Raw genomic sequence first — 55,631 nt, 5'->3', positions numbered from 1 at the left:
GCACAATATAAACTTGCGAATCTCTATCGTGATGGCGCAGGTATTTTTATTATTCCAGGCAGCAGACACAAAGCAGTCCTGCAACTACTGAAGTCTGCTGCGGAAAGTGGATATCCAAAAGCAATGATGTACTATTTTGGAGAGCTTCGAGGAAAAAACTCCCTCGTAGAAGCACGCCATTGGCTGGAAGTCGCGGCCGACACTGGATATGAGCCTGCGGTTTATAATTATGGATACTTCCTCGCCATTGATCCAGGCGCAATAGGTCTACGAGAAGATCTGATCAAAGGACATGCTCTAATATCCACACTCAAAATATTAGATGGCGGCGGAGACGTCCAGAACTATGTCAATGATGCTCTACCACAGATTGAAGCCAAAATGACAAAAGACCAGCTAGATCAGGCCTTAAAGTTTGCAGTGAAATGGAAATCGTCACATCCACCCCTTTCATTTCTCCCAGATAAAATTGGTGACTAAAAACTTAGTGATTGAGAATAATATTCTGCCTATGCACTCCAGCTCAGAGGCAAAGGCCCTTCGTTCTCTTTCTCCGACGGCCTCGCGATGTCTGGCAGCGTGGCACCTAGCATCGACTTGGCCCGCGGCGAGCTCAGTTGTTGAAAGTCGATCTGCCAGACCGTAACAAGGCCAAGGACGTAAGCATCACCTATTACGTGGGCGACGCACGTACGCCAAAAACCAAGAGTTTGGGCCGTTTCTCCATGCACTTTGGCGCACGCGCCTGGGCTACGCCGGCGCCTCGCTGAGGTTGGCGGGCAGCATCGGGATCCGCCGCGACAACGTCCAGTACGGGGGCCAACCTGTACCCGATCAAACCCGCGCAGCGCGAAGATGACGCCGCCAAGCAGGAGCGCAGCGCCTATGAGGCCGAGCTCCGTCGACGCGCTTAGTTTAGAGGGGTAAATGCAAAAATATCCTGCCAGATACAGCAAGCCCGTGAGGCAAGCACCTCACAGGGACGACAAACGTTATCTGTGAGGAGTCATACCCACTAGACCGGTGATCCCATCGCCTGCGCCACATCATCCATCAACGCCTTGGCCATCTCGTTCAGGTACAGAGCAGACAACGCCGCATGGCCTGTAGGGTCACCGAACGCCGGTTCAGTCATCAATTTGTTCGCGCAGTCTTGCAGGATGGAGGCGTGTTCGAGGGCATCGACGGCGGGGATATCGGGGTTGACGGCAAATAACGAGTGGCCGTCGAGGCTGCGGCCCCAGAGAGTGGTGCCAGCGGTGTTCAGATCGAAGTGAGTCATGAGGTAGGAATCCATACAGAAGTCAGGATCACCACCTTCCTGCCGCCAAGCAGAATGGGTGGCGAATTACGCAAGGTTGGCGGACCGGCACCTCACCCGGCACCTCCGAAGAGGTCCCTGCGCAATTCGCCATAGCACCGCATTGCAGGCGAAGAAATCCGCCTGCAATGCGGTGAAGAGCGCTATTGCGAGAAGTGCCAGGGCCGCCAAGCCCACGTCGCTGATATGCAGCGAGGGCGAGAGGTTAACGTGCCGACAGCTCGATCACAAGCAACGGAAACACTTCTCTGCATGGCGACGAGAAAGCCCAATACACCCGCTCATACATCGCCCCTGGGCACCGGACGCGGAACCGTTTCAGCGCGCCGAAGGTCAACCCTCCATACCCTGCATCACTGTGCCACTACCACGAGCGCAGTCTGCACTGTTGATCGATGACCCAAGGATTCCCCCATGACTTCAGCCTACTCCGACTCGGGCACCAGCCTCAAACCCCAGACGTACATGGCCATGGTCGCCACCGTCGCGGCCATCGCCGGCGGCCTGTACGGCTACGACACCGGCATCATTTCCGGTGCCTTGCCGCAGATTGCAAACGAGTTTCAGCTCGGCTATCGCGCTCAGGAACTGGTCACCGCCGCTATCCTGCTTGGCGCGGTAATCGGTGCTATCAGTGCCACGCGGCTGTCGGCCAGCCGCGGTCGACGTACCACCATCATGATCGTCGCCGCCATCTACTGCGTGGGCGTGGTGGCCGCGGCGCTGTCACCGAATGTCTGGTGTCTCGCCGTCGCGCGGCTGGTGCTGGGCTTCGCCGTCGGCGGCTCGACGCAGATCGTCCCGACCTATATCGCCGAACTGGCACCCGCCGACAAACGCGGGCGCCTGGTGACCTACTTCAACGTTTCGATCGGTGTGGGCATCCTGCTGGCGGCGATCGTCGGCGTGGCCGGGCAGAACCTGTTCGACTGGCGCTGGATGATCGGCGTCGCGCTGGTGCCTTCGCTGGTGCTGTTGCTGGGCATGAGCAAGCTGCCGGGCAGCCCGCGCTGGCTGGTCGAGAACGACCGCCCCAAGGACGCCGCCGAGGCACTGTCGCTGGTGCGCGAAACCCGCCGCGAAGTGAGAGAAGAGATCGCCGATATTCAGGAAGTGGTCGAGCAACGCGACCAACTGCCGAACGTGGGCTGGGCCGCGATGAAGGAGTCCTGGGTGCGCCCGGCACTGGTCGCCGGCCTCGGCATCGCCGCCTTCACCCAGTTGAGCGGCATCGAGATGATGATCTACTACACGCCCACCTTTCTGAAGAACGCCGGTTTCGGTGCCTCGGCGGCGCTGTGGTCGGCGCTGGGCGTGGCCATCACTTACCTGGTGATGACCTTCGTGGGCAAGATGATCGTCGATCGCACCGGCCGACGCACGCTGAGCCTGGCAATGATTCCCGGCGCTGTGGTGAGCCTGCTGGTGCTAGGTGCGGTGCTGCACTTCAACCTGGCCGGCGACAGTCAGGCGTGGTGGATCGTCGCCTGTTTGATCGTGTTCATGATCTTCAACTCCGGCGGCATCCAGATCATCGGCTGGCTGACCGGCGCGGAAATCTACCCGATCGCCATTCGCGACCAGGCCATCGGCTTGCACGCCGCCATGCTGTGGGGCTCCAACCTCCTGCTGACCGGCACGGCGCTGACCATGACCCACTGGCTGGGCGTGGGCGGTGCCATGTGGGTGTATGCCGGTTTGAACGCAGCCGCGTGGGTGTTCATTTATTTCCTCGTGCCGGAAACCGGCGGGCGCAGCCTGGAAGACATTGAGCGCAGTTTGCGCGAGGGTAGCTTTTTGCCGAAGTAACCAGGTGGCGCCGTTCAGGGCGCCATCAATTCCTGCACCTTGGCCGCCAGCGTGTCGATCGCGAAAGGCTTGGTCAGCACCTGCATCCCCGGCGCCAGGTGGCCATTGCCGATCACCGCATTTTCGGCATAGCCGGTGATGAACAGCGTCCTGAGCCCTGGCCGAACCTCACGCCCGGCATCGGCCATCTGCCGGCCGTTCATGCCGCCGGGCAGCCCGACGTCGGTGATCAGCAAATCGATATGCACATCGGACTGCAGTACCTTGAGCCCGGCCAGGCTGTCGGCCGCTTCAATCAGGGTGTAGCCCAGTTCGCCCAGCACCTCGGTCAGCAGCATGCGCACGGTTGGCTCGTCATCGACGATCAGGATGGTTTCGCCGGTCTGCACCACGGTCGCCGGCGTCGCCAGTGAATCGCTCTCGTCCAGGGGGGCGCTGCCGTAATAACGCGGCAGGTAAATGCGTACGGTGCTGCCCAGCCCCACCTCCGAATAAATCCGCACCTGTCCACCCGACTGCTTGGCGAACCCGTAGATCATCGACAGCCCGAGCCCGGTGCCCTCGCCGATCGGCTTGGTGGTGAAGAACGGGTCGAAGGCCTTGGCGATGACATCGGCAGGCATGCCCATGCCGGTATCGCTGACCGACAGCGACAGGTATTGGCCCTCGGGCAGCTCGTGGGCGCGGGCGGCTTCGCGATCCATCCAGCGGTTGGCCGTTTCGATGGTGATGCGACCGCCGTCGGGCATGGCATCGCGGGCATTGAGGCACAAATTGAGCAACGCGTTCTCGAGCTGACTGGGGTCGACCAGCGCCGCCCACAACCCGGTGGCACCCACCGTTTCGACCAGAATGCTGGGGCCTACGGTGCGCTGGATCAGTTCCCTCATGCCTTCCATGAGCGCGTTGACGTCGGTGGGGCGCGGATCGAGGGTCTGGCGTCGGGAGAACGCCAGCAGCCGATGGGTCAGTGCCGCGGCACGCTTGGCCGCGCCCTGAGCGGTGACGATGTACTTGTCGACGTCCTTCCAGCGGCCCTGCTCGATCCGCATGCCCATCAGCTCCAGGGCGCCGGAGATACCGGCCAGCAGGTTATTGAAGTCGTGCGCCAGGCCACCGGTCAACTGGCCGACGGCTTCCATCTTCTGCGACTGGCGCAGTTTTTCTTCGGCCTGCATCAGCTCGGCCGTGCGCGCGTTGACGCGTTGTTCGAGGGTGTCGTTCAAGGCCCGCAAGGCGGCGGTGGCGCGGTCGCGTTCGGCTTCGACGGAGCGGCGTTCTTCGACGTCGATGATCACTCCGGGGAAGCTCAGTGGCGTGCCGTCTTCGCCATGGTCGACGCGGCCATTCGCTTCAATCCAGTAGTAGTTGCCATCGGCACGACGAACTCGATATTGATGGGCATAGGCGCCGCCTTTGGCGATGGCGTGATTGATTGAAGCGGTCAGCGCCTCACGGTCCTCGGGGTGCACTGTGGCAGCCACTTGCTCCAGGCTGAGCCCTTGGTAGCCGAGCGCCGGATCAAGGCCGAAAGCGCGGGCGAAGGCTTCATCGACGGTGAAACGATCGGTCGGCAGATCCCAGTGCCAGGTGCCGATGATGGCGCCTGCGGCGAGAGCGAGTTGCACGCGCTCGACGTTTGCACGGGCAACGGCCTCGCTGACGAGCAAGCGTTCCTGAGCGTTTCGCCGTTCAGTGACATCGCTGAAGATAATCGCAATCTGGCGGTCGTCGCGATCGCCGACGCTCACCGCGCGCACGTCGAACCAACGCTTGAAGGCCTCGGCATAATTTTCGAAGGTGGCTGGCTCACCGGTCTTGGCGACGTGGCCGTAGGTATCGAACCAGAACTGCTCCAGATCCGGAGCGAATTCGGTGACCCACTTGCCGCGCAGATTGACCCCCGCCTGGCGCTCGAATGCCGGGTTGGCCTCGACGAAGCGATAGTCGATGGGGCGGTCGTCGGCATCGAACTTGACCTGGACGATGGCGAACGCCGACTCGATCGTCTCCAGAATCGTGCGAAAGCGCTCCTCGCTTTGGCGCAGGGCGGTTTCCGCCGTGCGCATGCGGGTCAGGTCGAGCATGGCGCCGATCATCCGTACCACCTGGCCCTGGTCATCGCGGATGACCTGGCCGCGGTCGAGCACCTCGGCGTAGCTGCCGTTGCGGCGTCGGAACCGATATTCACCGGTCCAGCCCTCTTCCTGGCCTTCGAGGACCGCGACAATCGATTCCTCGATGCGCGCCCGATCAGCGGGATGAATCTGCGCCATCCACCATTCGCTGGTGGTATCGACGCTTGCCAGCGGGTGGCCGTATGCCTGCTCCAGCGCTTCGTTCCACTGCACATGGTTGGCGTTGACGTCCCAGTCCCAAACGGCATCGTTGGTGGCCTTTACCGCCAGACGATAGCGCTCCTGGGTTTGCTTGAGGGCGAGGCCGGCGAGGTGTTCATCGGTACGGTCCCGCAGAATTTTGACGAAGCCGAGGTGGGCATCGCGGTCGTCATACAGCGGTATCATTTCGCCCGACGCCCAGAACAACTGGCCGTCCTGACGCAGGTGCCAGCGTTCGTCGGACGCCCGGCCGTCCTTTAGTGCGCGTTGCATCTCGTGCTCGACTCGGCCACTGGCACGATCCGGCGGCGTGAAGAACCGATTGGCGTGGTGGCCGCGCATGTCCTCGGCCGTCCAGCCCATGACGTTAGTGGCGCCACTGTTCCATTCGGTAATGATGCCGGCCGGGTCGAAGATGATCATGGCGAAATCGACCGCACTCTCGAAGATCGCCCGTTGGCGCGCTTCACTGGTCGCCAAGGCCGCCTGACTGGCCTGCAGTTGCGTATCGACTGCGGCATCCGCCAGCGCCTCGCGCAGTCGCGTGACCTCGGCGATCAGTTGCTCGCGGGTCAAGTCTTTCAGATCGCCTTCCACTCATGCACCACTGTTACGTAGGGACCGTTTTTTCGCCGCCATGCCCTGACTCGACGTTCAGTCGTGAGCAAACTGCGGGGGACTTTTGATACCGGAATCGAGGGTGAAGGTCTGCGGGTAGACGATCTGCACCTTAGGCAATGACCTCGGCGCTGCGTGCAAGTTTCACCCGGTGCCATCATGGCCAGCCAGTTCGATGGCGGCGCCCCTGAAACGGCCAGGCAGATGACCCATCAGGCCTATATCAGCGATCACAGTTTTGCGCGCAGCGGACCTACAACGCTGCGGCCTGGGGGCGATTTCGGGGGAGTTCAAACAGGGCATAGCGCTCTCAATGCCGCTACCAACGCCTCGATATCCGCCACGCGGGTATTCAACCCCGGCGTGACACGAATGCACGGCCCACACGCAGCCCCCTCACGGGCGACGGTGAAGATATTGAATTCGCTCAGTAGCCGTTGTGCCATTGCTTGTTGATCCTCGGCATCGCGAAAGCGGAACGAGGTGAGGCCGCAATACAAACGGGGATCGTCCGGCGTCAGTACTTCGATGCCGGCGAGTTTGCGCGCTTCGCTCACCCACAGGTCGCGCAGGTAACTCAGGCGCGCGCCCTTTACCGCCCAACCGCCGATCGCCTGGTGCTCGGCAAACACCGCGGGCAAGGCCATCAGCGCTGGCACGTTCGGCGTGCCGTAGGGGGACAGGCAACGGATGTCGTCAGCCGGGTAGCTGGGGTTGGCCATGTCCGGGTCGAAGTCCTTGAGACGGTCGCGGCGAACGTGGATCACCCCCAGGCTCAGGGGCGCGCCGATCCATTTCTGCAAGTTGAAGCCGGCGAGTTCAATGCCTAGATCCGTGAGGTCAACGTCCAGCTGGCCGAGGGAATGGGCGCCGTCGAGGATCACGTCGATGCCATGGGCCTTGGCCGCCTGAGCGATCGCCTTGACCGGCATCACCAGCCCGGTGCGGTGGGTGACATGGGTCAGGGCCATCAGCTTGAGCCGCGGGTGTGCCGCGAAAGCCTCGGTGTAGGTGCGCAGCAAGCCGTCATAGGTGGCGGGATGAACGTGCGTCAACTCGACGATTTCCACACCGCGCGCCTTGCACAGCCAGCGGAAGGCGCCCTGCACTGAGCCGTAATCCAGGTCGGTGATCAGCACCTGATCACCGGGTTGCAGGCGGTTGTAGTTGCGGATCAATGAATCGAGCGCTTCCGATGCACTGCGGGCGAAGGCCAGTTCTTCGGCCGGCAGGCCCATGAGGTTAGCCAGATGCTGGCGGATTTCCAGGCCTTGATGGCGATCGAATTGCTGACGCACATGCACTGCGTTGCTGCGGTTGATCAGGCGAATCGCTTGCTCGTAGGCATTGACCACGTCATGGCTCATTCGCCCGAAATAGCCGTTGTCGAGGTTGATCGGGCCGTCATCGCGTTCGTAGCGGGCAGCGATTTCGCTCCAGAAGGCTTCATCGCGGGCCAGTTCGAATGGGCTCGGTGGTACGGAAGGCATTGACGGCTCCTTGTCGGCGGGAAAGGCAGAGCATCGCTGTGGGGGTGGGTCCGGCGCAAGGGGTAAACGACGTCGTCGCTAACTTTTAGCGGCGGCCACAAAAAACCGCTCGATGATTAGCGTCACGGCCTCGGCGGTGGATATCAAGGCGGTGTCCAACGTAAATGGCGTGTCATCCCACGCTTCGTATTCATGGCTCGATACCGACTGCCAAGTGGGCGGTACAAGGCCATTGATATCGCTCACTCTGGTTTCTACCCGTCTGCGATGTTCGAGGATATCGGAGCAAATCACCTGGATATTGACGAGTTGCACATTGGCCCGCCTGGCGACATCGCTCCATGACTCGCGGCTTTCACCTACAGGATTGACGCAGTCGACGATGACCCGGTTGCCCACCTCAAGATTGCTCAGGGCCAGTTGATTGGCGAGCTGGTAACCCCTGCTGCCGATATCTTCCTCGAACGCCGCGCTGTTGCGTATCGCCTGCTCGATGGTATCGATACGTAGATAGACCGCTTGTGTTTGCGCAACGAGACCGCGTGCAAGGGTGGTCTTGCCGGTACCGGGAAGACCGCTGAAAACGATGAGCATGTCTGCGTCCTACGATGTGTGGGTGAAGAGCGTGCGGTGTCCAGCCCAGGTGCAAAGCTCATTTAAAAAAATGACTGGGCGTCTTGCCGAACTGTTTCTTGAACATCGTGGCGAACGCGCTGGGGCTGTCGTAGCCCAGCGCGCCGGCCACATCGATGATTTTCTCGCCGATGGCGATGCGTTCCAGCGCCAATAGCAGCCGCGATTGCTGGCGCCACTGGCCGAAGGTCATGCCGGTGTCTTTGTTGAACAGACGCTGGATGGTTTTCTCATCCAACGACAGCCGCTCACTCCACTGCGCCAGGGTCGAGCTGTCTGCCGGATCGTTTTGCAGCGCCGAGCAGATGGTCTTGAGTCGCGCGTCGCGAGGCTGTGGCAGGTGCAGCGGCAGGGTCGGCAAGAGCGCCAGCTCGTCGACGATCAGGCGCATCACCCTGCCCTCGCGTGAATCCGGCTCGCAGGGCGCGGGGATGCCGACAGACGTCTTGATCAACTCGCTCAACAGCGGCGAAATACTGACCGCGCGCGTTTGCGTCGGCAAGTCCGGCAGATGATCCGGGCGCACGAACACGCTGCGCATCTTCACCGCGCCGATGCAGCGCACGGCATGCACGTGACCGCAGGGCATCCAGATGCCGCGGCTGGGTGGCACAGTCCATTGACCCTGATCGGAGTGCACCACCATGACGCCTTCGATTGCATAGATCAGTTGATGCTTGGCGTGGCAATGGGGCTCGATGAACCAGTTGTCCGGGTAATCGGTGGCGCTGCTGGTCACGGTCGAGGCGAGCGTATTGATGTGCAGCAGAAACGCGTCCAGTGATCTGATCATGATGCCATTTTTACGATAGCTGGCGCCCGGATGACGTGAGACAGGCGATTTTTCGGTCTTTAGGATAGCGCCAAGCCCGAGGATCCGACAGGTGATCCTTGGCTTGGCACCCCTCTTCCACTGCCCGGATGATCTGCAATGTCCACCTCCACCGCCCCATCGGCCAGCGCCTCGGTCGCCAGCCAAGCCAGCCCTTTGGTCATGCGCGTGATCGGCGCCTGCGCGCTGGCGCACCTGATCAACGACCTGATCCAATCGGTGCTGCCCTCGATCTACCCCATGCTCAAGGCCAACTATGGCTTGAGCTTTACCCAGGTCGGCCTGATTACCCTGACCTTTCAGCTCACGGCTTCGCTGCTGCAGCCGTGGATCGGCTATCACACCGATCGCCACCCCAAGCCATGGCTGCTGCCCGCCGGTATGGTCTGCACCCTGATCGGTATCGTGATGCTGGCCTGCGTCGGCACCTTTGCGGCAATCCTGATCGCGTCGGCACTGGTAGGGGTCGGTTCTTCGACCTTTCACCCGGAGACTTCCCGCGTCGCGCGCCTGGCCTCGGGCGGGCGTTATGGCCTGGCGCAGTCGAGCTTTCAGGTCGGGGGTAACGCCGGCAGCGCCTTCGGTCCGCTGCTGGCAGCGGCCATCATCATTCCCTATGGCCAGGGCAATGTCGCCTGGTTCGGGCTGTTCGCCGTCTTCGCCATCGGTGTGCTTTACGGCCTGAGCCGCTGGTACCGCCAGCACCTGAACCTGTTCAAGCTCAAGCAAGGCGCCAAGGCCACCCACGGCCTGTCGAAAAACCGCGTGACCGCGACCCTGGTGGTGTTGGCGCTGCTGGTGTTTTCCAAGTACTTCTACATGGCCAGTTTTACTAGCTACTTCACCTTCTACCTGATCGAGAAGTTCGACCTGTCGGTGACAGGTTCGCAGTTGTATCTGTTCCTGTTCCTCGGCTCGGTGGCGCTGGGCACCTTCTTCGGCGGCCCGATCGGTGATCGTATCGGACGCAAGAAGGTGATCTGGTTTTCGATCCTCGGCGTGGCGCCGTTCACCCTGGCGTTGCCCTATGTCGACCTGTTCTGGACCGGCGTGTTGAGCATGGTGATCGGCTTTGTGCTGGCGTCGGCGTTCTCGGCCATCGTGGTCTTCGCCCAGGAACTGGTGCCTGGCAATATCGGCATGATTGCGGGGGTGTTCTTCGGGTTGATGTTCGGCTTCAGTGGCATCGGTGCTGCGCTGCTGGGCTATCTGGCGGACAGTCACGGCATCGAGTACGTGTACAGGCTGTGTTCTTATTTGCCCCTGCTGGGGGTGTTGACGGTGCTGTTGCCGTCGACCGACAAATAATCCCCCACGCTCACACCGGGTATTCGCTTGATTCAGACCGTGCGCTGGGTGCGCAACAGATAACGCCCACCATCGGCGATCAACACTGCCACCGCCGCCCAGATGGGCAAGTAGGTCAGCCACTGCGCCGGCTTGATCTGCTCGCCCAGCGCCACGGCCACACCCACCAGCAACACCGGCTCGACATAGCCCAGCAAGCCGAACAGGCTGAAGGGCAGCAGCCGCCCGGCGACGATATAAGACATGAACGCCGCCGCGCTGATAACCCCAAGCCCCAGCAGCAAGGCATACAGATGTGGCGCCTGACGGAACGGCTCAACGCCCTGCCCCATGGCAAACCAGACGGCGACCGGCAGGGTCAGCAAGGTATCGAACCACAGCCCGCCCAGATGCGCGGTCGCCAGCTTGCGCCGCAGAATGAAATACAGCGGCAGTCCGCCCGCGACCAGCAGCGTCGCCCAGGAAATCCGGCCCACCTGGTACAACTCGTTCGCCACCCCGACGGCAGCGCACAATGCCGCGATTTTTTTCAATGAAGTGAGGCGATCGCCATACAGCCACCGGCCCACCAGCAGCATGGTCAACGGCAGCAGAAAATACCCCAGCGACACATCCAGCCCGTGACCGTTGAGCGGCGCCCACATGAACAGCCATTGCTGAGCGCCGAGCAAAGCGCTGCTCAGGCACAGCAGGCCGAGCAGACGCGGTGTCTCGCGGATCCGCGCGCAAATGGCCAGGACCTGATGCCATTCACCGCACGCGAGCATGAACAGGGTCACCAACGGCAGCATCAGCACCATGCGCCAGCCGAAAATCGCATCGCCGCCCAATGGGCTGAGCAAGGTGGTGTAGAAGTACAACGAGGCAAACAGGCAGGACGAAGCAACCGATAAAACGACACCTTTGTACAAGAGGACTCCATTGGGCAGGGATTGAACGGCACCGGCCAGCCGAGTGCGACCTCTGAGGGTGCTTCAAGGCTGGAAGGTGTGGGGATTATCCTTGTTGCAAGAGGGGGCCGGAAGACAAATATCGATTCAAACCGGTGAATCGCACTGGAGCACTGGCACCGGTGAAACCGCACCTGGCGTTTGCCCCGGCCCTTTTTGGAAAGTTTCAATACCCCAGGTTGATAAAATAATCCGCCAGCCCCTCGATAATAATGGCCGCCGAACTGGGCGTCAGGGCTGCATCGTAAACACCGATCACTATTGCTTGCGTCGTCCTCACGACAACGCATCCGTTCTGATCATTGATGGCCTTGCCATAAAGACTTCTCTCACTGACATCGAATGCCTTGTAGCCGGCACCCGATATAAAGAAATCCTGATGGAGCAATGACGTAAAATCCACGTCAGGTGCCAGCACCGATTGCTCATTAGCGCCCAGGGAAAAATCCGGGGAAGCGGCCCATAGCGAACCATCAGCGCCCAAGATAGCGCCCGCCAAAAAGCCCTTTTCCATGATGGAACTGTCTACATATGCTTGCCATGTCATTTCGCCTGAACTCCTGTACTCATAGAGTCGAGGATTGTCTGCGTTGAGCGATGACCGGTAAAGACAGGACAGGCTTCCACCTCAAAACGGGGACAGGCATGTTCTTGAGATCGGAAGTGGCTAAATGACGATGTAATCATTGCCCTGCACCACGCCGTCATGGTCACCCTCTACCAGATGAATATAACGCCCGCTGACTTCATCGATCGGCAGGCAATCATCGACATCGAACAGCGCATCGGTGTGGGGCTGGCTCCAGTGGCGCGGCATCTGGCGCTTGCCTTTGGCTTTGGCTTCGGCCTTGTGGCGGGCCACCACCAGCAAGTAATGATGGGCTTCGCCAAAGGCGCGAGCTTCGTAGCCGCCCAGATTGATGAAATACAGCCGGGGTGAATCGGGCGATGGCGCGAGGGGGCTCAGTTCGACTTTCCAGTTCTCGACGCCATCGACTTTCATCCATGAATCGATATGCACGCCTTTGGGGCTGCCGAACCAGCTTTCACGCAATTGCGGATAGGCGGCTTCCAGGGTGTCGGCGACCACAAACGCGACATCGTGGACTTCGATCTTGGCTCTGGGGTGTTTGCCTCCGAGCATGACGACGAACAGCATTGAAAATTCCTGATCTCACCGGGCAGCCATTGAGCGAGTGCCCATCACAGCGGCATGGTAACCGAACACCGTCATTCATTGACGCTTCAGCTACGCGTAGCCATGCGAATATCGGCTAATGACTCATTCGGCGCCGGGACTGCAAACCTATACCCAGTCGGCGTTTGCCAGAAATCGGTAATACCATTGCGATATCCTGGTCAGTTGCCTGTCCCCGCACAGTGCCAAGCCGTTCAATAAAGTTCGCGCCTGCCGCTTTCCATCCGCTCATTGCGTACCAGGCTTCTAGCACCGGGCTACACCATAAGATCCCGAGCTCAATCGGGCTATTGGCTATGTAATGAGTGGCGGCCGCCACCACTTTCTGACCTACACCGCAGTGGCGTCGATCTGGCATTGTCCACACACCGCGCAACCCATAGACGCTGCTGAGAGTGCTATGGCCGCTCAGTGGGTAGCGGTAGATTTCGGCATAACCGAGGACGTTATCTTCTTCAGTCAACACGACTTCAACAATATGATCATTCTCACACTGAGTCGTATGAAGTGCAGACCATCGCTGAACCAGGCCAGAGAACAGCTGATACTGCATATCCAACGGAAGACGGTTGGCCGGGCAAATAGTGATTTTCATCGATCCGTACCTTTGGCCAGCTTCGGCAGGCTCTGCGACGCAGTGAAGCCCGGAAAATCATCAAGGCCAAAAGAGGGTAAACCCTATTCAAATGGGCTAGTACTCACAGATCTGCGAGTTGACTCGGGGTGCTGGTGCAGCCGGCATCGCAGGCTCTTGTCGACGGGCAGCGCCGCTCCACAGGCCGACGTCACCTTCTGACGGGCCGCCTTTCATGCAACTGAACCCTTCCTCAAACAAGCAAAAACACCCGGCACGACAATTACTTATCGTCCGCAGGCTAAATGTTTTGAACCGTCCGCATAACCGGCCGCTCAATCCATTAGCGGCGAACTCATTCGCCCAACGAATTACACATTCACCAAAGGGCTACAACTCATGATAAGAGATAACGAAACCACTCAGGTGTACTACCCCGACGCGCCAACAGCGACCGCTCCGTTGCTCAAGCGGATTTCCTGGAGTGCGATCTTTGCCGGTGTGGTGCTGGCGATGGTGGTGTCGCTGATCTTGAATCTGGTCGGTACCGCGATCGGCTCGGCTTCAATCGACCCCCTGCAGGAAGGCAACCCGCTGGACGGGATCGGCAAAGGCGCAGCCATCTGGGTTGTAGCCAGCGGCGTGATCTCGCTGCTGGTGGGTGGTTGGATCGCTGGCCGCCTGGCCCAGCGTGAAGGCGCGTTGCACGGCTTGCTGGTGTGGGCCACCGTGTCGCTGGTAACGGTTTATCTGGTGTCCAGCGCCGTGACCGGTGTGGTCCGTGGCGGCATGAACCTGGCTGGCAGCGGCCTTTCCGCGGCTGCCAGCGGTATCGCCCAGGTGGCGCCGCAGATCGGCAGTACCGTTCAGGATCAACTACGCCAGCAGGGCATCGACTTCAACCTCAACGATATTCAGGGTGAACTCGAAACGGCAATGCGTCAGACCGGCAAGCCGGAGCTGAACCCCGACAATGTCAAACAAGAGGCGCAGGCCGCGGGCGATGATGCCAAGAATACCGCGCAAAACAGCGCCCAGAACCCGCAGCAGGCCGATCAGCAGCTCAGTGGCTTGCTTGACCGCATCAAAGCCAAGGGTGACAAGGCCTGGGATGCCGCCGACCGTCAGGCAATGGTCAATCTGATCAAGGCGCGAACCGGTAAAACCGATGCTGAAGCCAATCAAATGGTTGATCAGGCGCAACAGGCCTATCAGCAAGCCTATGCGAAGTACCAGCAGCTCAAGGCCGATGCCGAGCGCAAGGCGCGTGAAGCCGCCGATGTCGCGGCCAAGCGAGTCTCGCAGGCGAGCTGGTTACTGGTGATTACCTTGATCATCTCCGGTATCGTCTCGGCCGTTGCGGGCATGATGGGCCGCAGAACTCAACCGCTGCCAAAAGTGGTAACGACGGTTTAAAAAGCCATCGGGCCCGAACATTCAGCAGCTTTGGATGTTCGGGCCCACAGATGCCCGCTCTGAGCAGGGGCAGTCAACGGCGCCCCTCAAACTGCACGGCGCCGCTCAGCGACGCTGAAAAGGCACAAGGCACAACTTGTGCATGATCACACCACATAGGGAGATCAGCCATTCTTGGCAGCAGGATGAATATCCCGGCTCGCCAGCTCTTTCATCACCATCGCCCCGGCCGATCCTGCTCCGGGCATATGGGCTTGCCATGCCCCAGCCGTTGCCCAAAGCGCAACAGGCGTGGCGCTTCTGGAGGCTCAATTGAACTTCACCGCCTTTCGCTACTTCAACGAAGTCGCGCAATCCAAGGCGATCCGCCGCGCCGCAGACCGACTGCACGTCACCCCTTCCGCCGTCAGCCGGCAAATCTCCATGCTCGAGCATCAACTCGGTGCGCCCCTGCTGGAACGCACCAATAGTGGCGTCGAACTGACGGCCGCAGGCGTCATGCTCGAGCGCTACACCCGCACGCTGTTCAGGGATCTGGAGCGAGTGCGCGAAGGGATCGCCGCGTTTCGCTCGCTGGACCAGGGCGAGGTCAAGATCCACGCCATGGAAGGTGTGCTGTCGAACCTGCTGCCAGAGATGATCTCGGCCTTTCTGGCCCAGCACCAGCGCATCGATTTTCAGGTCACTACCTGCTCCAGCGACCTGATCGTGGAAGCCTTGATCCGCGATGAAACCGACATCGGCATCATCTACAACCCCGAGCTGCGCTTTGAAATCGAGGTGGTGGCCGAGCGCAAGGAGCCGGTGGTGTGCCTGGTCTGCCCGCATGACGAGCTCGCCCGGGAGCCGCTGGTGACCCTGCAGCAGCTGTGCAAAAAGCCCTTGGCCCTGCCCCGCCCCAGCTTCGGTTTGCGCCAGCTGTTCGACCGTACCGCCGAGGCGCGCCTGTACAAACCGCGCATCGTCGTCGAGGCCAACAACCTCGACATCCTGCGCGCCACGGCAGTACTGGGCACCTGCGTGACCATCGGCCCGGAGATCAGCGCGCGGCGCGAAATCGATGCCGGGCTGTTGATCGCCATCCCGATCGATCAAGAGTCGTTCAGCAACGTGCGCTCCGCCGTGTGCGTGCATCAGGAGCGCGTGCCCAGCTACGCCGCCAACGCCTTCGTGAAGTTTCTCAAGAGCCGTTTTCCTGTGGGCGCCGCGCGCTGAGGGTGTTGCGTTGTGGTCAACACGGCATGCAGCAATCGCGGTTACAGGCAAGCCGATGCCCCATGCATTAATAAGGCATCCGCACATGTCACGCCGCTGACATGCAGGCCGACACCGAACAGAGGAAGCGAGATGCCGAGCATCGTCACCAATGGGATCAACACCCATTACGAGATTTACGGAAGTGGGCCGGCGCTGCTGCTGGTGTCCGGCCTGGGCGGCACGGCGGCTTACTGGGCACCGCAGATCGAAGCGTTCGCGGCGCACTTCACCGTGGTCACCTACGACCAGCGCGGTGCCGGCACCACAGACCATCCTGACGAGCCCTACAGCATCGCTCAGCTCGCCGATGACCTGCAGGCGCTGATCGCCGGCCTGCAACTTGAGCGGCCACTGCTGATCGGCCACTCCACCGGCGGCGCCATCGGCCAGGTGCTGGCTGCCCGCGAACCGCAGTTGCTGGCCGGCATGGTGCAGTACGCCAGCTGGTCGAAATCCGATGCGCACTTCAACTGGTGCTTTCGCATGCGCCGTGCCCTGCTCGAAGGCAGCCCGCTGGAAGAATACGTGCACGGCAGCGCGCTGTTCCTGTATCCGCCCGAGCATGTGCGCGATCACGCCGAGGCGCTGTCACCGGCGCTGCTGGCCTCGGTGGCGCGGTTCCCGGCGCGGCAGACCATCTTGCGGCGCATCGACGCGATCATGGCCCACGACGCCAGCGCCCAGCTGTGGAAAATCCAGATCCCCACCCTGGTGCTCTGCGCCCAGGACGACATCCTCACACCGCCTTACCAATCGCGGCTGCTGGCGGATGCGATCCACGGCAGCGAGCTGAAAATCGTGGCCCGTGGCGGGCACAGTTTTTCGGAGACAGAGCCCCAGGCTTTCAATCGCATCGCGCTCGATTTTTTGGCGGGCTGCACGCTCGCCGCCATCGACGCCTCAATCAATTGAGCAAGGAGTTGATCATGCCCAGCAACGACAGCAAAAACGTCGAGTTCGGGGTTTTCCTGCCGGTCGGCCACGGCGGCTGGATCACCTCCACCACCAGCCCGCAACTGCCGGCCACCTACGATTACAACAAGCAAGTGGCCATTCTGGCGGAAGACCTGGGCTTCGATTTCGCCCTCTCCATGGCCAAATGGCGCGGTTACGGCGGCCCGTCCCAGCACTGGGACGTGACCCTCGAAAGCCTGACCACCATGGCTGGCATCGCTGAAGCCACGAGCCGCATCGGCGTCTGGGGCACCGTGCACACCATGGTCTTTCACCCGGCTGTGGTAGCGAAGATGTCGGCGGTGCTCGACCAGATCTCCAAAGGCCGTTTCGGCCTCAATATCGTGTCCGGCTCCAACCCGACCGATCAGGGGCAAATGGGCCTGTGGGTCGACCTCGATCACACCGAGCGCTATGAACTGGCCGAAGAATGGCTGACTGTGCTCAAGCGCCTGTGGACCGAAGACCGCGTCGACCACAAGGGCAAGCACTACGAACTCATCGACTGCATGTCCAACCCCAAGCCCGTCACGCCGCCGCCGATCATCTGCGCCGGCGCCTCGGATCGCGGCTTTTTGTTCACCATGCAGCACTGCACGGGCAGCTTCATGCTCGGCTCCGATCACGATGACTTCATCAAGACCGGCCTGCGCGCCAAGGAGCTGGCCGCCCAACAAGGCAAGCCTGACTTCAAGACCTACGGCCTGTTCACCATCGTCCCCGGCGCCACCGACGCCGAGGCCCGCGAGCGCGTGGCGTTGTATGACGCCGGCGTCGACAGCATCGCCCTCGACAACCAGACCCGCGAGTACTCCGGGGACAAGAGCTTCAAGCAGAACACCATGGCCCAGCGCTTCGTGTCCCAGGGCGAGCAACGCAATTCGATGACCCGCGCCGCGCTGGTGGGCTCGCCGGAAACCATCGGCAACAAGCTGGCGGAAATCATCAAGTGCGCCCAGCTCGATGGCGTCACGGTGATCGTCCCCGACTTCATCGACGACCTGCGCACCGTCGGCACCGAGGTGCTGGAAGTGCTCGAACACCACGGCGTGCAGACCCACGCCCGTGCTCACCAAAAGGCGACTCGCTGATGAAACAAGGTCCTTTCAACCCCGCCGGCCTGAAACAGCAGAGCTACTACAACCATGGCGTGTTGCGTGTCGGCCAGCCGGTGTTCCTCACCGGTCAGGTGGCTTGGGACGCCGAGGGCGAGGTGGTCGGCAAAGGCGATATCGACGCCCAGGCACGCAAGATCTGGGAAAACATCGGCCTCGCGCTGGCGGCCTTGGGTGTCGGCCCCGAAGCGGTGGTCAAGCTCAACACCTACGCCCTGTCGCGCGAAACCATCCCGGCATTGCACAGAGCCCGCGAAGCCTTCTTCGCCGGGCACGACCTGCCCGCCAGCACCTTCGTGGTGGTCGCCGGGCTGGCGGATCCGGCGCTGCTGGCCGAGATCGACGTGACCTTGATTCTGCCGCTGGACTGAATACCCCCTCAAGCCTCCCCTGCGTCTCTATCAGGAATTTCGACATGAACATTCAAACGATGTTGGCAATCGCGGCGACCGCAACCCTCGGCTACGGCACCCTCGCTCAGGCGGCAGACGCCCCGCGCGCCGCCGCGCTGTTCACCCAGACCGTCACCCAGGGCACCTGGGACGCCGCCGGTTATGCGGGTTTCAAGGCCATGGCCGACCAGCAGGGGTTGAAGTCCAGCTACCTGGAACACACCTCCTACGAAGCCGCACCCGCCGCCCTGCGCCAACTGGCCTCCGACGGCGTCAAACTGATCATCGCGCATTCGTCGGGCTACTCGGCGGCGATCAAGGAAGTGGCGCCGTCGTTCCCCAACACGCAGTTCGTGCTGTACTCCTATGAAGGCTCGACCGCCAACCTGGCCAACTATTCCGCCTGGTCGGTGGACTGGGACGAATACGGTTTCGTCCTCGGCGCCCTCGCAGCGGCGGCCAGCAAGAGCGGGCACATCGCGGTGATCAGCGGCGAGCCGATTCCCTCCGCCGAGCGCACTGTGCAGTTCATCAAAAAGGGCGCGGCGTTCATCAATCCCAAGGTGCAGGTCGATAGCGCCTACGTCGGCTCGTTCGTCGACGTGGCCCGTGCCAAAGAGATCGCCACCGGGGTCATCGCCCGCGGTGCCGACTTCGTGATCCCGGCCGCCGACACCGCCGACGCCGGCATCCAGCAAGCTGCCGATGAAGAAGGCGTGCTGACTATCGGCTCCTATGGCGACGAGTCCAAGGCTTACCCGAACGCGGTGATGACCTCTACGATCATGAACTTCGGCAAGTCCTACGCCGACATCGGCAAGGCGTACGCGGCCGGCAAACTGGGCAACCGTATCGTCACGGAAAACCTGGCTTCCAACGGCTGGTCGCTGATGATGCCCTTCGCCCATGTCGATGCCAGCGTGCAGGCCAAGGTGCAACAGGTCATGGATGATCTCAAGGCCGGCAAGATCAAGATCGAAGGTTGATCGCCATGGCCGCCTCGATCATCGCCCTCGATCACGTATCCAAGCGCTATCCCAACGGTTTTCTCGCTCTGGACCAGGTCTCGCTGGCTTTTCAGGCCGGCGAGATCCACGCCTTGCTGGGCGAGAATGGCGCGGGCAAGTCGACGCTGATGAACATTCTGTACGGCGTGCACGAGCCCAGCGCGGGCGGCGTGCTGATGCAGGGGCGGCAGGTGGTGCATCGCCGCCCGGCCGATGCGATCGCCAACGGCATCGGCATGGTGCATCAGCATTTCAAGCTGGTGATGCCTTTCACCGTGACCGAAAACCTGGCGCTGGTGGCCAAGGGTGCGCAACAAAAACTGTTCCGCCGCCACAGCGATGTACGGGCGTTCATGGAGCGTTATGGCATCGATCTCGACCCGGCGGCCGTCGTCGGGCAATTGCCGCTGGCGCTGCAGCAGCGGGTGGAAATTCTCAAGGCGCTGGTCAATGACAGCCGGGTGCTGTTGCTCGATGAGCCATCGACCATCCTGACGCCGGTAGAAATCGACAACCTCTACGTCACCCTGCGCCGCATTGCTTCGCGCGGCACGGCGGTGGCGGTGGTGACCCACAACGTCGATGAGGTACTGGCCAACGTCGATCGCTACACCGTGCTCAAGCGCGGGCGCACCAACGGTACCGGCTTGATTGCCGACACCACGGCGGCAGAACTGGTCGAGCGCATTGTCGGCCATGCCGTGGCCAATGCTGCGCGCATCGGTCGCCCGCGCCAGGGCGGCGCCGAACGCATGCGCCTGGCCGGCGCGACGTTGCGCCCGAGCAGCGGTTCGCCGGGATTGCACGCCATCGACCTGGTCTTGCGTGCCGGTGAAGTGGTCGGTGTGGCCGGCGTTGAAGGCAATGGCCAGACCGAGCTGTTCGAGTTGCTCGCCGGGCAACGCATTCCAGAGTCAGGGCAGGTGCAGCGCAGCGGCCCTGACATCAGCGTCGCACTGGTGCCTCAGGACCGTCATCACGAGGGCCTGTCGCTGGACTTGTCGGTGGCGCAGAACCTGCTCTACCCGCGGATCATGACCGGGCAGTATCGCCGCTTCGGCCTGCTCGACCATCGCGCGATCGGCGACCGGGCCAGGGCCATGATCGCCGCGTCGGATATTCGTACGCACTCTCACTCAAGCCCTGCGCGGTCGCTGTCCGGGGGCAACCAGCAGAAAATCGTGGTGGCGCGCGCCATGGACCAGCACGCCGCGATCATCGTCGTCTACCAACCCACTCGCGGCCTGGATGTAGCCGCCGCCGAAGCGGTGCTGACGCGCCTGGCGGCGGCTGCCGATGAAGGGACCTGCGTGGTGATCATCTCGTCGAACATCGATGAATTGATTCGTGTCTCGGACCGCATCCTGGTGGTCAACAGCGGGCGCATCACCGGTGAAGTCGCAGGCGCGGCCATGTCGGTCACGGCCATCGGGCCATTGATGACCCAAAGCCGCCCTACTCATTCAAGCATTGCGGAGGCTGTCGATGCCTGAACCAAAAAATCCGATCGTGGCGTTGCGCGGGCTGTTGGCCAGGCTCAGCGTGCCGTTGTCGCTGCGGGTCACCCTGAGTGCGTTTATCGGCTCGCTGCTGCTGGGGCTGGCGTTGATCGCTTGCCTGGGTTTCCCGCTGATGGCGGCAATACGGGTGGCGGTCGAGGGTTCGTTCGGCGACGCCCGGGCGATCTCCGACACCCTGGTGTTCATGACCCCACGGCTGCTGGTGGCGCTCGGCGCGCTGGTGGCCATTCGCGGCGGCATGTTCAACCTCGGTGGCGAGGGCCAACTGCAAATGGGCGCGATGGGCGCCATGCTCCCCTACCTGGCGTTCGGTGATATCGGCCCGGCGCTGCTGCCGCTGTCGATCGTAGGCGGCGCACTGTGCGGGGCCCTCTGGGGGGCGATCCCGGCAGTGCTGAAACTGTGGCGCGGCGCCGACGAGATCATCGTTACGCTGCTGATGAACTTCATTGCCATCTACTGGGTGAAGTACCTGGTGCAAGGGCCGATGCGCCCGGCCGGCTCGACCTTCAACATGTCGGCGCAGCTGCCGGCCGACGGCGTGTTTTTGCCCTTGATCGCCGGGACCCGCTTGCACCTCGGGGTGATCCTCGCGGTGCTGATTGCGCTCGCGCTGTGGGTGCTGCTACAGCACACCGCCTTCGGCCTCAAGCTGCGCGCCAGCGGTCAGAGCCCCGGCTTCGTGCGCCTGCAGGGGCAATCGGCGGGGCAGATGATCCTGTCGAGCATGGCGCTGTCCGGGGCCATCGGTGGCCTGGCCGGCGCCTTCGAAGTGCTCGGTGTGCAGTATCGGCTGATCGATGGCTTCTCCTCCGGGCTCGGCTTCGAAGGGCTCGCAGTGTCGTTCCTTGCCGGACTCGAACCCTTCGGTGCCGTGCTCGTGTCGTTGTACTTCGGGGCTATCAACAACGCTGCCCTCGCCTTGCAGACCTCGCTGTCGATCCCGGCGGCGCTGGCTGACGTGCTCAGTGGCCTGCCCATTCTGCTGCTGGCCGTGATCAGCGGCGTCATGCTCACCAAAGGGAGACCTGTATGGACATCAACTCGGTAACCATCGCGCTGTTCCTGGCCGGCGGTGTGCGGCTGTGCGTGCCGGTACTGCTGGCGGCCCTGGGTGAAGTGGTTTCGGAGCGCGCCGGGGTTTTCACCATCGGCCTGGAGGGCTTGATGCTGTTCGGCGCCGTGGCTTCGGCGGTAGGCCTGGCATCGACGGGCTCGCCGGTGGCAGCGCTGGCGATCGGCATGCTCGGCGGCCTGGTCGCCGCTGCCATCCTGGCGCTGGGCACGGTGCTGGCGCGGGCCAATCAGATCGTCATGGGCATTGGCTTCAACCTGTTCGCCATCGGCGTGACCTCGCTGATCCGCCAGGTCGTGCTCAGCGATGCGCCACCGGCAGGCTCGCTGCGGGCAGTGACCCTGATGAAACTGCCGTGGCTGGCGGACCTGCCAGTGGTGGGCCGGGCGTTGTTCTCGCAGAGCCCGGTGTTCTATTTCGCGGTGCTGCTGGCCATGGCGCTGTGGCTGACGCTGCGTTTCACCCGCCTTGGCCTGTTGCTGCGCGCGGCGGGCGAGAACGCGGCAGCGCTGGATGCGGCCGGCCATCCGGTACTCGGGCTGCGCCTGGGCGCGACGCTGTTCACGGGCCTGCTGGCGGGCCTGGGCGGCGCCTATCTGTGCGTGGTGGCCTCGGGCGGCGTGTTTATCGACAACATGACCTCCGGGCGCGGTTATCTGGCCATCGCCATCGCTATCTTCGCGCGCTGGATGCCGTTGCGGGTATTGCTGGTCGCCATGGCCCTGGGGCTGCTCGAGGCGCTGCAGTTTCAGGGCCAGTACCTGGGCATCGACATTCCCGCGCCGCTGCTGATGGCCACCCCGTTCGCCGTGGCGCTGCTGGCCTGGATCGTCATGGGCCGCGCCAGCGCCGCTCCGGCGGACCTGGGCCGGCCGTTTTTACGCGGTGCCGGGCACTGATCGTTCATCACCCACAGGGCCCATGCCCTCTCGTTAACCAGGAGCAGCACATGAATCAGGCAATCAACCCCGCAGGCTGGATCATCGGCAAGACCGCCACCGGGCTCAACCACCTCAACTGGGGCATCAAGGCCGGCAATCAGGTGTTCGTCGCGGGCATGCTCTCTACCGATCCTGTCGATGGCAGCCTGGTCGGCATCGGTGACATAGAGGTGCAGACCCGCCGCGTGCTGGACAGCATCAAGGTGGTGCTCGAAGCCGCTGGCAGCAGCATGGACCACGTCACCATGAACCAGATTTTCTTGCGCAACCTCGAGGACTATCACGCGTTCAACGAGATCTACGTGAGCTATTTCCCGAACCTGCTGCCGGCGCGTTTCTGCGTGAAGCTGGAGATGGTCAAGCCTGAGTTTCTGGTCGAGATCGCTACCACTGCGGTCATTCCAGCCTGATGGGCACGCGGGGTGCCCATCGCGGCGCCCTGCTCTACGAGGACAGTCGATATGCAGTACAAGTACCTGGGCCGCAGTGGGCTCAACGTTTCCGAAATCTGCCTGGGCACCATGATGTTCGGCGGCGCCACCGACACGGCGACGTCCGAGCGGATCATCGCCAGCGCGCGGGACAGCGGGGTCAATTTCATCGACACTGCCGATCTGTACAACCAGGGGGAATCGGAGCGCGTGGTCGGCCGTGCCATCGCCGCCGAGCGCGACGCTTGGGTGCTGGCGACCAAGGTTGGCAACCCGATGGGCACCGGGCCCAACCAGCGCGGGATGTCGCGCAAGTGGATACGCGAGGCCGTGCATGGCTCGTTGCAACGGCTGGGCACCGACTACATCGACATTCTTTACATGCACAAGGCGGATTTCGAGGCGCCGCTCGAAGAGATGGTGCTGGCTTTCGCCGACCTGATCCGCGAGGGCAAGATCGGCTACTTTGCGGTATCGAACTTCAAGGCCTGGCGCCTGGCCGAAACCGTGCGCCTGGCGCGTGAAGCCGGCATCAGTGCGCCGATAGCGACGCAACCGCTGTACAACCTGGTCAACCGTGAAGCCGAGGTCGAGATCCTCCCGGCCGCGCACCACTATGGCGTCGGCACGGTGTGCTACAGCCCGTTGGCCCGCGGCATCCTCACCGGCAAATACCGCGCCGGCGCGGCGCCCGAGGCCGGCAGCCGCATCGCCCGCGCCGACCCGCGCATGCTTGAAGCCGAGTGGCGCCCCGAGTCGCTGGCGGTGGCCGCGCAACTGGTCGACTACGCCGAGCGCACCGGCCGCCAACCGGCGCACCTGGCGCAGGCCTGGGTCATGCGTAACACCCAGGTCACCAGCACCCTGGTCGGCCCGCGCACCTTCGAACAATGGCAAGACGGCGTCGCGGCCCTCGCCTGCCCCTGGAGCGCCGAGGACGAGCGCTTTTGCGATGCGCTGGTGTCACCCGGCAAGAGTTCGAGCCTGGGCCCGGTCGACCCCCATCACCCGATCGAAGGCCGTGTGCCGCGGTTTTGAACGTTAGAGGAATAGCCATGCCACACCTCGATAACCACAGCCCGGCGGATGCCTATCGCGCCGGCATGCGCCGACTCGCGGCGGGCGTCTGCCTGATCACCAGCCACCGCGGCGACGTGTTCGGCGGCATGATCGCCACCGCCGTGACGTCAGTGAGCAGCGATCCGCCGACCTTGCTCATCTGCGTCAACCGCAATGCCTCGTTGTTCGAGATGATCCAGGAAACCGGCCGCTTTTGCGTCAATGTGCTGGCCGCCTCGGCAGTGCCCATCGTCGAGCAGTTCAGCAGCTCCGCGCGGCGTGGCGAGCGTTTCACCACGGACGAGTGGACTACGCTTGCCAGCGGCTCGCCGATGTCCGCCCACGCGCTGGTGGCGTTCGACTGCCAGGTGGCGAAGGTGGTGGACTGGCAGACCCACGGGATCTTCCTCGGCGAAGTGTGCGAGGTACTATGCCCGGATAGTGTGGCCGCGCCGTTGCTGTATATGGATCAGCGGTTTCACCAGTTGGGGGAACTGCCCATTCTCTGATCGGCGTTCATTGGGCGCTTTACCTAACCTTTACGAACCCTAGACCTCCCCTGACACGGATTCGTTGTTTCATAGATCCATGGCGAACCCACACACGACGCCAGAGGAGACACCTATGATTTCGAAGCTGACTCAAGCCCTGATCCTGTCCGGTTGCCTGGTGGCTGCAGGCGCGGCCTCTGCTGACCAGCGCGATGTAATAGTGCCCGTCATCGCCGGGGCGGCAGTGGGAGCGGTATTGGCCACCGTGATCAGCGGATCGGGCCACGACAACCACCACTACCGCCAGGAATACCGCGGTTATGGTCCGCAGTATCAACCAGTGGCGTACGTGCCGGTGCAGCCGCGGTATGAGTACCGCCGCTACGCACCACCACCGCCACCGCGCTACTACGGCGGTGGCCATGACCGGGGCTACGATCGTGGTTATGATCGCGGCTTCGACCACGGTCGGGGTGATGGTCGCTGGTAAGGCTGTCGCTCGCCAACAAAAGCCGCTGTCGTTGCTGACAGCGGCTTTTTCGTTCATGGCGGTGAACGCAGGGCTGAACTATGATCGCTGCCTGACTGCCGCCACGGACCACCCCGCCGATGCCATCGCCTCTGACCCGCTCGACTCCCGCCCCCCTGCTCAAGCCCGGCGAGACCGTGGTGTTGTTCGATGGCGTCTGCAAGCTGTGCAATGGCTGGGCGAGGTTCCTGATCCGTCACGACCGCCAACAGCGCGTGCGCCTGGCCAGCGTGCAATCGCCCGAAGGCCAGGCGCTGCTGGCCTGGGCCGGGTTGCCACTGGACCAGTTCGATACCATGGCGGTGATTCGCGATAACCACTACTGGGTGCAGTCGGATGCTTTCTTCGAGGTGGTTGCGCAACTGCCCGGCAAATGGCGCCCCTTGCTGCTGTTACGCGGCTGCCCGCGGGCGCTGCGGGACTGGGCCTATGATCGTATTGCGTTCAATCGCTACCGGCTTTTTGGCAAATATGATCAGTGTTTGCTGCCCTCGGCTGATCATGCACGGCGGTTCTTGAAAGCCGCCACAGTTATCCCTGAGACGTGAGCGCGCCATTTGCCCGACGCTTGCGAAACTCCGCGACCTTATGCCGGTTGCCGCACAAGGCCATGCTGCACCAGCGGCGTTTGTGCGACTTGGTGCGGTCGTAGAACATCAGTGAGCAGTCCGCACTCTCGCATTTGCGCAACAGTTGCACATCGCCCTCGGCGAGCAATTGGGCGGCGGCGAAGGCGATCTGACTAAGCCTTCGCACGACGCCATCCGCTTGCTGAAAACGCTCGAGCACCGGCGGCCCTGCGCCGTCCCACGACAGTTGCGGCACGGCCGGTCGCAGGAAGGCGTTGAGCGCCGATGGATCAGCCGGGAGGTTATCGCGACGCGCGGCCACGAGGCTGTCGATGCTATCGCGCAACAAACGCAGTTGCGCAACCAGGCGGCCGTCTTCAAGCCCGGTCAGCTCATCGGCGGGGCCCAGCCCGACTTGCTCGAGCCAACGAGCAGCGTCCTTGTCATCGGCCAGCAGGTCGCGTTTTCGCCCTTCCACCATCATCTGCGTATTCAGCAAATCCAAGGCCAGGTGGTCGCCCAACAACAGCGGATTCAGGGAGCCTTCGAGGGAGGTCATGGTGGTCATCCAAAGTACGATTCGGCAATTGTAACCCATAAAAACAATTTGACCAGTTACCAAATCCATGAAAGATTGAGTCTGTAACCACTAAAACCATATTTGAGAGTTACAGGAGCCTGTCCCATGACCCACCACACCCCGATTGCGTACAAATATGCCGACGCCGACGGCCTTCGCGTGTTCTACCGCGAAGCCGGCTCGGCCGATGCCCCCGTGCTGTTGCTGCTGCACGGCTTCCCCAGTTCGTCCCATCAATTTCGCGAGCTGATTCCGCTGCTGGCGCACAAGTACCGGATCATCGCGCCGGACTTGCCCGGTTTCGGCTTCACCGAGGTGCCGACCGCACGCGACTACGTCTACACCTTCGACGCCCTCGGCAAGACCCTCGAGGCCTTCGTCGACGCCTTGGGGCTGACACGCTACGCCCTTTACGTCTTCGATTACGGCGCACCCGCCGGCCTGCGCCTGGCGCTGGCGCACCCCGAGCGGGTCAGTGCGCTGATCTCGCAAAACGGCAATGCGTATCTGGAGGGGTTGGGAGATGCCTGGGCACCGATTCGCCAGTACTGGGCCGAGCCGACTGCGCAAAATCGCCAGGTCATCAATGATGCCGTGCTCACCCTTGAAGGCATTCGCTACCAGTATGTGGAGGGGGTCGCCGACCCGCTGGCCATCGCGCCCGAGGCCTATTACCTCGACACGCTGCTGATGGAGAGCCGGGGTAATCGGGATATCCAGCTGGACCTGTTTTACGACTACCGCAACAACCTGACGCTGTATCCGGCGTTCCAGCAGTTTTTCCGTGATACCCGGCTGCCGACGCTAGTCATCTGGGGCAAGGGCGACCCGTTCTTCATTGCGCCGGGCGCCGAAGCCTATGCGCGGGACAATCCCAACGCGGTGGTCGAGCTGCTGGACACGGGCCACTTTGCGCTGGAAACCCATGTGGGGCACATTGCCGAGCGGATCGTCACGGTGCTGGGTGATGCCATCGATTGAGCCCACCCAACCCGATTGCCGCCACCGTCAGCGCGTCACTGCCGCTGCGGTGGGCAGGTGATGGCTGTGGCCTCGCACCGCCAGAATCACCACTACCATGCCTACACCGCACACGGCGGCAGAGATAACGAACGCCACGTTATAGCCGCCGCCGAACTGCACCACCATGCCGGTCAGTGCCGGGGCGATGATCCCGGCCAGGTTCGCCAGCAGATGGACGAAGCCGCCAGTGCCGCCGACGCGATTTTTCGGCACGATGTCCTGGATCAACGACCAGCAGATCTGCGGGGTCACGAACAGGAACACGCTGGACACGGTGATGCACGCCACCGCCATGCCCAGCGAGGCCACTTGCGTGGTGATCAGCACACAAGCGGCCGCCACGCCGAGCCCGACAGTGAGCATGATCTTGCGCGCGAGGATCACATTGCCGAGTTTCTTGCCGAGCAGGTCGGTGAGAAACCCGCCGCCCAAAAAGCCCACCGCTGCGCCCAACCAAGGGATCACGCCGATGATGCTCATGCTTTTGATATCCAGATGCTGGTAGTCCATGAAGTAGCTGGGCAACCAGGTCAGGAAGAAATACAGCACGTAGTTGAAGCAGAAAAATGCCGTCGCCACCGCCAGTACAGGCGCCGAGAAGATATAGCTGAACAGGCTGCGGCCTTCCTTGACGTTGTCGACCAGCACTTCTTCGCGGCTGGCACGGATCAGCTGGCGCTCGGCCTCGGACACCTTCGGATGCTGCTCGGGGGTGTCCTTGAAGATCATCAACCAGGCCAGCAACCACAACGCCCCCAGCACGGCGATCACCACAAAGGAGATGCGCCAGCCAAAGTTATAGGCCACCAACCCGACCACCGGGCCGGCCAGCGCTGCGCCCAGAGGCTGCCCGCAGTTGGTGAAACCCAGCGCTCGCCCGGCCTCTTCACGAGGGAACCAGTTGGTAATCGCCTTGTTGGTGGTGGTGCCCATCGGGCCTTCGCCCATGCCGAACAACACGCGGAACACCAGCAATTGGACGTAACCGGTGATCGCGGCGGTCAGCCCGCAGAATATCGACCAGGTGCCCGCCGCCCAGGCAAATACCTTCTTTGGCCCGTACTTGTCGGCCGCCCAGCCGCCGATGAAACACAGCGCGCAATAGCCAATGAAGAAGCTGCTGAAGATAAAGCCCATTTGCGCGTCATCAATATGCAACTCGCTCTTGAGCAGAGGGGCGACCACCGACAGCGCCGCACGGTCGAGGTAGTTGAGCATGCCGGCGAAGAACAGCAAGCCGGCGATGTACCAGCGGTAATTGCCTTTCATTTTTCTATGGCCTTTATTGTTGTTGATGACACAACTGAACGGTTTTAGAGGAGCACCACGCGCTCGACGCAGTAGTCTTCGATCACCTGCAGATCAGGCGCAAAGCCGAGCCCTGCAGCGGTTGGCAACTCCATGCGCGGCGTGAACGCCAGGGCCGGGAACAACAGGCGCTCGAACTCGATGAACGGCACCTCCACGGCGACATCGGCAGGCAGCAAGGTGCACAGGTGCGCCACGGCCAACAGGCCAGGGCCGAAATAGAAGCAATGGGGGACGACCTTCACGCCATGCTGCTGCGCCAGATCGAACACCTGGAGCATGGCGCTGATGCCACCGATCTTGGCCACACTGGGTTGCACCACATCGATCGCCTGCTGTTCGAGCAGCGCCTTGATGCCTTGCACCCCGGCCGCGTTCTCGCCAGCCGACAACGGCACGCCCTGGCGCCGCACCTCGGCCAGGCCGGCGATATCATCAGGTGGCCAAACGGGCTCTTCGAGCCAGGTCAACTCCAGGCTGCGCAAGCGCTGGGCGACATCGCTGGCCTGGGCGACCGACCACGGGCAATTGACGTCGACCATCAACTCGCCCGCCGCCACCGGCAATGCCTCGCGGGCTGCGGCAATGGCGTCGACCTCGGTCTCATGCAGTTTGATCTTGCGAAAGCCCAGCGCGCGAGCGCGGCTGACCTGGCGGCGCACTTCGTCAGGATCGTTGCCGTAACTGACCAGGCTGGCATACAACTCCAGGGGGCGCGCAACGCCGCCGAGCAGCTGATACAGCGGCACGTCGGCGACCTGCGCGGCGAGGTCCCACAAGGCAATGTCGATGCCCGAGAGCGCGTAGACCATTGCCCCGGTCGAGCCAAAACCATGCACAGCACGGCGCGCCTTCTCCAGCGTCTGCTCGCGGTCCTCGAGCCGAGTGCCGATGAACATCGGCCCGACGACATCGGACAACGCTTTGAACGTCACCGGGTTGGAACCGTGTCCGAACGCTTCGCCCCAGCCCACTCGCCCGGTGTCGGTGGTGATCTTGAGCATCAGGCTTTCCATACGCCGATGACGCGGCGAGGCGGCGTTGAAGGCGTCATCGTCCTTGGCCTCGCCCAGATTGCGTCGCGATTCGGTGCCCGCGGTGAACGGCATACTGATGCGGATGACTTCGATGCTGCGAATGATCACAGGTCGGTTTCCCCAGCTTTTATTGAAATTGTAGACCTGCAAAAAACACAGGTACGTTATCGTACAAGATCAGGGGAAATGGTGAAACACTTTGTGACATATGGGCTGTCGGCGGCGCACCTGCCGGCAAGAGTGGAAGACAGCGACGCGGACCCATCCGTCACTCCGGCGCTGGCGACGCACCTTCCGACAGCATGTGCAACAAGCGTGCGCGCCGATCTTCAAGTTCGGCGATCTGCTGTTCTATGGATTGCAGACGCTGTCGCTGCGCGGCAGACGTTTCAGGGCAGGCACTGGCGCCTTCGATCATGCGCATGCAGTCGGGGAAACCACGGATTTCGGCCAAGCTGAAGCCCGTGGCGATCAGGCGCTGGATTTGCCTGACCTGGGTGACAGCCGCCGCCGTAAAGGATCGGTAGCCGTTTGCACTGCGAGTGGACCCTAGCAGCCCCTGCTCATCGTAATGGCGAATAGAACGCACACTGGCACCTGTCTGGCGGGCCAGTTCGCCAATGCTCATCGCACGGTGCAGGGTCGGTTGGGTCATGGCGACGGGACCTGATGGGAGATCTGAGGAACAGCGCCACACAGTAGCATCTTTGCCTTGACCCTCACACCGGAGTGAGGGTTGAGACTGATCCTCTCTACCCGATCTGGAGTCACCCCATGCCTACCCCTGCCCTGTTCAAAAATCTGTCTACCTTGGTGTTGTGCGGCGCCTTGGCGGCCACCGCAAGCGTCGCCCATGCCGAGCGCATCAGCTACAACGTCACAACGCCGGATGGGGTGACATTGGCCGTCCAGGAGTCCGGAAATCCCAGCGGACCTGCCATCGTCTTCATTCATGGTCTGCTGGGCAGTCACCTGAGTTGGGACAACCAGGTGAACGCCCCCGAGTTGCAACGCTATCGCATGATCACCTACGACCTGCGCGGTCACGGACTGTCCGGCAAACCGGTAAATGCCCAGGCCTACGCCGAAGGGCGCCGCTGGGCCGATGACCTGGCTGTCGTCATGCAGGCGGCAAAGGTGACCAGGCCGATGCTTGTGGGATGGTCTCTGGGCGGTGCAGTGATATCCAACTATCTGGCCAGATACGGTGACGGCCAGATTGGCGGTGCCGTGTATGTCGATGGGGTGATCGAACTCAAGCCGGAGCAGATCGTGGCCCATCCACAGGTGTATCAGGATCTCAACGCCCCAGACCTGAAGTCTCACCTCGATACCGTCCGAGAATTTCTCGGCCTGTGCTTTCACACCCAGCCTGATCGCAGTACCTTCGAACGGCTGTTCGCCAATGCAGCGATGGCCTCCTGGGATATGCAGCGGGCGGTACAGTCGATGGATGTCGATGCGGTCAAAGCGCTTGGCGGTGCCACGGTCCCGGTGCTATTGCTCTATGGCGCGCAGGATGCGCTGGTACAAACAAAGCCCGCGATCGCACGCGCCAAACAGCTCAATCCTCGGGCCACGAGCATTGTATATGCGAACTCAGGGCATGCGCCCTTCCTCGAGGAGGCCGCGCGCTTCAACCGCGACCTCGCAGGTTTTGTCGATTCCAGCGCGATCCATTGATGGAGACGACCATGGCTGACGCTATCCCCGAACTGTTCCCCGGCTTTGCGCCATTGCAGGTCAATACCAGCGATGTGGCCTTCAAGGGCGTGATCGGCGGTGCCGGGCCGCCACTGCTGTTGCTGCATGGCTATCCGCAAACTCACGTCACGTGGCGCTATATCGCCCCACGGCTCGCCCGCTATTTCACCGTTATCGCCCCGGATCTGCCGGGTTATGGCGCCAGCCGCACCGTGGCCGATCAGCCGCGCTGGAGCAAACGGCGCGTCGCGCAAGCGCTGGTCGAGATGATGGAACAGCTCGGCCACTCACGCTTCGCGGTCGTGGGCCACGACCGTGGTGCTCGCGCGGGCTACCGGATGGCGCTGGATCACCCGCAGCGAGTCACGCGCTATGCCTCGCTGACCGTGATGCCGACCCTGGATGTCTGGGAGGCAATGGACAAGCCGTTTGCGCTGGCCAATTTCCATTGGTTCTTTCTGGCTCAGCCCTTCGACCTGCCGGAGCGCCTGCTGGCCGTCGACCCGGAGGCTTTTATCAAGAACGCCTTGAGCAAGATGGCCGGGGACCTGGCTAACATCGATCCGCAGGCATTGGACGCCTATGTCACAGCGTTTCGCCAGCCCTCGGTCCGGCATGCCATGTGTGAAGATTATCGAGCAGCGGCCAACGAAGACACGGAACATGACGCCGCCGACCGCGCTGCCGGCCGCCAACTGCCATGCCCGGTGCTGGTGTTATGGCCGAAGACTTACGCGGGCGCGCACTCCCCGTTGGCCATCTGGGGCAAATGGGCGCGGGATGTGCGGGGCGAGGCGATAAAGGGCGGGCATCTTCAACCTGAAGAATCGCCAGATGAAGTCATGAAGGCGCTGTTGCCGTTTTTGCTCGACTGGTCCTCGCCGCCGGGTTTATCCGGCGAGGAGCGGCCAGCATGAATCAAAACGAAAACATCAGCTCGTTATCGAAGTAGCGGGCCGCCAGTTTGTGGCCTGGACCACTGATGTCGAATGGCTCGCACATGGCACCGGTGGTGATGATGTCACCGGCCCTCAGCGTTTCGCCGCGTTGCGCGGCATGTTCGTACAACGCTGCCAGGGAATTGAGCGGATCGGTCGCGGTGTCGTCGAACAGGCCTTTGGCCCGGGGTTCGCCATTGAGATAGACGACCACGTTTTCCGCCAACTGGCGCATGACTTCTGGATCAAGGCCCTGACACAGGGTTTGACCGACCACCAGGGCCTCGAAGCCGACGTTGTCGGCGATAAAGCTTGGCCAGCCCACGGTCTTGCGGTCGACGAAACGCGAGCGCACGACCTCGAAGGTCACACAGGTGCTGCGAATATCGGCGGCGTCGATTTTTCGTCCGGGCAGCGGCGGCAAGTCGCGATCGAGCACGAAGGCGATTTCGCATTCAATGGTTACCGGGGTATAGGCCGGCAGGCTCAGCTGCACGCCACTGCTGTGCAGCCGTGCGCGCTCGAGCTGCCCGACCAGCGGCCGCGACAGGTTGGCCCCGCGCATGGCCGCCGGGCTGCCGACGCCAAGCTTCCAACCCGCGCGGGTGCCGCCGGCCAGTTGGAACAGATGGTCCTGAGCGGCATAGCCCTGCTCCAGGGTCTCGGGTTTGTTGCCGGCCGCCAGTGCGGTCAACAAGTCGCCACTGCTCCAGGCCTGTGCGAGGATCGAGGCGGTGGCGCTCGGGTCGAAATCAGCGTCTTGCATGTCAGCTCCTGTGGTCGGGCGGGCCGGGGCGGCGCTCATGCACTGCCCTGTAGTCATTGAGCCACTTTGTATCATGACGCCCGCGCCGATGTCCCCTGGCGTACCTAAAGTCCCTGCCCTTGCTGCCGATAAACGGTGTGTACGCGTGGGCGCTGTCCTGCTGATAAAACGCGACGCTGCCTAGCTGACTTGCCTTTCTGCCGATCCCGATACGTCCAAATACCTGCGGAAGAAGTCATGAATATCAAACACAAGCTGACCTGGGCTTTCGCGGCCGTCGCGTGCCTGCCGGTTATCCTGGTGGCGGTGCTCGTCGTGCTGAACCTGCGCGATGCGGCGCAAGCCGATTTTCTCGACAGCAGTGGCCGGGAGATCCGGCAGATCGACAACGGCATGAAGCAGTTCTTCGACGGCATCAGCCAGAACGTCGAATACCTTGCCAAGGACCCGCGCATCGCGGGCATCAAGGATCTGAAAAACTACAGCGGCGCCGATGCCGCGCAAATCCCCATGACCGATAGCGGCAAGCAACTGCTGCAGCTGTTTGGCGACTTTGCCAAGAGCCATCCGAGCACCGCTTACCTGTCCGTGGGTCTCAAGGACGGCGGCTATGTCAGCTGGCCCGACGACGCCAAACTGACCAATTACGACCCGCGCGTTCGCCCCTGGTACAAAACTGCCCTTACCGCACCGGGCAAAGGTCTGCGCACCTCGGCCTACTACTGGGCGCCGGACGACGTAGTGCTGCTTGGCAACGTGCACACCATCGACGACGCCAACGGCAATACCTTGGGCGTGGTGGGGCTGGACGTGTCGCTCAAGCAACTGACCGAACTGGTCAAGCACATCAAGCTCGGCGACAGCGGCTACCTGATGCTGGTCGAAGCCAACGGCAACGTGCTGGTCGACCCCAGCGATGCCAAACACAACTTCAAGTCCCTCGCCGACCTGGGCCCCAACTACGCCGCCCTCGCCAACAGCGGTAACGGTGTGACCAAAATCGACATCGACGGCGTGCCGTACATGGTCAACATTTACACCTCCGAGAGCCTGGGCTGGCGCTTCATCGGCCTGATCAAGCAAGACGAAGTGATGGCCAAGGCCTCGCACCTGACCTGGCTGATCGCAGGCATCGCCGCGGTGCTGGCGATCATCTTCGCCATCGTCGGCGCCAGTTTCGCCGGAATGATCGTGCGGCCGATCCGCAGTGTCGCCGGCGGCCTGCAGGAAATTGCCCAGGGCGAAGGCGACCTGACCCGCAGCCTCACCGTGCAAGGCAAGGACGAAACCGCCACCCTGGCCAGCTGGTTCAACCAGTTTTTGAGCATGATCGCCCAACTGGTGCGGCGTATCGGCAGCGCCTCGTCCGACCTGCAACAGGCCGCTGCCGGCAGTAGCCAGGTCGCCCACAACATGAACGACGCCGCCGGGCGTCAGCGCGAGGCCGTCGAGCTGGTCAGCACCGCCTTCAACGAGATGGTCGCCACCGCCAACGAAGTGGCCCGCTCCGCCAGCCAGGCTGCGTCCAGCGCTGATGCGGGCTACCGCGACGTGCACGATGGCCAGCAGCACATCGGCGAAGCCACCGGCAGCGTCATGCAACTGAGCGACAACCTGCAGCAATCGACCCAGACCATGCAGGCGCTCGAGCAGGACAGCAAGAACATCAACACCATCCTCGACACCATTCGTTCGATCGCCGAGCAAACCAACCTGCTGGCGCTCAACGCCGCCATCGAGGCCGCCCGCGCGGGTGATCAGGGCCGCGGTTTCGCCGTGGTCGCCGACGAAGTCCGGGCCCTGGCGCGGCGCACCGCCGACTCCACCGGCGAGATCGACAGCCTGCTCGGCAACCTGGCACGGCGCACCCAGGAAGTGACCAGGCAGATGCAAGGCAGCGTGCAGATGTCGCAGACCAGCGTCGAGCGCATCCAGCTGGCCCGCGACAGCTTCGACAAGATCCGCCATTCGGTGGATTCGATTCGCGATCAGAACACACAGATCGCCACGGCGGCCGAGGAGCAGCATCAGGTGGCCGAAGACATCAACCGCCATATCGCGCAGATTCATGCCGATGCGCAGTTGGTGGAAGAGCTGGCGCATTCGGCGCAGAGCGATTCGGATCGGTTGACGGGGATTAGCGGGGAGTTGAATGAGTTGGTAGGGCGGTTCAAGTATTGATTGGCGGCACGAGATGCGGTGCTGCTACCGGCCGCTTGGCGAGCAAGCTTTGCCCCCACAGTGCAAGCAGGTCCGGCCTCTTGCACTGTGGGAGCAAGGTGCGCGTTCGCCGTGGTCGGGCTGGCCCAGCCTGTGCTAACGTCACACTCAACCGCACGCTAGAAGCCCCCGCCCATGTCCATCGCCGACAACCTCCTCGCCTTCACCTTCGCCGCCACCGTGTTGACCCTCACGCCCGGCCTTGATACTGCCCTGATCCTGCGAACCGCCACGGTAGAAGGCAAACAGCAGGCCCTGCGCGCAGTGTTGGGCATCAACGTGGGCTGCCTGTTGTGGGGCGCTGCCGTGGCCTTCGGCCTGGGTGCCCTGATTGCCGTCTCCGAGTTGGCGTTCAACGTCCTGAAGTATTGCGGCGCGGCCTACCTGTGCTGGCTCGGATTGAATATGCTGATGCGCCCACGCACCTCGCTGTCTGCCTTGGAAACGCAGGCCAGGCCGCGCTCCAATTGGTTTATCCGAGGCATGACCGGCAACCTGCTGAACCCCAAGATAGGCATTTTTTACGTGTCGTTTCTGCCGCAATTCATTCCGGCCGGTCAGTCGCCGGTGATCTGGACGTTTGGCCTGGTGGGGATTCATCTGCTGATCGGATTGATCTGGTCGTCGATATTGATCGGCGCCACCCAGCCGCTGGCCGGCGTGCTGCGGCGCGAAAAGGTGGTCACCTGGATGGATCGCACGACGGGGATGATTTTCGTGATGTTTGCGGCGAGATTGGCGTTGAGCAAGCGTTGAGGTTTGCGGGTACTGCGGTTTTTTTGCGAAAGGATGGGCTATGGACGACTTGGAGGCTATCGCCGCGCTGCCATGTCGCTCAGCAATCTGGCGATGGACTATGCGCGTGTGGTGGGGGTGGAAGACATACTGAACAGTCTTTAGCGGGACCTCCAGAGCCGTCTGCCCTAGGTTTGCTTGCGCCCCACACGATACCGTACGCCCTCCTCCCCGAACACTTCCGAATGCGGCTCATCTCGCTGCAGATGGAAAACGTCACCCACGGCATAGGTCCGCTCGCCCGTGGCAGTACGGATACGCAGACTGCCGTGCAGCACCAACGCCTTGGCTTCGAACGGATGCGCATGCTCGTCAAGCGTGCCCAGGGGCTCACGCTCGACCACCACGGGGGTGCCGAAGCCCTCGTCGGCGAGCAATTGGAGAAAGTCGTGTTCTTGCATAGGCGTCATCTCGTTCAGATGCAGGGGTGCCGTGTTTACAGAAGACCATTCTGAGTGGGCAATGATTCCTCATCATTGCCAGGGCACTTCCAGGAGCATCCCACTGTCGACTTAATTCGCGCCCTGCCGAACCGCTGCTACAGTCGACAGCTCATCTACCTGGAGCCTCGCCCATGCCGGACCGTCAAATCATCATCCCCGAGGCCATGACGTCGTTGGTCGAGCGCGCCGGTTATGCCCCGGCCGTGCGAGTCGGCGCGACATTGTTTTGTGCCGGCCAAGTGGGGCGCACGGCCGATCTGGAAGTCATCATCGATCCGGAGCAGCAGTTTGTCGCCGCCTGGGCAAACCTGCTCAGCGTACTCGACGCCGGCGGCTGCCGTTTCGAGGACGTGGTCGACATGACCACTTATCACATCGACATGGCGCGCCACATGCCGCTGTTTCGCGAGGTCAAAAACCGGACGTTCCCCCGCGGCTTGTGCGCCTGGACTTGCATTGGCGTGGCCGAACTGGCGCATCCGGGCCTGCTGGTCGAGATCAAGTGCATCGCGGTGCAGCGCAACCCTCTTAGCTGATCAACAAGGAGAACCACGTGAACTACAAATCCCTTGGCAACACCGGCCTCAAGGTCTCCCCCGTAGCGCTGGGCTGCATGACTTACGGCATCCCCGATCGTGGCAACCATCCCTGGACCCTCGACGAGGAAAAGAGTCGCCCGCTGATCAAGCAGGCCGTCGAGTTGGGCATCAACTTTTTCGACACCGCCAACAGCTATTCGGATGGTACTTCGGAAGAAATCGTCGGCAGGGCCCTGCGTGATTTCGCCCGTCGCGACGAGATCGTGATCGCCACCAAAGTGTTCTTCCCGTTGCGCCAGGCGCCGAATATCGGCGGCCTGTCGCGCAAGGCGATCCTGAGCGAGATCGACAACAGCCTGCGGCGCCTCGGCACCGATTATGTCGACCTCTATCAGATCCACCGCTGGGACTATCACACCCCCATCGAAGAAACCCTCGAAGCCCTGCACGATGTGGTCAAGGCCGGCAAGGCGCTGCATATCGGCGCTTCATCGATGTATGCCTGGCAATTCGCCAAGGCCCTGCACACCTCCAAGGCCAATGGCTGGACGCCATTCGTGTCGATGCAGAATCACCTCAATCTGCTCAACCGCGAGGAAGAACGCGAGATGCTGCCGCTGTGTCGCGATCAGGGCATTGCAGTGCTGCCCTGGAGCCCGCTGGCACGCGGGCGGCTGACGCGGGATTGGGATGAGAGCAGCAGCCGTGCCGACACCGATGCGTTCGGCAAGACGCTGTATCTGGCGCGTACCGCCGACGCCGATCGGCAAGTGGTCGCGGCGGTCGCCAGTGTAGCCAAGGCGCGCGGCGTGCCAAGGGCGCAGGTCGCGTTAGCCTGGGTGGCGCAATCAGCCGGGGTGACCGCGCCGCTGGTGGGTGCGAGCAAACCGCAGCACCTGGAAGATGCCGTAGCAGCGATGTCGCTGAAGTTGACGAGTGAAGAGATCGACCAGCTTGAGGCATCCTACGTGCCGCATGAGGTCGCGGGGTTTAGCTGAGTCCCCTGTCGCACAGCGCCTGGATTGGTTGAAACGGCCCGCTGGGGCCGTTCCAACTCGCGCTCATTGCAGCGGCAACGACTGCTCCACCAACGCCGTCCACACCGCAACACCCGGTTCTATCACCGCATCATTGAAGTCGTAATACGGGTTGTGCAACGCCGCCGACGGCGTCTCGCCATCCACGCCCAGCCACACGTACGCCCCCCGCCGTGCCTGGAGCATGAAGGCGAAATCCTCCGATGCCATCGACGGATTGCAGCCCCATTGCACCTTGTCCTCACCCACCGCCGCGATCGCTGCCCGGCGCATGACCGCCGCCGCGTCAGGGTCGTTTTCGGTGACCGGGTAGCCCACGGTGTAATCCAGCGCACCGGTCACGCCGAAGGCCTGCGGCAATTGAGCGACGAATTCTTCGATCAACTGCTGGACCTTGGCCCGCACCGGGGTTTGCAGGCAGCGCACCGTACCGCGCAGCACGGCGGTTTCAGGGATGACGTTGATCGCTTCGCCGGCGTTGAACTGGGTCACGCTGACCACCGCTGAATCCAGCGGCGACAGACGCCGCGAGGTAATGGTCTGCAAGCCCAACACCAACTCGGCGGCGGCGACGATCGGGTCGGCGCCCTTTTCGGGCATCGCTGCGTGGCAGCCCTTGCCGGTCAGGGTTATCTCGAAGGTGTCCAGCGAGGCCATCATCGGCCCCGGGTTGATGACCACGTGCCCGGCCGTTACGCCTGGCCAGTTGTGCAGACCGTAGATCGCCTCCATCGGGAAGCGCTCGAACAGTCCGTCGTCGATCATGGCCTGCGCGCCAGCGAGGTTCTCCTCGGCGGGCTGGAAGATGAAATGCACCGTGCCGCTGAAGCGCCGCGTCTCGCTCAAATGCCGCGCCGTGGCCAGCAGGATGGTGGTGTGGCCGTCGTGCCCGCAGGCGTGCATGCAGCCTTTGTGGGTGGATTTGTGCGCGGCGTTGCCCAGCTCCTGGATCGGCAGGGCGTCCATGTCGGCGCGGATGCCGATGCTCGGGCCCTCGCCATTGCGCAGAGTACCGACCACACCTGTGCCGCCCAGGCCGCGGACCACTTCGATGCCGAAACTCTCGAGCAATTGGGCGACACGATCGGAGGTCTGCAGCTCCTGGTAACCGAGCTCGGGCGTCGAGTGGAAGTGCCGTCGCCAGAGCACGGCGTCGTCGATCAAGTTCTTGAGGACAGTCATGGCATTACTCCAGGCTGGCGCCGTAGCCAAAGGATGCGGCAGGCGTGGCGGCGGTTTCGACCCACACGCTTTTCACTTCGCTGTACTCACGCAGCGCGTCGAGGCCGGAGGAACGGCCGTAGCCGCTCTCACCGTAGCCACCGAACGGCGAGCTGACGTGAATGGTCTTGTAGCCGTTGACCCAGAAGGTGCCGGCACGTACTTGCCTGGCAACCCGATGAGCGCGCCCGACATCGCGGGTCCATACCCCGCCCGCGAGGCCGAAACGGCTGTCGTTGGCGATGCGGATGGCGTCGGCTTCGTCCTTGAACGGAATCGCTACCACCACTGGACCGAAGATCTCTTCCTGGGCGCAGTACAGATCGTTAGTCCCTTTGAGCACCGTAGGGTTCACGTAATAACCGGGCGTGGCGGGGATCGGCTCGGCATCGGCGCCCACCAGCGTGGCGCCCTCTTCCAGCGCGCGTTCGAGCATGGTTTTGATGTGCCGATATTGCTTGGCGTTGTTGATCGGGCCGATCTGCGTTTGCGGATCGCTGGGGTCACCGACCTTGAACTGCCTGGCGGCCACGGCGAGGGCCTGGGTGAATTTCTCGAAGATCGACTCTTGCACCAGCAGGCGCGAACCGGACACGCAGCTTTGCCCGGCACCGGAAAAAATCGCCGCTTGCGCGCCACGCAGGGCCACATCGAGGTCGGCATCGGCGAAGACGATATTGGCCGACTTGCCGCCCAGCTCCAGCACGGCGGGGATACAACGCTGCGCAGCGGCGACGGCGATGTGCCGGCCGGTAGCCGGCGAGCCGACGAATACCACTTTGCGGATATCGGCCTTGGCGATAAAAGCCTGGCCGATGCTGTGACCGAACCCGGCGATCACGTTGACCAGGCCCTTGGGCACGCCCGCGCGCTCGATCAGCACGGCGACCATCAAGGACGACAGCGGGGTCAGCTCGGACGGTTTGAGGATCACCGCGTTACCGGCGGCCAGGGCCGGCGCCAACTGCCAGCCGCAGGTGAAGATCGGCGCGTTCCAGGGGGTGATCTGCAACACCGTGCCCAGCGGTTCGTAGGTCACGTAGTTGAGGTGGCTGGTGGGCACCGGAATCACTTCACCGTGCAGCTTGTCGGCCCAACCGGCGTAGTACTCGAACATCTCGGCGACTTTCTGCACCTCGACGCTGGCATCGCGGATCGGCTTGTTGGCGGTGAGGGATTCTATTTGCGCAAGGCTCTCGGCCTGCTCGCGAATCAGCGCGCCTACCTGGTAAAGCGCGCGGCCACGGGCTTGAGCGGTCAGCGCCCACCACTGCTGCTGGGCGGCCTTGGTGGCTCGATCGGCGATGGCGACCAGTGACTCGTCGGCATCGGCGAAGCTCAACAGCAGGCTGTCATCGTGGGCGTTGCGTACTTCCACTGGCGCGCCGTGACCGTCGATGAACTCACCGCCAACGTAACTGCCGATAGTGCTGCGGTCGCCCCAGAACGGGCGCATCAATTCAAGGATCTTTTGCGTGCTCATTGGTTATTCTCCACGGCCAAACAGGGGGGCATCGGTGCGTTCAACGATGCAGCAGAAGTCATCGGCGTCCGGCAGCGTGGCGCTGCTCGCTTGCCATAGATCGGCGACGGCGCGCGACAGCGGCAGGTCGAGGTCGAGGCTGGCGCTGAGGTCGCGGGCCAGGCCTACGTCCTTGCGCATCAGGCCCATGGTGAAGCCCGAGTCGTAAGCCTTGTTCATGACCCAAGTGGGGAACATGGCTTGCGTGGCACTGCTGCGCCCGGAGCCGGCGTTCAAGCCTTCGAGCAGTTTTGCCGGGTCGACACCGGCCTTGGCGGCCATGCTCAGTGCTTCGGCGGTGCTGATCAGGTGGCAGGCAGTGAGCATGTTGTTGGCGATCTTGGCGACGTTGCCGGCGCCGGTCTGGCCGATGTGCACGCGGGTGCCGCTCATGCCCTCGAGTATCGGCATCACGCGCGCCAGATCGTCGTCCTCGGCGCCGATCACCATCGACATGGTGCCGGTAGCCGCGCCTTTGGGGCCGCCGGACACCGGGGCGTCGATAAAGGCGATGCCTTTGACCTTAAGGGCGGCGGCAACCTTACGGCTCGCCTCGGGGGTGGAGGTGGTGGTATCGACGACGATCAACCCCGGCTTGCCCAGCGCGAGGATGCCGTTGGCGCCCAGGCACACGGCTTCGACGTGTTCGGCCTTGGGCAACGAAAGGATCAGCACCTCGACGCTGGCAATCAGTTGTTCGCGCTCGGCAACGGGCTTGACGCCCTTGGCCTGGGCCTTTTCCAGCGCGGTGTGGGCAAGGTCGAAACCGCTGACGTCGAAACCTTTGCTCGCCAGCGTCGCGGCCATGCCACCGCCCATGTTGCCTAGCCCGATAACGCCGATTTTCAAGCTCATTGAAGGTCTCTCGCTCAAGTTTTGAGGGCCCTGCCTGGGGCATGAGACGAGTATGGACAGCGGTCGGTGATCACAGCAATAATCGCTAGTTCGCATTTTTGTTGCGTTTAAGGCAACACAGGATTTTTATGAGCATCGTCCAAGATCGTCGCATCCTGTATTTCTTCGAGGCCGTGCGCGCAGGCAGCGTGAGGGCCGCCGCCGACATCCTCAACGTCGCGCCCTCGGCGGTCAGTCGGCAGATCGCTCAGTTGGAGCAGGAGCTCGGAGCACCGCTGCTGGAGCGCCACCGTCGTGGCGTGAAGCCGACCGAAGCCGGTGACAAGGTGCTGACCTACTATCGTCAACGGCTGACGCAGCAAGAAGTACTGCTGGACTCGATCCAGGCGTTGCGCGGTCTGCAGAGTGGTTCGGTGACGCTGGCGGTGGGCGAGGGCTTCCTCGACAGTCTGTCGCAACCGCTGACGCATTTCTCGACGCTGTACCCCAAGGTCGAGCTGATCGTGAATGTCTGCGGCAGCAACGAGCTGATCCGCCAGGTGGTTGAAGACGAAGCGCATATCGGCCTGGTGTTCAATCCGGCGGCAGACAACAAGCTGCGCTCCCACGCACAGCACAGCCATCCGGTGTGCGCGGTGGTCAACCCCGAGCATGTACTGGTAGACAGCAAGGAGCCGATCGCTCTGCTGGGGCTGGACCACTATCGCCTGGCGCTGCCCGGTGTGGCCTACGGTATCCGGCAGATCCTGCTGGCGGCGGAACATCAGGAGGGTGTCAGCCTGCTGCCGACCCTGACGTGCAGCACCTTCGCCCTGCTCAAGCGCTTCGCCATGCAGGGTGGGGTGACGCTGTTGCCGACTTTTGTGGTGGAAGAGGAAATCAGGGCCGGGGCGTTGGTCGCCCTGCCCCTGCAAAACCCGGTATTCAGTAGCCCCCAGACGCACCTGGTGAGCCGCTTGGGGCGCCAGTTGAGCGTGGCGTCGAGCCGGATGTTGCAGATGCTGTTGCAGGAGTTGCCGGCGTTCAAATCCAACAGCCGCGGCTGACTTTCCTTTCCCTGACAGGTTTGCTCCTCACCATGCGCATCGATCCCCTTCCCCCGCTGCAAAACCTTATCGCCTTCGAGGCCGCTGTGCGTCATGGCAGCTTCACCCGTGCGGCGGCCGAGTTGCACTTGACGCAAAGCGCCATCAGCCGCCAGGTCGCACAGCTGGAAGAGTTCCTCGGGCGGGCGCTGTTTCGCCGCGAGCACAAGCGCATTCACCTGACCGTCGCCGGCCAGCTGTATGCCGAGGAGGTGCATCGGTTGCTGACCCAATGCGCCGAAGCCACGGCCAAGGTCATCACCCACAACGGCGAGCAGCAATTGACCCTGGCGTGCTCCAGTGGCGTCGCAGCGCTGTGGCTGGGGCCGCTACTGGGCCGCTACGTGGATGAGTTTCCGGCGGTGGATGCGCGTTTACGGGTGGTCGACGGCCTTGATTCGCTGGTGCGCGCCGAATTCGACCTGGCGGTGTACTTTCTGGGCGCCACCTCGCCGTCGGGGCTGGACAGTCAGTTGCTGTTTCCCGAGTCAGTGGGTGCCTATTGTTCGCCCGACTATCTGCAAGGACGCACTCTGACGGCCGCCGAGTTGCTTGATCATCGGCTGTTGATGCTCGAAGACGGTCAACGCCAGTGGCTGTCCTGGGGCAACTGGTTCGCGCGCCAAGGCGTCGACGCCTCGATCATCCGCAAGCGGCTGACGGTCAACCATTACCCAGTGCTGGTGGACATGGCGATCGCCGGCCACGGCATCGTATTGGGCTGGCGACCAATGATCGACGCGCACCTGCGCAGTGGCGCCTTGGTCCCCGCCTGCGTCGAGAGGGTCGGCGCCGTGGGCGGTTATTACCTGTTGACGCCGACTGCATCGCTGCCGAGTCGCGCCGCCCGGGCGTTCGAAAAGTGGCTGACGGGGCAAATTCCCGCGTAGGCCTTGCATGCGCTGCACGCATGCAAATCTGCGCAATAAGCGTTTTCGCCTTCCTCGCACCGCCCGTATTCTCGGGTCACACAAGGGCATCAGACCCTGACACAGCGTCAATTTGCCCGGTTCTGCCCTCATTCTTCGCGGGATATTTCCTGAACCACAGGAGGCCTGCGAATGCAGCATGCAGGAGCTTCATGTGAACGCGAGCGCCCATACCCCCTCTCAGATCCATTCGAAGCAGGCGCGCCGCGCCGTCGTCGCCACCGTGATCGGTAACGGCCTGGAATGGTTCGACTTCACGGTCTACAGCTTCTTTTCGGTGATCATCGCCAAGGTGTTCTTCCCCACCGGCAGCGAACTGAGTTCGTACCTCCTGGCGTTGGCCACTTTCGGGGTCGGGTTTTTCATGCGTCCGGTGGGCGGCATCGTACTGGGTATCTATAGCGACAAGCACGGTCGCAAAGCGGCGCTGTCACTGACCATCCTGTTGATGGCGCTGGGCACCTTCATCATCGCGGTGACGCCCGGTTTTGCCCAGATCGGCTTTATCGCACCGGTGCTTATCGTGCTTGCGCGGCTGCTGCAGGGCTTCTCCGCCGGGGGTGAAATGGGCAGCGCCACGGCGTTCCTCACCGAGCATGCACCAGCTGGGCGCAAGGCGTTCTACTCCAGCTGGATCCAGGCCAGTATCGGCGTCGCGGTGCTGCTCGGCTCTGGATTGGGCGCGCTGCTGTCGACCTACCTGACTCAGGCACAACTGGAAAACTGGGGCTGGCGCGTGCCCTTTCTGATCGGCACGCTGATCGGCCCGATCGGCTTCTATATCCGCAGCCGCATCGACGAAACCCCGGCCTACAGTGAAGCGCAAACCAGTGAATCGCCGTTGCGCGAAGTGCTGCGCAGCTATCCGCGCCAGACCCTGATCAGCTTCTCGCTAGTGGTGCTCTGGACCGTGTGCACCTATGCCATTCTGTTCTACATCCCCTCCTACGCGACCCGCGTTCTGAGCCTGCCGTCGTGGATGGGCTTCTGCGCCAGCATGGTGGGTGGCGGTGTGTTGATCGTCGCCACGCCCATCGTCGGCGCCCTGGCCGACAGGCAGGGCCGTCGCCCATGGCTGCTGTGCTCGGCCGCAGCCATCTTCATCGCCGCCTACCCGATGTTCTACTACATCAACCACGTGCCCGGGCTGGCCTCGCTGCTGGTGTTCGAGTTGGTGCTGGGCTTGATGATCGCCGGCTATATCGGCTCGATCCTCGCCGCTTTCGGTGAACTGCTGCCGACCCACGTGCTGTCCACCGGGCTGTCGGTGGCCTACAACTTCGCGGTAACCATTTTCGGTGGTTTCGCCACCTTTACCATCACTGCCTTGATCGCCCAGACCGGCAGCAATCTCGCCCCGGCCTTCTACATCATGTTCGCGGCAGCCGTGAGCGGCATCGGCGCCCTGCTTTTCCGCGATCAGCCACGCGACAAGCCCAAGGCACATATCACTTTGACAGGAGCTGTCCAATGACCACCCCTACTCGCCTGATCCTGCGCAACGGCCGCCTGCTGGACCCCGTCGCCGGCCAGTTGCTGACGGGCCAGGAAGTACTGATCGAGGGTGAACGCATCGTCGCCGTGCGCGCCCAGGGCGAACCGGCCGAAGCGGGCGCCGAGGTGATCGACCTCGGCGGGCGCACGCTGATGCCCGGTCTGATCGACTGCCACGTGCACGTACTGGCCTCCAATGCCAACCTCGGCCTCAACGCCTTGCAACCCAACGCGATCACCATGTATCGCGCCCTGCCGATCCTCGACGCCATGCTCAAGCGCGGGTTCACCACGGTACGCGACGCTGGTGGTGCCGACTGGGCGCTGGCCCGTTCGATTGCGATCGGGCTGATCCCCGGCCCGCGTATTTTCGCGTCAGGCAAGGCGCTGTCGCAGACCGGGGGCCATGGCGACATGCGCGCCCGTGGCGAATTGCTGCTCAGCGAACCGTGCTCGTGCTGCTTTCGCGCGGGTGCAATCGCGCGAGTGGTGGATGGCGTCGACAACGTGCGCCTGGCCGTGCGTGAAGAGCTGCAACAGGGCGCCAGCCAGATCAAGATCATGGCTTCGGGCGGCGTCTCCTCGCCCACCGATCCGATCGCCAACACTCAATACAGCGAGGCCGAAATCCGCGCCATCGTCGACGAAGCCGAGGCCGCCAACACCTACGTCATGGCCCACGCTTATACCGCTCGCGCCATCCGCCGCGCCATCGAATGCGGCGTACGCACCATCGAGCACGGCAACCTGGTGGATGCCGATACCGCGCGGTTGATGGCTGAGAAAGGCGCCTTTGCGGTCCCCACCCAGGTGACCTACGAAATGCTCGCCGAACATGGCGCCCGCGCCGGCCTGCCGCCCGAGTCGGTGGCCAAGATCGAAGACGTGCGCCAGGCCGGGCGCAATGCCTTGAAACTGTTTGCCGAAGCCGGCGTGCCCATGGGCTACGGCTCCGATCTGCTGGGCGAGATGCACGAATACCAGAGCTACGAACTGAAGATCCGCGCCGAGGTACTGGGTAATCTGGCGGCCATCCGCAGTGCCACCAGCGTCGCCGCGCAGATACTCCAACGCGAAGGCGAGCTGGGTTGCATCGCCCCGGGTGCCTTGGCCGACCTGCTGGTGGTAGACGGCGATCCGCTGACCGATATCAGCTGCCTGGTAGGCCAGGGCGAGCACCTGGCCATGATCGTGCAGGGCGGCAGCATCAAGAAAAACCTGCTGGTGTGACGGCGGGTGAAGAAGGCGTCGAGAGAGTCGGCGCTTTCTTCCTCGAATTCGCTCGACAACGACTGATTGGGGGGAATGATTTCCCTCTGATCAGTGAAGAGTTTCCCCTCCACAATCGGCGAATGATCACTAAACCTCCCCTCGCGTACCGCCATCAGCCTCCAATGCATCCTTGCGTCTGTAGAGAGACAAAGCTTATATTTGCATCTACAGACACAAGGCATGAGGTCACGGGCATGGTCGCCGCACTGCAAACCCCAACATTCAGCAAAGAGCAATGCGCCGCAGGCCTGCGTGTCGCCGTGGGCATCCTGGAAAAATGGCGGGCCAGCGGCGAACAATCCTGCAACGTGTTGCGCATCTCGCGAAGCACCCTGGCCCGCGCCAAACAGAGCGATCCGAGCTGGTCCTTGAACCTGGACACAGACCAGATGCAGCGCGTCAGCTTGGTGCTCAACATCCACGCGGCGCTGCGCCTGGTGTTCGACAACCCTGAAAACGTCTACGGCTTTGTGCAAATGGCCAACCACAATGAATTCTTCAGCGGACGCACGCCGCTCGACGTCATGGCGCAGGGCGACATGATCTCGTTGTATGAAACTTTCAGGCGCATCGATGCCTTGCGCGGAGCACAATGGTAATGCTCGATCAACTGGCACGGATGCCGGGCGAACAGGTGCACGCCTGCCGCTTGGTCAATTCCAGATTCCCGCCCATCGCACTGTTCGACGACGTGGCCAGTGCCGACGAGTTCGAGGTGCTGTACCAGTTGCAGGCGCTGACCAATCCGCGCCTGCAGAATGAAATCGGGCGGCTGGAACTGATCCCTCGCGCGCAAATCCCATTTGGCATCCCCGGCTGCGCCTATGCGACGGCGCCCTTTACCCATGTCAATCCGGCAGGCTCGCGATTCAGCGATGGCAGCTTCGGCGCCCTGTACCTGGCGGACACCATGGAAACCGCGCTGGCCGAGGTGCGCCATCACCAGGACAGTTACTGGGCGAAGGTTCAAGGCTTGAACTACGAGCGCTTCGTGTTTCGCGGGCTGACCTGCGTGTTCACCGACAAGGACATGTTCGATGCCCTGGTCCTGCCGATCACTCACCCGATCCATGCGCCGGACGACTACAGTCAGTCCCGGCAACTGGGCAGAGCCATCAAGAACGCGGGCAGCCCCGGGCTGCGTTACCGTTCGGTGCGTCTGCCGGGCAATACCTGCTGGGCACTGATGACGCCACGCCCGGTAACGTCCATCGTACAGAGCGCCCACTACGAGATGATCTGGAATGGGCGAATCACCGCAGTGAACACCGTCAGCGCCGCCGGATGAAGCCTCTCATGAAACCCTGATCGGCCGGGAACCCGCGAGCCAGACACCACTCAGAACCTTACACACTTGATTGGACGATCGTGATGAGTGAGGTACCCGCAACACCCGTCGACCGCTCGACGGATGACCGCGCACGGACCCTCGTGGCGCAGATGACCGAGGACGAGAAGTTCGCCTGGCTGTCCGGTCCCATGGCCATTCCACTGGCCGGCGAAGACAAACCGGAGGGCGCCTTGGGGTCTGCCGCTTTTTACCCCGGTATCGAACGCCTGGGCATCCCGGCCATGCAGCAATCGGACGCGAGCCTCGGTGTCGGCAACCTCGGCAATGTCCGCCCAGGTGACCATGCCACCGCGCTGCCCAGTTCGCTGCTGCTCGGCGCCACGTTCAACCCCAGCCTCGCCTTCGAGTCGGGCGCGCTGGTGGGTCGAGAGGCGCGGCAAAAAGGCTTCAACGTGCAATTGGCGGGTGGCGCCAATCTGGTCCGAGAGCCCCGCGGTGGTCGCAATTTCGAGTACATCAGCGAGGATCCTCTGCTGACCGGCGTATTGGCAGGCCAGTCGGTGGCCGGCATTCAATCCGAGAAGGTGGTGTCGACGGTCAAGCATTTCGTCGCCAATGCTCAGGAGACCGGACGCGTGATGGTCAGCTCGAACCTCAGCGAGGCGGCGTTGCGCGAGTCCGATCTGCTGGCCTTCCAGCTGGCGATAGAGATCGGTCGACCCGGTGCGGTGATGCCCGGCTATAACCTGATCAACGGCGATTACGCGTCCGAGAACGCCTTCCTGTTGAATACCGTGCTCAAGGGGGAATGGGAGTACCCAGGCTGGGTGATGTCCGACTGGGGCGCCACGCATTCCAGCGTCAAGGCCGCGCTGGCGGGGCTGGACGTACAGTCGGGCGCCAATCTGGACGACGCCCATCACTTCGGCGCGGCGCTGCGCCAGGCGGTCAAGGCTGGCGAAGTCCCGCAGAGCCGCATCGACGACATGGTCACGCGCATCCTGCGCAGCCTGATCGAGGTGGGGGCACTGGACCCGGTGCCGGCGCTGCCCATCGATTACAGCCAACATCGGCTCATCGCCCAACGCCAGGCCGAGGAAGGCATCGTGCTGCTCAAGAATGCTCAGGGCACACTTCCCCTGGCACAACGGGCAAAACGATTGTTGGTCATCGGTGCCCACGCCGATCACGGCGTGCTGTGTGGCGGAGGCTCCTCTTGCGTGACCCCGATCGGCAGCCTGTCGCTGCCGGGCATCGACATGATGGGCATGCAGGTCGCCAAGGTTTACCAACCGTCCTCCCTGGTGCAGGCGATCAAGGAAGAAAGCGCGGCGCAGCAGGTGGATTTTCTCGACGGCACGGATGTGACCTTGGCCGTTGCGCAGGCGGCGATCGCCGATGCGGTGATCGTCTTCGCTCAGGAATGGCGCTCGGAAGCGCTGGACGCCAAGGGACTAGGCCTCGACGGCAATCAGGATGCCTTGATCGAGGCCGTCGCCGCAGCCAACCGCAACACCATCGTCGTCTTGCAGACCGGCGGCCCGGTGCTGTTGCCTTGGCTCGATAACGTCGCCGCTGTGCTGGCCGCCTGGTATCCCGGTTCAGGGGGTGCCCCGGCGGTGGCTGGCGTGCTGTTCGGCAGAGTGAATCCGTCCGGACGCTTGCCGATCACCTTTCCCGCCAGCGAGTCGCAACTGCCGCGCCCCGAGCAGATCGACCCTGCCACCACCACCTCCAACCCCGGCATGCCGCGTAAAGGCGAGATCATCCCGATCAACTACGATATCGAAGGCTCGGATGTCGGTTATCGCTGGTATGCACGGCAGCGTCTCAAGCCGCTGCTGCCGTTCGGCTTCGGGTTGTCCTACAGCACATTCGAATTCAGCGACCTGCGCGTCAACGAGCCCGGCAAGGTATCAGTGCGGGTGAACAATACCGGGCCGCGCGCTGGCGCTACGACGTTGCAGCTTTATATCGCAAAAACGGGCGAAGACGGCTTTGCCAAACGCCTCGCCGGATTTGAAAAAGTCTTTCTGGCAGCGGGCGAGCAAGCCGATGTCGAGGTCCAGCTGGAACCACGCATCCTTGCTCGTTTCGAGGAGGGAGGCTTTGTTATCGGGCCAGGCAATTACCGTGTCTGGGCGGCAGATGATGCAGAGGATGAACGACTCGGAGTAACGGTGACGCTGCATGCCCCATGACGTCACAGGGGAGCGGCCAGTGCCGCTCCCCTGTGTTCTTCAAGAGCGTGCTGCGGTGCGATGCTTGCTTTCCCACTCGATCGGTATTGGTCGATTCTCCCGCACCGACTGGTAAATCGCTTCCATCAGCAAGTGATCCTGCAACCCCTCTTCGCCAGGGGTGCGGGGCGCCTCACCGGTCTGCAGGCACTGAGCGAAGTGGTCGATCTCCTGGCTGAACTGGTTACCCGCCCCTACTCGCAGCTCTTCGACGGATTCGAGGCTGTCCTTGCGTCGAGCCACCCGCAAACGCTGGCCTTTGTAGGCAAAGGCGTTCTCGATTTCGATCCAGCCTTTTTCCAGGCGCAGGCGCATGTCCTTGGTTTCGTGAGCGCCGTAGCTGGTGGCGCAGTTGGCGATGGCGCCAGAGGGAAAACGCAGCATGAAGCTCATGGTTTCCTCGACCTGGGCATAACGCGGATCACCTTGAGGATTGACCACTTGCGCATAGACCTCGATCGGTTCTTCACCGAGCATGGTGCGCACGCCGTTGAGGCAATACAGGCCGATGTCCGGCAGCGCGCCGCCGCCAGCCAAGGCGGCGTCAAGTCGCCACTGACCATCGGGGCCCTGGGCCTGGGCGTTGGTTGCCTCGATCAGCCGCACGCGCCCCAACTCACCCGACTGCACCAGTTGCGCAGCGGCGCTATTGAAATCCTCGTACTGGCAGCGGTAAGCGATCATCAACCGCACCCCGGCCGCGTCGCAGGCCTTGATCATCTGCCGCGCCTGCTCGGAAGTACTGGCCATGGGCTTCTCGCACAACACATGCTTGCCCGCGCGCGCTGCCGCTTGCACCTGTTCAAGATGCAGCCCGTTGGGGGTGACGATGTACACGGCCTGGACCTCAGGATTGTCGGCCAGCGCTTCGATCTGGTCGTAGCCATACACGGCCTCTTGCCGGATGCCATATTGCGCGGCGACCGCTTTGGCTTTGTCTGGGCTGCCAGACACCAACGCGACCGGCTTGGCGTGCAACGATTGGGCAAACGCCGGCAGGATCTGCCCCAGCGCCAGGCGACCCAGGCCGACGATGGCGAACCCGACTCTTTCTGCGGGTGGCAGGGGCGCGGGCGGTGCGGGTTCCGGCCGGTCCGCTTCGCCACGCCAGTTGATGAATTCGACCTTGCCGTCTTTTACCCCGCCGCGGTCGATTTCGGTTGCCGGCCTCGCAGGGCCTGAGGCCGGCAGACGTTTGCCATCGGCGGTGCCGGGGCCTTGAGCGGCGAACGGATAGAGCTTCGAGTCGGACATGGGGATATTCTCCAGATGATTGGCAACCACAGATCAGGATTCTTGCGGGCGGCCATTGGGCTGAACCAGCCACGCGGTGAGTGCGCCGAGGGCGGCCAGAGCAGCCAGCAGCAACAGGGTCGCGGCGCCGAGACGGCCGTCGACCAGCGTCCCAAGCAGCGCACCGATCAACAGGCACAGCCAGCGCGAGAAGGCATCCGCCGCCCCGCCAAACTTGCCTGCCGCCAGGCAACGCCCCAGCTTTACCAGCAGGCCAGTGACGAAGGTGACGCCCGGCTCGTCGGCACGGACTTGATTGAGGGTGCCCATGGCGGCGGCAATGACCATGACGGTAGCCAGGGAGTATTTCTCCGTCGCTTGCGCGGCCAAGGGGGCAGCGATTGCCAGCAACACCCCCACGAACAGCAGCAGTACGCCGCTACGCACTCGACCGATGCGATCACCCATCCACGCTGCAACAGTGGTGGCGAACACGAAAGTACCGATGACACTGGCGATTTCGCCAACCTTGAACCATGCGCCCTGCGCCAGAAAATCGCCCAGCTTGGTGGAATTGCCGGTCATGTAAACCGCGAGCAATTCCTTGCTGTGCAGGATCATCAAGGCGTCGGTGGCGCCGGCCAAGGCCAGCAAGGGCAATACCGACCAGGCGATGGCGGTGCCGGGCAACTCAAGCTTGTGCAAATTCCATCCCTCGCGGTTCGTGGCCAGAGCGTATGGAAAGTCGACAGACGCTCTGGCGCAAGGGTTCGATCGGATTTTGCGATTGCAGGATGAAGGGTAATATCAGCTCGACCCGGGTGGGATACCGTCCTTGTTGAAATCCTTCAACCGTTCTCGCTCTTGCGGCGTGGAGTGGGCTGGGGTGTCATCCTTGGGCGGTTCTGGCTTTTCGTCGGCCATGATGGATCCTCTTAGTGATATCTGTGGGGCAGGACACGGGCTCGACCGTCATCTGGCGCTGTCGGTCGGGTCCTTGATGGCTTCACCTATCAGCTCATCCACTGCCGATGCTGCACGCAGCCGGTACTCTGCCGGCAGCTCGAACAGGTCCGGACTGCCGAAAATACGCAGCTTGGCGCCCTCGGCGACGGCAACCAGGTCCACCCCTTGGGTCGACAATTGCTGGATAATGGCGAGCATGGCCAGTTTTTGTTGTTCAACCGTTGCTATCAGCATGCCAGCCTCTCTGAGGGCCTGATAAATCGGGGGTTTCAGAGAGTTGGTCATGTCGAGCGGAAGGCGGTTCAGAAAATTTATCTACCGCTTATCTGTCTGGAGCGCGGTCGCGGGATCTTTCGGGGGAGCATATTGCGTCTCGCCATTGCCAAATGACCAATCCTCTCGCTTCGTGTCGATCAGGCTGATCTAGACATCCCACCTGTGCTGTTGTGGATGCCCTCGGTGATGGCTTTGTAGAACGCTTTTTAACCTCGATGGTCCGTCCGGGATTCCAGGTCGCTTGGGGGTTAGTCGCAGTATTGTCGAGTAGGCTGAGGGCGATGTGCCCGTTGATGGGGCTGTGCTTGGCCTTGGCGACTTGCGCAGGCCGAATGGCGAAGCCGCAGGGTTGTGGAGCGCATTGGAAAAGATGCGGAACCGACTGGCCGTTTCCGCTTTGCCACGACCAAACTCTAGAAACGAAAAAGCCCCGCATTTGCGGGGCTTTTTCGATGATGTTGGCGGGAAACCAGGGATTCGAACCCTGGAGACGCTATTAACGTCCGCCGGTTTTCAAGACCGGTGCATTCAACCACTCTGCCAATTTCCCGAGTGTTGCGATGACACTTGCAGGCTGCCTGGGAAGCCTCTCGGCCACGGCCCCAGCTGCGTTGCGGGCGCCATAATACCGTAATGAAACAACCTGTCAAACTCTCAATGTGGCCTATTGGCGCCGCTCTGTTATGATCTTTGCATCCGAACATTTCAGACACAGGTTTCGGCCCGGCGCTACGGCGTCGATCTCGTTCCAACCTTTAAGGAGCTCGCCATGCGCGAACAGGATTATGCCGTTAATAACAGCTCGCAGGTTCAGCAGCTAGAAGTTAGCCGCGTCCTGCGCAACACCTACGGGCTGCTGGCCCTGACCCTCGCCTTCAGCGGCGTGATGGCCTACGTTGCACAGCAGATGCATGTGGGTCGTCCTAATATCTTCATCGTCTTGATCGGCTTCTACGGTCTGTTCTTCCTGACCAACAAGCTGCGCGATTCGGCGTGGGGCCTGGTCTCGGCATTCGCCCTGACCGGCTTCATGGGCTACATCCTCGGCCCAGTGCTGAACGTCTATCTGGGTATGCGCGGCGGCGCGGAAGTCGTCAGCTCGGCTTTCGCCATGACCGCCCTGGTGTTTGGTGGTCTGTCGGCCTATGTGCTGATCAGCCGCAAGGACATGAGCTTCCTCAGCGGTTTCATCACCGCCGGTTTCTTCGTGTTGCTGGGCGCGACCGTTGCGGGCATGTTCTTCCAGATCAGCGGCCTGCAATTGGCCATCAGCGCCGGCTTCGTGCTGTTCTCGTCGGTCTGCATTCTGTTCCAGACCAGCGCGATCATCCACGGCGGCGAACGCAACTACATCATGGCGACTATCAGCCTGTATGTTTCGATCTACAACCTGTTCATCAGCCTGTTGCAGATCTTCGGCATCATGGGTCGTGATGACTAAAGGATCTCGCCAAGGCTTCGGCCACGGCAGCTGATCACCAGAAAGCCCGCTTCGGCGGGCTTTTTCGTGGATGAGGCTTTATCATTCCCTCAGATTTGCTGATCGAGTGACCGATGAAATTTGCCATTGCCGTGTTCGCCCCCGCCCATGCGCCCTCCTCGCGCCGCGCCCTGCTGTTCGCCCAAGCGGCACTGGCGGGAGGGCATGAGATTACCCGGCTGTTTTTTTATCAGGACGGTGTGCACAGCGCCTCCAGCAACGTCGTCACACCTCAGGATGAACTGGATGTACCAGCGCTGTGGCGGCAGTTCGTGACCGACAATGGCCTTGATGCGGTGGTGTGCATCGCCGCCGCGCTGCGTCGCGGCGTGCTGAATACCGAAGAAGCCCAGCGCTACGGTCGCACTGCAGTCAATTTGCCCGCGCCGTGGGAGCTTTCGGGCCTGGGGCAGTTGCACGAGGCCGCACAGCTTGCCGACCGGCTCGTCAGCTTTGGAGGACAATGATATGGCCAAGTCGATGTTGATCATCAGCCGCCAGGCGCCTTGGTCCGGGCCTGGACCTCGTGAAGCGCTGGATATCGCCCTGGCTGGCGGCGCGTTCGACCTGCCGTTGGCAATGTTGTTTCTCGACGATGGCGCCTTGCAACTGCTGCCCGCACAGCAACCGGCCGCCGTGCAGCAAAAAAATCTAGGGGCCAACTTGCAAGCGCTGCCAATGTTCGGTGTCGACGAGTTGTTCGTCTGCGCCAGCAGCCTGGCGGAGCGCGGCCTGAGTGATACAGCGCTGGCGCTGGATGCACAGATGCTGGATGACGCTGGCATCAAAGCCCTTATTGACCGCTTCGACATAGTGGTGACGATCTAATGGCGACCTTGCATGTAGTTTCCCACTCCTCTTTCACCGATGGCCGGTTGAAGAGCTGCCTCAAGGTATTAGGGGCGACCGATGGCCTGTTGCTCTGTGGCGACGCCGTGCACGCCCTGCAAACTGGCAGTACCGCATGGCTGCCGCTGCTGGAAGTGGCGCAAAGCGGGCGCCTGTATGCACTGGATGAAGATGTGAGTGCCAGGGCCATCTACGCCAGCGAGCAGGTACAGCGCCTTGATTACGCCGGCTTCGTGCAACTCTCTATCGATTTCGACAAGGTCAATAACTGGCTATGAATACGCTGCTGATTGGCGATAAACATATCGCCCTCGACAAGGACGGCTACCTGATAGATCTGAACGATTGGTCCACGACCGTGGCCGAAGCGCTGGCGGTGCAGGCCGGCTTGAATCTGACCCCGGCGCACTGGGAGATCCTCGAGCTGTTACGCCAGTTCTATACCGAATTCGAGCTATCCCCTGCCACTCGTCCCCTGATCAAGTACACCGCTGCCAAGCTGGGCCCGGAAAAGGGCAACTCCCTGCACCTCAATCTGCTGTTCAACGGTACTCCCGCCAAACTCGCCGCCAAGCTGGCGGGCCTGCCCAAGCCGACCAATTGCATATGACTACGCCCATCGCTCTCGTCACCGAAACCCCGGCCGAACACCCGTTCGCGCAATTCGTGCGCATCCTCGGCAAGGGCAAGCGCGGTGCGC

Annotated in this window: 58 protein-coding genes, 1 tRNA gene and 1 pseudogene (2 of these 60 only partly in view); 38 read left to right on the top strand and 22 right to left on the bottom strand. The window is 62.4% G+C overall.

Features of this window, described 5'->3' with window-relative positions; genetic code table 11:
• Positions 1-480: the end of a sel1 repeat family protein gene (locus REH34_RS25020; protein ID WP_311969537.1), read on the top strand. It extends 525 nt beyond the left edge of the window; 480 of the gene's 1,005 nt are visible here — the last part of the coding sequence; the start codon falls outside the window, past its left edge; it ends in the stop codon at positions 478-480.
• 535 nt (positions 481-1,015) lie between these two features.
• Here REH34_RS25020 and REH34_RS25015 read toward each other — a convergent pair.
• On the bottom strand, positions 1,016-1,282 hold the full coding sequence (locus REH34_RS25015) for a DUF3077 domain-containing protein (RefSeq protein WP_311969536.1): 267 nt from the start codon (positions 1,280-1,282) through the stop codon (positions 1,016-1,018).
• A gap of 453 nt (positions 1,283-1,735) precedes the next feature.
• On the opposite strand from REH34_RS25015, the gene REH34_RS25010 reads away from it, so the two are divergent.
• Positions 1,736-3,130, top strand: a complete 1,395-nt coding sequence (locus tag REH34_RS25010) for a sugar porter family MFS transporter (RefSeq protein WP_311969535.1) — start codon at positions 1,736-1,738, stop codon at positions 3,128-3,130.
• A gap of 14 nt (positions 3,131-3,144) precedes the next feature.
• On the opposite strand, the gene REH34_RS25005 is transcribed toward REH34_RS25010, so the two are convergent.
• From REH34_RS25005 to REH34_RS24990, 4 genes are all read right to left on the bottom strand, one after another.
• Entirely contained in the window at positions 3,145-6,066 is a 2,922-nt protein-coding gene (locus tag REH34_RS25005) for a PAS domain-containing protein (RefSeq protein ID WP_409373174.1), read from the bottom strand.
• A gap of 311 nt (positions 6,067-6,377) precedes the next feature.
• On the bottom strand, positions 6,378-7,577 hold the full coding sequence (locus REH34_RS25000; RefSeq protein WP_311969534.1) for an aminotransferase class V-fold PLP-dependent enzyme: 1,200 nt from the start codon (positions 7,575-7,577) through the stop codon (positions 6,378-6,380).
• A gap of 78 nt (positions 7,578-7,655) precedes the next feature.
• Positions 7,656-8,171, bottom strand: coding sequence for an AAA family ATPase (locus REH34_RS24995; RefSeq protein ID WP_311969532.1), 516 nt, complete (start codon positions 8,169-8,171; stop codon positions 7,656-7,658).
• A gap of 58 nt (positions 8,172-8,229) precedes the next feature.
• Entirely contained in the window at positions 8,230-9,003 is a 774-nt protein-coding gene (locus REH34_RS24990; RefSeq protein ID WP_311969531.1) for a helix-turn-helix transcriptional regulator, read from the bottom strand.
• Between the two features lie 138 nt (positions 9,004-9,141).
• Here REH34_RS24990 and REH34_RS24985 point away from each other — a divergent pair, with 138 nt between their 5' ends.
• The gene (locus tag REH34_RS24985; protein ID WP_311969530.1) at positions 9,142-10,350 is read left to right on the top strand and encodes an MFS transporter; all 1,209 of its coding nucleotides are present in this window, start codon (positions 9,142-9,144) and stop codon (positions 10,348-10,350) included.
• Positions 10,351-10,382: 32 nt separating this feature from the next.
• On the opposite strand, the gene rarD is transcribed toward REH34_RS24985, so the two are convergent.
• From rarD to REH34_RS24965, 4 genes are all read right to left on the bottom strand, one after another.
• Positions 10,383-11,261, bottom strand: coding sequence for an EamA family transporter RarD (gene rarD / locus REH34_RS24980; RefSeq protein WP_311969529.1), 879 nt, complete (start codon positions 11,259-11,261; stop codon positions 10,383-10,385).
• A gap of 205 nt (positions 11,262-11,466) precedes the next feature.
• Positions 11,467-11,847: a profilin gene (locus REH34_RS24975; protein WP_311969528.1), complete on the bottom strand. Its 381-nt coding sequence runs from the start codon at positions 11,845-11,847 to the stop codon at positions 11,467-11,469.
• A gap of 120 nt (positions 11,848-11,967) precedes the next feature.
• On the bottom strand, positions 11,968-12,459 hold the full coding sequence (locus tag REH34_RS24970) for a DUF1543 domain-containing protein (RefSeq protein WP_311969527.1): 492 nt from the start codon (positions 12,457-12,459) through the stop codon (positions 11,968-11,970).
• A gap of 115 nt (positions 12,460-12,574) precedes the next feature.
• Positions 12,575-13,093 carry a GNAT family N-acetyltransferase gene (locus tag REH34_RS24965; RefSeq protein WP_311969526.1) on the bottom strand — a complete coding sequence of 173 codons (519 nt, stop codon included), beginning with the start codon at positions 13,091-13,093 and terminating at the stop codon, positions 12,575-12,577.
• A 378-nt stretch (positions 13,094-13,471) separates the two neighbouring features.
• Between REH34_RS24965 and REH34_RS24960 the strand changes: the two genes are divergently transcribed.
• From REH34_RS24960 to REH34_RS24895, 14 genes are all read left to right on the top strand, one after another.
• The gene (locus tag REH34_RS24960; protein WP_311969525.1) at positions 13,472-14,488 is read left to right on the top strand and encodes a TIGR04086 family membrane protein; all 1,017 of its coding nucleotides are present in this window, start codon (positions 13,472-13,474) and stop codon (positions 14,486-14,488) included.
• A 312-nt stretch (positions 14,489-14,800) separates the two neighbouring features.
• Positions 14,801-15,703 carry a LysR family transcriptional regulator gene (locus REH34_RS24955; protein ID WP_311969524.1) on the top strand — a complete coding sequence of 301 codons (903 nt, stop codon included), beginning with the start codon at positions 14,801-14,803 and terminating at the stop codon, positions 15,701-15,703.
• A gap of 132 nt (positions 15,704-15,835) precedes the next feature.
• Positions 15,836-16,657, top strand: a complete 822-nt coding sequence (locus REH34_RS24950; protein ID WP_311969523.1) for an alpha/beta fold hydrolase — start codon at positions 15,836-15,838, stop codon at positions 16,655-16,657.
• A 14-nt stretch (positions 16,658-16,671) separates the two neighbouring features.
• Complete coding sequence (locus REH34_RS24945; RefSeq protein WP_311969522.1) at positions 16,672-17,790, top strand: LLM class flavin-dependent oxidoreductase; 1,119 nt, start codon at positions 16,672-16,674, stop codon at positions 17,788-17,790.
• Complete coding sequence (locus REH34_RS24940; protein ID WP_311969521.1) at positions 17,790-18,185, top strand: RidA family protein; 396 nt, start codon at positions 17,790-17,792, stop codon at positions 18,183-18,185. The genes REH34_RS24945 and REH34_RS24940 overlap by 1 nt, the downstream gene beginning before the upstream one ends.
• Positions 18,186-18,229: 44 nt before the next feature.
• On the top strand, positions 18,230-19,192 hold the full coding sequence (locus tag REH34_RS24935) for a BMP family protein (RefSeq protein ID WP_311969520.1): 963 nt from the start codon (positions 18,230-18,232) through the stop codon (positions 19,190-19,192).
• 5 nt (positions 19,193-19,197) lie between these two features.
• The gene (locus REH34_RS24930; protein WP_311969519.1) at positions 19,198-20,706 is read left to right on the top strand and encodes an ABC transporter ATP-binding protein; all 1,509 of its coding nucleotides are present in this window, start codon (positions 19,198-19,200) and stop codon (positions 20,704-20,706) included.
• Positions 20,699-21,784, top strand: coding sequence for an ABC transporter permease (locus tag REH34_RS24925; protein WP_311969518.1), 1,086 nt, complete (start codon positions 20,699-20,701; stop codon positions 21,782-21,784). The genes REH34_RS24930 and REH34_RS24925 overlap by 8 nt, the downstream gene beginning before the upstream one ends.
• Positions 21,766-22,707, top strand: coding sequence for an ABC transporter permease (locus REH34_RS24920; protein WP_311969517.1), 942 nt, complete (start codon positions 21,766-21,768; stop codon positions 22,705-22,707). The genes REH34_RS24925 and REH34_RS24920 overlap by 19 nt, the downstream gene beginning before the upstream one ends.
• Before the next feature lie 50 nt (positions 22,708-22,757).
• Positions 22,758-23,159: a Rid family hydrolase gene (locus REH34_RS24915; RefSeq protein WP_226506064.1), complete on the top strand. Its 402-nt coding sequence runs from the start codon at positions 22,758-22,760 to the stop codon at positions 23,157-23,159.
• A 51-nt stretch (positions 23,160-23,210) separates the two neighbouring features.
• On the top strand, positions 23,211-24,218 hold the full coding sequence (locus REH34_RS24910; RefSeq protein ID WP_311969516.1) for an aldo/keto reductase: 1,008 nt from the start codon (positions 23,211-23,213) through the stop codon (positions 24,216-24,218).
• A 17-nt stretch (positions 24,219-24,235) separates the two neighbouring features.
• On the top strand, positions 24,236-24,748 hold the full coding sequence (locus tag REH34_RS24905; RefSeq protein ID WP_311969515.1) for a flavin reductase family protein: 513 nt from the start codon (positions 24,236-24,238) through the stop codon (positions 24,746-24,748).
• 115 nt (positions 24,749-24,863) lie between these two features.
• Positions 24,864-25,220, top strand: coding sequence for a hypothetical protein (locus REH34_RS24900; RefSeq protein ID WP_311969514.1), 357 nt, complete (start codon positions 24,864-24,866; stop codon positions 25,218-25,220).
• A gap of 119 nt (positions 25,221-25,339) precedes the next feature.
• A complete protein-coding gene (locus REH34_RS24895; RefSeq protein WP_311969513.1) occupies positions 25,340-25,807 on the top strand; it encodes a thiol-disulfide oxidoreductase DCC family protein in 468 nt (155 codons plus the stop codon).
• On the opposite strand, the gene REH34_RS24890 is transcribed toward REH34_RS24895, so the two are convergent.
• On the bottom strand, positions 25,791-26,387 hold the full coding sequence (locus REH34_RS24890; protein WP_311969512.1) for an ABATE domain-containing protein: 597 nt from the start codon (positions 26,385-26,387) through the stop codon (positions 25,791-25,793). The genes REH34_RS24895 and REH34_RS24890 overlap by 17 nt on opposite strands.
• Before the next feature lie 126 nt (positions 26,388-26,513).
• Here REH34_RS24890 and REH34_RS24885 point away from each other — a divergent pair, with 126 nt between their 5' ends.
• Entirely contained in the window at positions 26,514-27,389 is an 876-nt protein-coding gene (locus REH34_RS24885; RefSeq protein WP_311969511.1) for an alpha/beta hydrolase, read from the top strand.
• A gap of 27 nt (positions 27,390-27,416) precedes the next feature.
• Here REH34_RS24885 and REH34_RS24880 read toward each other — a convergent pair whose 3' ends face one another.
• The 3 genes from REH34_RS24880 to REH34_RS24870 form a co-directional block, all read right to left on the bottom strand.
• Positions 27,417-28,700 carry an MFS transporter gene (locus REH34_RS24880; RefSeq protein WP_311969510.1) on the bottom strand — a complete coding sequence of 428 codons (1,284 nt, stop codon included), beginning with the start codon at positions 28,698-28,700 and terminating at the stop codon, positions 27,417-27,419.
• A 44-nt stretch (positions 28,701-28,744) separates the two neighbouring features.
• On the bottom strand, positions 28,745-29,884 hold the full coding sequence (locus REH34_RS24875; protein ID WP_311969509.1) for a mandelate racemase/muconate lactonizing enzyme family protein: 1,140 nt from the start codon (positions 29,882-29,884) through the stop codon (positions 28,745-28,747).
• Positions 29,885-30,044: 160 nt separating this feature from the next.
• Complete coding sequence (locus REH34_RS24870) at positions 30,045-30,431, bottom strand: MerR family transcriptional regulator (RefSeq protein ID WP_226506055.1); 387 nt, start codon at positions 30,429-30,431, stop codon at positions 30,045-30,047.
• 119 nt (positions 30,432-30,550) lie between these two features.
• Between REH34_RS24870 and REH34_RS24865 the strand changes: the two genes are divergently transcribed.
• Positions 30,551-31,459, top strand: coding sequence for an alpha/beta hydrolase (locus REH34_RS24865; RefSeq protein ID WP_311969508.1), 909 nt, complete (start codon positions 30,551-30,553; stop codon positions 31,457-31,459).
• 11 nt (positions 31,460-31,470) lie between these two features.
• Positions 31,471-32,397 carry an alpha/beta hydrolase gene (locus tag REH34_RS24860; protein ID WP_311969507.1) on the top strand — a complete coding sequence of 309 codons (927 nt, stop codon included), beginning with the start codon at positions 31,471-31,473 and terminating at the stop codon, positions 32,395-32,397.
• Between the two features lies 1 nt (position 32,398).
• On the opposite strand, the gene REH34_RS24855 is transcribed toward REH34_RS24860, so the two are convergent.
• Entirely contained in the window at positions 32,399-33,184 is a 786-nt protein-coding gene (locus REH34_RS24855; RefSeq protein ID WP_311969506.1) for a fumarylacetoacetate hydrolase family protein, read from the bottom strand.
• A 237-nt stretch (positions 33,185-33,421) separates the two neighbouring features.
• Between REH34_RS24855 and REH34_RS30370 the strand changes: the two are divergent.
• From REH34_RS30370 to REH34_RS24845, 3 genes and pseudogenes are all read left to right on the top strand, one after another.
• Positions 33,422-34,501, top strand: a pseudogene (locus REH34_RS30370) (cache domain-containing protein); the annotation flags it as partial.
• 9 nt (positions 34,502-34,510) lie between these two features.
• A complete protein-coding gene (locus tag REH34_RS30365) occupies positions 34,511-35,365 on the top strand; it encodes a methyl-accepting chemotaxis protein (protein ID WP_409373350.1) in 855 nt (284 codons plus the stop codon).
• A 174-nt stretch (positions 35,366-35,539) separates the two neighbouring features.
• Positions 35,540-36,160, top strand: a complete 621-nt coding sequence (locus tag REH34_RS24845) for a LysE family translocator (RefSeq protein WP_226506050.1) — start codon at positions 35,540-35,542, stop codon at positions 36,158-36,160.
• A 167-nt stretch (positions 36,161-36,327) separates the two neighbouring features.
• On the opposite strand, the gene REH34_RS24840 is transcribed toward REH34_RS24845, so the two are convergent.
• Complete coding sequence (locus tag REH34_RS24840; RefSeq protein ID WP_226506048.1) at positions 36,328-36,600, bottom strand: cupin domain-containing protein; 273 nt, start codon at positions 36,598-36,600, stop codon at positions 36,328-36,330.
• Between the two features lie 173 nt (positions 36,601-36,773).
• Between REH34_RS24840 and REH34_RS24835 the strand changes: the two genes are divergently transcribed.
• The gene (locus tag REH34_RS24835) at positions 36,774-37,178 is read left to right on the top strand and encodes a RidA family protein (RefSeq protein WP_226506047.1); all 405 of its coding nucleotides are present in this window, start codon (positions 36,774-36,776) and stop codon (positions 37,176-37,178) included.
• 17 nt (positions 37,179-37,195) lie between these two features.
• Positions 37,196-38,179: an aldo/keto reductase gene (locus REH34_RS24830; protein WP_226506046.1), complete on the top strand. Its 984-nt coding sequence runs from the start codon at positions 37,196-37,198 to the stop codon at positions 38,177-38,179.
• A gap of 63 nt (positions 38,180-38,242) precedes the next feature.
• Here the strand turns inward: REH34_RS24830 and REH34_RS24825 are convergent, their stop codons facing one another.
• Genes REH34_RS24825 through REH34_RS24815 form a run of 3 tightly spaced genes read right to left on the bottom strand, consistent with a single transcriptional unit; the run spans position 38,243 to position 41,816 of the window.
• Positions 38,243-39,400, bottom strand: coding sequence for a M20 aminoacylase family protein (locus REH34_RS24825; protein WP_311969503.1), 1,158 nt, complete (start codon positions 39,398-39,400; stop codon positions 38,243-38,245).
• Between the two features lie 4 nt (positions 39,401-39,404).
• On the bottom strand, positions 39,405-40,922 hold the full coding sequence (locus REH34_RS24820) for an aldehyde dehydrogenase family protein (RefSeq protein ID WP_226506044.1): 1,518 nt from the start codon (positions 40,920-40,922) through the stop codon (positions 39,405-39,407).
• Between the two features lie 3 nt (positions 40,923-40,925).
• The gene (locus REH34_RS24815; protein ID WP_311969501.1) at positions 40,926-41,816 is read right to left on the bottom strand and encodes an NAD(P)-dependent oxidoreductase; all 891 of its coding nucleotides are present in this window, start codon (positions 41,814-41,816) and stop codon (positions 40,926-40,928) included.
• A 128-nt stretch (positions 41,817-41,944) separates the two neighbouring features.
• On the opposite strand from REH34_RS24815, the gene REH34_RS24810 reads away from it, so the two are divergent.
• From REH34_RS24810 to REH34_RS24780, 7 genes are all read left to right on the top strand, one after another.
• Complete coding sequence (locus REH34_RS24810) at positions 41,945-42,862, top strand: LysR family transcriptional regulator (protein ID WP_311969499.1); 918 nt, start codon at positions 41,945-41,947, stop codon at positions 42,860-42,862.
• Positions 42,863-42,894: 32 nt separating this feature from the next.
• The gene (locus REH34_RS24805) at positions 42,895-43,791 is read left to right on the top strand and encodes a LysR substrate-binding domain-containing protein (protein WP_311969498.1); all 897 of its coding nucleotides are present in this window, start codon (positions 42,895-42,897) and stop codon (positions 43,789-43,791) included.
• 178 nt (positions 43,792-43,969) lie between these two features.
• Entirely contained in the window at positions 43,970-45,304 is a 1,335-nt protein-coding gene (locus REH34_RS24800) for an MFS transporter (RefSeq protein ID WP_311969497.1), read from the top strand.
• Entirely contained in the window at positions 45,301-46,554 is a 1,254-nt protein-coding gene (locus tag REH34_RS24795; protein WP_311969496.1) for an amidohydrolase family protein, read from the top strand. The genes REH34_RS24800 and REH34_RS24795 overlap by 4 nt, the downstream gene beginning before the upstream one ends.
• 236 nt (positions 46,555-46,790) lie before the next feature.
• The gene (locus REH34_RS24790; protein WP_311969495.1) at positions 46,791-47,195 is read left to right on the top strand and encodes an antitoxin Xre/MbcA/ParS toxin-binding domain-containing protein; all 405 of its coding nucleotides are present in this window, start codon (positions 46,791-46,793) and stop codon (positions 47,193-47,195) included.
• Complete coding sequence (locus REH34_RS24785; protein ID WP_226506037.1) at positions 47,189-47,884, top strand: RES family NAD+ phosphorylase; 696 nt, start codon at positions 47,189-47,191, stop codon at positions 47,882-47,884. Before REH34_RS24790 ends, REH34_RS24785 begins: the two co-directional genes overlap by 7 nt.
• A gap of 83 nt (positions 47,885-47,967) precedes the next feature.
• Positions 47,968-50,088 carry a beta-glucosidase gene (locus REH34_RS24780; protein ID WP_311969494.1) on the top strand — a complete coding sequence of 707 codons (2,121 nt, stop codon included), beginning with the start codon at positions 47,968-47,970 and terminating at the stop codon, positions 50,086-50,088.
• Between the two features lie 39 nt (positions 50,089-50,127).
• On the opposite strand, the gene REH34_RS24775 is transcribed toward REH34_RS24780, so the two are convergent.
• The 4 genes from REH34_RS24775 to REH34_RS24760 all read right to left on the bottom strand — a co-directional run bounded on the left by REH34_RS24775 (position 50,128) and on the right by REH34_RS24760 (position 53,152).
• The gene (locus REH34_RS24775) at positions 50,128-51,381 is read right to left on the bottom strand and encodes a Gfo/Idh/MocA family oxidoreductase (protein WP_311969492.1); all 1,254 of its coding nucleotides are present in this window, start codon (positions 51,379-51,381) and stop codon (positions 50,128-50,130) included.
• A gap of 33 nt (positions 51,382-51,414) precedes the next feature.
• Positions 51,415-52,065 carry a DUF1275 family protein gene (locus REH34_RS24770; RefSeq protein WP_311969491.1) on the bottom strand — a complete coding sequence of 217 codons (651 nt, stop codon included), beginning with the start codon at positions 52,063-52,065 and terminating at the stop codon, positions 51,415-51,417.
• 267 nt (positions 52,066-52,332) lie between these two features.
• Positions 52,333-52,560, bottom strand: coding sequence for a hypothetical protein (locus tag REH34_RS24765; RefSeq protein ID WP_311969490.1), 228 nt, complete (start codon positions 52,558-52,560; stop codon positions 52,333-52,335).
• Positions 52,561-53,061: 501 nt separating this feature from the next.
• Positions 53,062-53,152, bottom strand: a tRNA-Ser gene (locus REH34_RS24760).
• Between the two features lie 219 nt (positions 53,153-53,371).
• Between REH34_RS24760 and REH34_RS24755 the strand changes: the two genes are divergently transcribed.
• The 6 genes from REH34_RS24755 to REH34_RS24730 form a co-directional block, all read left to right on the top strand.
• Positions 53,372-54,043, top strand: coding sequence for a Bax inhibitor-1/YccA family protein (locus REH34_RS24755; RefSeq protein WP_226506032.1), 672 nt, complete (start codon positions 53,372-53,374; stop codon positions 54,041-54,043).
• Between the two features lie 113 nt (positions 54,044-54,156).
• Positions 54,157-54,549 (top strand): sulfurtransferase complex subunit TusD, encoded by a 393-nt coding sequence (gene tusD / locus REH34_RS24750; protein ID WP_226506031.1) that lies wholly within the window; start codon positions 54,157-54,159, stop codon positions 54,547-54,549.
• Between the two features lies 1 nt (position 54,550).
• Entirely contained in the window at positions 54,551-54,910 is a 360-nt protein-coding gene (gene tusC / locus REH34_RS24745; protein ID WP_311969489.1) for a sulfurtransferase complex subunit TusC, read from the top strand.
• Positions 54,910-55,209: a sulfurtransferase complex subunit TusB gene (tusB, locus tag REH34_RS24740; protein WP_311969488.1), complete on the top strand. Its 300-nt coding sequence runs from the start codon at positions 54,910-54,912 to the stop codon at positions 55,207-55,209. The genes tusC and tusB overlap by 1 nt, the downstream gene beginning before the upstream one ends.
• Positions 55,206-55,541: a TusE/DsrC/DsvC family sulfur relay protein gene (locus REH34_RS24735; RefSeq protein ID WP_226506028.1), complete on the top strand. Its 336-nt coding sequence runs from the start codon at positions 55,206-55,208 to the stop codon at positions 55,539-55,541. Before tusB ends, REH34_RS24735 begins: the two co-directional genes overlap by 4 nt.
• A protein-coding gene (locus REH34_RS24730; protein ID WP_311969487.1) for a glycosyl transferase family protein crosses the window boundary here: on the top strand, positions 55,538-55,631 show its start. The gene runs 902 nt beyond the window's last position; only the first 94 of its 996 coding nucleotides appear in the window; its start codon is at positions 55,538-55,540; its stop codon lies beyond the right edge, outside the window. The genes REH34_RS24735 and REH34_RS24730 overlap by 4 nt, the downstream gene beginning before the upstream one ends.

Source organism: Pseudomonas baltica, from assembly GCF_031880315.1.
Lineage (GTDB): Bacteria > Pseudomonadota > Gammaproteobacteria > Pseudomonadales > Pseudomonadaceae > Aquipseudomonas.
This window is presented reverse-complemented; position numbering and strand designations above follow the sequence as displayed.

Excerpts from the sequence above, each read along its gene's own strand:
- REH34_RS30365 (WP_409373350.1), top strand. The coding sequence starts at position 34,511 with ATGATCGCCCAACTGGTGCGGCGTATCGGCAGCGCCTCGTCCGACCTG.
- REH34_RS24905 (WP_311969515.1), top strand. The coding sequence starts at position 24,236 with ATGCCACACCTCGATAACCACAGCCCGGCGGATGCCTATCGCGCCGGC.
- REH34_RS24930 (WP_311969519.1), top strand. The coding sequence starts at position 19,198 with ATGGCCGCCTCGATCATCGCCCTCGATCACGTATCCAAGCGCTATCCC.
- REH34_RS24960 (WP_311969525.1), top strand. The coding sequence starts at position 13,472 with ATGATAAGAGATAACGAAACCACTCAGGTGTACTACCCCGACGCGCCA.
- REH34_RS24865 (WP_311969508.1), top strand. The coding sequence starts at position 30,551 with ATGCCTACCCCTGCCCTGTTCAAAAATCTGTCTACCTTGGTGTTGTGC.
- REH34_RS24950 (WP_311969523.1), top strand. The coding sequence starts at position 15,836 with ATGCCGAGCATCGTCACCAATGGGATCAACACCCATTACGAGATTTAC.
- REH34_RS24985 (WP_311969530.1), top strand. The coding sequence starts at position 9,142 with ATGTCCACCTCCACCGCCCCATCGGCCAGCGCCTCGGTCGCCAGCCAA.
- REH34_RS24975 (WP_311969528.1), bottom strand. The coding sequence starts at position 11,847 with ATGACATGGCAAGCATATGTAGACAGTTCCATCATGGAAAAGGGCTTT.
- REH34_RS24840 (WP_226506048.1), bottom strand. The coding sequence starts at position 36,600 with ATGCAAGAACACGACTTTCTCCAATTGCTCGCCGACGAGGGCTTCGGC.
- REH34_RS24855 (WP_311969506.1), bottom strand. The coding sequence starts at position 33,184 with ATGCAAGACGCTGATTTCGACCCGAGCGCCACCGCCTCGATCCTCGCA.
- REH34_RS24910 (WP_311969516.1), top strand. The coding sequence starts at position 23,211 with ATGCAGTACAAGTACCTGGGCCGCAGTGGGCTCAACGTTTCCGAAATC.
- REH34_RS24825 (WP_311969503.1), bottom strand. The coding sequence starts at position 39,400 with ATGACTGTCCTCAAGAACTTGATCGACGACGCCGTGCTCTGGCGACGG.
- REH34_RS24810 (WP_311969499.1), top strand. The coding sequence starts at position 41,945 with ATGAGCATCGTCCAAGATCGTCGCATCCTGTATTTCTTCGAGGCCGTG.
- REH34_RS24835 (WP_226506047.1), top strand. The coding sequence starts at position 36,774 with ATGCCGGACCGTCAAATCATCATCCCCGAGGCCATGACGTCGTTGGTC.
- REH34_RS24940 (WP_311969521.1), top strand. The coding sequence starts at position 17,790 with ATGAAACAAGGTCCTTTCAACCCCGCCGGCCTGAAACAGCAGAGCTAC.
- REH34_RS24860 (WP_311969507.1), top strand. The coding sequence starts at position 31,471 with ATGGCTGACGCTATCCCCGAACTGTTCCCCGGCTTTGCGCCATTGCAG.
- REH34_RS24785 (WP_226506037.1), top strand. The coding sequence starts at position 47,189 with ATGGTAATGCTCGATCAACTGGCACGGATGCCGGGCGAACAGGTGCAC.
- REH34_RS24805 (WP_311969498.1), top strand. The coding sequence starts at position 42,895 with ATGCGCATCGATCCCCTTCCCCCGCTGCAAAACCTTATCGCCTTCGAG.
- REH34_RS24990 (WP_311969531.1), bottom strand. The coding sequence starts at position 9,003 with ATGATCAGATCACTGGACGCGTTTCTGCTGCACATCAATACGCTCGCC.
- REH34_RS24915 (WP_226506064.1), top strand. The coding sequence starts at position 22,758 with ATGAATCAGGCAATCAACCCCGCAGGCTGGATCATCGGCAAGACCGCC.
- REH34_RS24815 (WP_311969501.1), bottom strand. The coding sequence starts at position 41,816 with ATGAGCTTGAAAATCGGCGTTATCGGGCTAGGCAACATGGGCGGTGGC.
- REH34_RS25000 (WP_311969534.1), bottom strand. The coding sequence starts at position 7,577 with ATGCCTTCCGTACCACCGAGCCCATTCGAACTGGCCCGCGATGAAGCC.
- REH34_RS24890 (WP_311969512.1), bottom strand. The coding sequence starts at position 26,387 with ATGACCTCCCTCGAAGGCTCCCTGAATCCGCTGTTGTTGGGCGACCAC.
- REH34_RS24820 (WP_226506044.1), bottom strand. The coding sequence starts at position 40,922 with ATGAGCACGCAAAAGATCCTTGAATTGATGCGCCCGTTCTGGGGCGAC.
- REH34_RS24870 (WP_226506055.1), bottom strand. The coding sequence starts at position 30,431 with ATGACCCAACCGACCCTGCACCGTGCGATGAGCATTGGCGAACTGGCC.
- REH34_RS24970 (WP_311969527.1), bottom strand. The coding sequence starts at position 12,459 with ATGCTGTTCGTCGTCATGCTCGGAGGCAAACACCCCAGAGCCAAGATC.
- REH34_RS24935 (WP_311969520.1), top strand. The coding sequence starts at position 18,230 with ATGAACATTCAAACGATGTTGGCAATCGCGGCGACCGCAACCCTCGGC.
- REH34_RS24885 (WP_311969511.1), top strand. The coding sequence starts at position 26,514 with ATGACCCACCACACCCCGATTGCGTACAAATATGCCGACGCCGACGGC.
- REH34_RS24755 (WP_226506032.1), top strand. The coding sequence starts at position 53,372 with ATGCGCGAACAGGATTATGCCGTTAATAACAGCTCGCAGGTTCAGCAG.
- REH34_RS24775 (WP_311969492.1), bottom strand. The coding sequence starts at position 51,381 with ATGTCCGACTCGAAGCTCTATCCGTTCGCCGCTCAAGGCCCCGGCACC.
- REH34_RS24800 (WP_311969497.1), top strand. The coding sequence starts at position 43,970 with ATGCAGGAGCTTCATGTGAACGCGAGCGCCCATACCCCCTCTCAGATC.
- REH34_RS24995 (WP_311969532.1), bottom strand. The coding sequence starts at position 8,171 with ATGCTCATCGTTTTCAGCGGTCTTCCCGGTACCGGCAAGACCACCCTT.
- REH34_RS24920 (WP_311969517.1), top strand. The coding sequence starts at position 21,766 with ATGGACATCAACTCGGTAACCATCGCGCTGTTCCTGGCCGGCGGTGTG.
- REH34_RS24965 (WP_311969526.1), bottom strand. The coding sequence starts at position 13,093 with ATGAAAATCACTATTTGCCCGGCCAACCGTCTTCCGTTGGATATGCAG.
- tusB (WP_311969488.1), top strand. The coding sequence starts at position 54,910 with ATGGCGACCTTGCATGTAGTTTCCCACTCCTCTTTCACCGATGGCCGG.
- REH34_RS24880 (WP_311969510.1), bottom strand. The coding sequence starts at position 28,700 with ATGAAAGGCAATTACCGCTGGTACATCGCCGGCTTGCTGTTCTTCGCC.
- REH34_RS24735 (WP_226506028.1), top strand. The coding sequence starts at position 55,206 with ATGAATACGCTGCTGATTGGCGATAAACATATCGCCCTCGACAAGGAC.
- tusD (WP_226506031.1), top strand. The coding sequence starts at position 54,157 with ATGAAATTTGCCATTGCCGTGTTCGCCCCCGCCCATGCGCCCTCCTCG.
- tusC (WP_311969489.1), top strand. The coding sequence starts at position 54,551 with ATGGCCAAGTCGATGTTGATCATCAGCCGCCAGGCGCCTTGGTCCGGG.
- REH34_RS25010 (WP_311969535.1), top strand. The coding sequence starts at position 1,736 with ATGACTTCAGCCTACTCCGACTCGGGCACCAGCCTCAAACCCCAGACG.
- REH34_RS24790 (WP_311969495.1), top strand. The coding sequence starts at position 46,791 with ATGGTCGCCGCACTGCAAACCCCAACATTCAGCAAAGAGCAATGCGCC.
- REH34_RS25015 (WP_311969536.1), bottom strand. The coding sequence starts at position 1,282 with ATGACTCACTTCGATCTGAACACCGCTGGCACCACTCTCTGGGGCCGC.
- REH34_RS24845 (WP_226506050.1), top strand. The coding sequence starts at position 35,540 with ATGTCCATCGCCGACAACCTCCTCGCCTTCACCTTCGCCGCCACCGTG.
- REH34_RS24765 (WP_311969490.1), bottom strand. The coding sequence starts at position 52,560 with ATGCTGATAGCAACGGTTGAACAACAAAAACTGGCCATGCTCGCCATT.
- REH34_RS24795 (WP_311969496.1), top strand. The coding sequence starts at position 45,301 with ATGACCACCCCTACTCGCCTGATCCTGCGCAACGGCCGCCTGCTGGAC.
- REH34_RS24895 (WP_311969513.1), top strand. The coding sequence starts at position 25,340 with ATGCCATCGCCTCTGACCCGCTCGACTCCCGCCCCCCTGCTCAAGCCC.
- REH34_RS24900 (WP_311969514.1), top strand. The coding sequence starts at position 24,864 with ATGATTTCGAAGCTGACTCAAGCCCTGATCCTGTCCGGTTGCCTGGTG.
- REH34_RS24945 (WP_311969522.1), top strand. The coding sequence starts at position 16,672 with ATGCCCAGCAACGACAGCAAAAACGTCGAGTTCGGGGTTTTCCTGCCG.
- REH34_RS24925 (WP_311969518.1), top strand. The coding sequence starts at position 20,699 with ATGCCTGAACCAAAAAATCCGATCGTGGCGTTGCGCGGGCTGTTGGCC.
- REH34_RS24780 (WP_311969494.1), top strand. The coding sequence starts at position 47,968 with ATGAGTGAGGTACCCGCAACACCCGTCGACCGCTCGACGGATGACCGC.